The organism is Fulvivirga sp. AWR4_260, assembly GCF_056158185.1.
Genome location: NZ_JBSWSU010000015.1, coordinates 3,690,972 through 3,748,642 on the forward strand (window position 1 = coordinate 3,690,972; position 57,671 = coordinate 3,748,642).

The 57,671-nt window shown below is 38.8% G+C and carries 31 protein-coding genes and 1 other RNA gene (2 of these 32 cut by a window edge); 21 read left to right on the forward strand and 11 right to left on the reverse strand.

Features of this window, described 5'->3' with window-relative positions; translation table 11 throughout:
- The 3 genes from ACXACQ_RS21505 to ACXACQ_RS21515 form a co-directional block, all read left to right on the forward strand.
- Nucleotides 1-2,106, forward strand: the 3' portion of a protein-coding gene (locus tag ACXACQ_RS21505; RefSeq protein WP_474978064.1) for an expansin EXLX1 family cellulose-binding protein. The gene continues 675 nt to the left of window position 1, outside the view; only the last 2,106 of its 2,781 coding nucleotides appear in the window; the start codon falls outside the window, past its left edge; it ends in the stop codon at nt 2,104-2,106.
- A gap of 486 nt (nt 2,107-2,592) precedes the next feature.
- Nucleotides 2,593-5,448, forward strand: coding sequence for an expansin EXLX1 family cellulose-binding protein (locus tag ACXACQ_RS21510; protein WP_474978065.1), 2,856 nt, complete (start codon nt 2,593-2,595; stop codon nt 5,446-5,448).
- A gap of 185 nt (nt 5,449-5,633) precedes the next feature.
- A complete protein-coding gene (locus ACXACQ_RS21515; protein WP_474978066.1) occupies nt 5,634-7,157 on the forward strand; it encodes a glycosyltransferase family 39 protein in 1,524 nt (507 codons plus the stop codon).
- A gap of 106 nt (nt 7,158-7,263) precedes the next feature.
- Here the strand turns inward: ACXACQ_RS21515 and ACXACQ_RS21520 are convergent, their stop codons facing one another.
- A complete protein-coding gene (locus ACXACQ_RS21520) occupies nt 7,264-8,220 on the reverse strand; it encodes a cyclase family protein (RefSeq protein WP_474978067.1) in 957 nt (318 codons plus the stop codon).
- A 1-nt stretch (nt 8,221) separates the two neighbouring features.
- On the reverse strand, nt 8,222-9,208 hold the full coding sequence (locus tag ACXACQ_RS21525; protein WP_474978068.1) for an aldo/keto reductase: 987 nt from the start codon (nt 9,206-9,208) through the stop codon (nt 8,222-8,224).
- Between the two features lie 217 nt (nt 9,209-9,425).
- Here ACXACQ_RS21525 and ACXACQ_RS21530 point away from each other — a divergent pair, with 217 nt between their 5' ends.
- The 11 genes from ACXACQ_RS21530 to ACXACQ_RS21580 all read left to right on the forward strand — a co-directional run bounded on the left by ACXACQ_RS21530 (nt 9,426) and on the right by ACXACQ_RS21580 (nt 33,386).
- Nucleotides 9,426-10,337, forward strand: a complete 912-nt coding sequence (locus tag ACXACQ_RS21530; protein WP_474978069.1) for a LysR family transcriptional regulator — start codon at nt 9,426-9,428, stop codon at nt 10,335-10,337.
- Nucleotides 10,338-10,823: 486 nt separating this feature from the next.
- On the forward strand, nt 10,824-11,000 hold the full coding sequence (locus ACXACQ_RS21535) for a T9SS type A sorting domain-containing protein (protein ID WP_474978495.1): 177 nt from the start codon (nt 10,824-10,826) through the stop codon (nt 10,998-11,000).
- A 114-nt stretch (nt 11,001-11,114) separates the two neighbouring features.
- On the forward strand, nt 11,115-13,052 hold the full coding sequence (locus ACXACQ_RS21540) for a carbohydrate-binding protein (RefSeq protein ID WP_474978070.1): 1,938 nt from the start codon (nt 11,115-11,117) through the stop codon (nt 13,050-13,052).
- A 105-nt stretch (nt 13,053-13,157) separates the two neighbouring features.
- A complete protein-coding gene (locus tag ACXACQ_RS21545; protein ID WP_474978071.1) occupies nt 13,158-17,327 on the forward strand; it encodes a carbohydrate-binding protein in 4,170 nt (1,389 codons plus the stop codon).
- Between the two features lie 60 nt (nt 17,328-17,387).
- Nucleotides 17,388-19,184 (forward strand): carbohydrate-binding protein, encoded by a 1,797-nt coding sequence (locus ACXACQ_RS21550; protein WP_474978072.1) that lies wholly within the window; start codon nt 17,388-17,390, stop codon nt 19,182-19,184.
- Nucleotides 19,185-19,282: 98 nt separating this feature from the next.
- Nucleotides 19,283-22,132 carry a two-component regulator propeller domain-containing protein gene (locus ACXACQ_RS21555; protein WP_474978073.1) on the forward strand — a complete coding sequence of 950 codons (2,850 nt, stop codon included), beginning with the start codon at nt 19,283-19,285 and terminating at the stop codon, nt 22,130-22,132.
- Between the two features lie 118 nt (nt 22,133-22,250).
- Entirely contained in the window at nt 22,251-24,110 is a 1,860-nt protein-coding gene (locus ACXACQ_RS21560) for a carbohydrate-binding protein (protein ID WP_474978074.1), read from the forward strand.
- 357 nt (nt 24,111-24,467) lie between these two features.
- Nucleotides 24,468-25,880, forward strand: coding sequence for a carbohydrate-binding protein (locus ACXACQ_RS21565; protein WP_474978075.1), 1,413 nt, complete (start codon nt 24,468-24,470; stop codon nt 25,878-25,880).
- A gap of 142 nt (nt 25,881-26,022) precedes the next feature.
- Complete coding sequence (locus ACXACQ_RS21570; RefSeq protein WP_474978076.1) at nt 26,023-28,014, forward strand: carbohydrate-binding protein; 1,992 nt, start codon at nt 26,023-26,025, stop codon at nt 28,012-28,014.
- A 122-nt stretch (nt 28,015-28,136) separates the two neighbouring features.
- Nucleotides 28,137-30,557 carry a carbohydrate-binding protein gene (locus tag ACXACQ_RS21575; protein ID WP_474978077.1) on the forward strand — a complete coding sequence of 807 codons (2,421 nt, stop codon included), beginning with the start codon at nt 28,137-28,139 and terminating at the stop codon, nt 30,555-30,557.
- A gap of 255 nt (nt 30,558-30,812) precedes the next feature.
- The gene (locus tag ACXACQ_RS21580) at nt 30,813-33,386 is read left to right on the forward strand and encodes a carbohydrate-binding protein (protein WP_474978078.1); all 2,574 of its coding nucleotides are present in this window, start codon (nt 30,813-30,815) and stop codon (nt 33,384-33,386) included.
- Between the two features lie 63 nt (nt 33,387-33,449).
- Here the strand turns inward: ACXACQ_RS21580 and ACXACQ_RS21585 are convergent, their stop codons facing one another.
- From ACXACQ_RS21585 to tsaD, 4 genes are all read right to left on the reverse strand, one after another.
- Nucleotides 33,450-33,953, reverse strand: a complete 504-nt coding sequence (locus ACXACQ_RS21585) for an HNH endonuclease (RefSeq protein ID WP_474978079.1) — start codon at nt 33,951-33,953, stop codon at nt 33,450-33,452.
- A 54-nt stretch (nt 33,954-34,007) separates the two neighbouring features.
- A complete protein-coding gene (locus ACXACQ_RS21590) occupies nt 34,008-34,796 on the reverse strand; it encodes a C40 family peptidase (RefSeq protein ID WP_474978080.1) in 789 nt (262 codons plus the stop codon).
- A 7-nt stretch (nt 34,797-34,803) separates the two neighbouring features.
- Nucleotides 34,804-35,271 carry an SsrA-binding protein SmpB gene (smpB, locus tag ACXACQ_RS21595; RefSeq protein ID WP_474978081.1) on the reverse strand — a complete coding sequence of 156 codons (468 nt, stop codon included), beginning with the start codon at nt 35,269-35,271 and terminating at the stop codon, nt 34,804-34,806.
- Between the two features lie 124 nt (nt 35,272-35,395).
- Nucleotides 35,396-36,400, reverse strand: a complete 1,005-nt coding sequence (gene tsaD, locus ACXACQ_RS21600; protein ID WP_474978082.1) for a tRNA (adenosine(37)-N6)-threonylcarbamoyltransferase complex transferase subunit TsaD — start codon at nt 36,398-36,400, stop codon at nt 35,396-35,398.
- Between the two features lie 12 nt (nt 36,401-36,412).
- Between tsaD and ACXACQ_RS21605 the strand changes: the two genes are divergently transcribed.
- From ACXACQ_RS21605 to ACXACQ_RS21625, 5 genes are all read left to right on the forward strand, one after another.
- A complete protein-coding gene (locus ACXACQ_RS21605; RefSeq protein WP_474978083.1) occupies nt 36,413-41,014 on the forward strand; it encodes a translocation/assembly module TamB domain-containing protein in 4,602 nt (1,533 codons plus the stop codon).
- Nucleotides 41,001-41,879, forward strand: coding sequence for a DUF2279 domain-containing protein (locus ACXACQ_RS21610; RefSeq protein WP_474978084.1), 879 nt, complete (start codon nt 41,001-41,003; stop codon nt 41,877-41,879). Before ACXACQ_RS21605 ends, ACXACQ_RS21610 begins: the two co-directional genes overlap by 14 nt.
- A 47-nt stretch (nt 41,880-41,926) precedes the next feature.
- Entirely contained in the window at nt 41,927-42,325 is a 399-nt protein-coding gene (locus tag ACXACQ_RS21615) for a hypothetical protein (RefSeq protein ID WP_474978085.1), read from the forward strand.
- Nucleotides 42,326-42,387: 62 nt separating this feature from the next.
- An RNA gene (gene rnpB, locus ACXACQ_RS21620) (RNase P RNA component class A) lies at nt 42,388-42,778 on the forward strand.
- A 78-nt stretch (nt 42,779-42,856) separates the two neighbouring features.
- Nucleotides 42,857-44,017 (forward strand): sigma-54-dependent transcriptional regulator, encoded by a 1,161-nt coding sequence (locus tag ACXACQ_RS21625; RefSeq protein WP_474978087.1) that lies wholly within the window; start codon nt 42,857-42,859, stop codon nt 44,015-44,017.
- A 148-nt stretch (nt 44,018-44,165) separates the two neighbouring features.
- Here ACXACQ_RS21625 and ACXACQ_RS21630 read toward each other — a convergent pair whose 3' ends face one another.
- The gene (locus ACXACQ_RS21630) at nt 44,166-44,615 is read right to left on the reverse strand and encodes a response regulator (protein WP_474978088.1); all 450 of its coding nucleotides are present in this window, start codon (nt 44,613-44,615) and stop codon (nt 44,166-44,168) included.
- Between the two features lie 4 nt (nt 44,616-44,619).
- Nucleotides 44,620-46,587, reverse strand: a complete 1,968-nt coding sequence (locus ACXACQ_RS21635) for a sensor histidine kinase (protein WP_474978089.1) — start codon at nt 46,585-46,587, stop codon at nt 44,620-44,622.
- 414 nt (nt 46,588-47,001) lie between these two features.
- On the opposite strand from ACXACQ_RS21635, the gene ACXACQ_RS21640 reads away from it, so the two are divergent.
- Together ACXACQ_RS21640 and ACXACQ_RS21645 are read left to right on the forward strand one after the other, a co-directional pair.
- On the forward strand, nt 47,002-49,392 hold the full coding sequence (locus tag ACXACQ_RS21640; protein WP_474978090.1) for a cellulase family glycosylhydrolase: 2,391 nt from the start codon (nt 47,002-47,004) through the stop codon (nt 49,390-49,392).
- A 42-nt stretch (nt 49,393-49,434) separates the two neighbouring features.
- Complete coding sequence (locus ACXACQ_RS21645) at nt 49,435-51,492, forward strand: cellulase family glycosylhydrolase (protein WP_474978091.1); 2,058 nt, start codon at nt 49,435-49,437, stop codon at nt 51,490-51,492.
- 57 nt (nt 51,493-51,549) lie between these two features.
- On the opposite strand, the gene ACXACQ_RS21650 is transcribed toward ACXACQ_RS21645, so the two are convergent.
- The 3 genes from ACXACQ_RS21650 to ACXACQ_RS21660 form a co-directional block, all read right to left on the reverse strand.
- Nucleotides 51,550-53,877 carry a glycoside hydrolase family 3 N-terminal domain-containing protein gene (locus ACXACQ_RS21650; protein WP_474978092.1) on the reverse strand — a complete coding sequence of 776 codons (2,328 nt, stop codon included), beginning with the start codon at nt 53,875-53,877 and terminating at the stop codon, nt 51,550-51,552.
- 21 nt (nt 53,878-53,898) lie between these two features.
- Entirely contained in the window at nt 53,899-55,335 is a 1,437-nt protein-coding gene (locus tag ACXACQ_RS21655) for a glycoside hydrolase family 30 protein (protein ID WP_474978094.1), read from the reverse strand.
- Nucleotides 55,336-55,416: 81 nt separating this feature from the next.
- Nucleotides 55,417-57,671, reverse strand: partial view of a cellulase family glycosylhydrolase gene (locus tag ACXACQ_RS21660; RefSeq protein WP_474978095.1) — the 3' portion only. The gene runs 520 nt beyond the window's last position; the window shows 2,255 of its 2,775 coding nt (coding positions 521-2,775); its start codon lies beyond the right edge, outside the window; the stop codon is at nt 55,417-55,419.

Here is a 57,671-nt window from a genome sequence, read left to right on the forward strand (position 1 = left end):
ACAGGCTTACAAATTGGTGTAACTCCAATGATTGGTAAAAATGACACTGCTAACGAAACATTCACTTTTGGTAATGCTAATGAGTTATTATCTTTTGCTAATGGCACCAGTTGGGTAAACATGTTGGCCATGTGGTCTATCAACCGTGATAATGGTGGCTGCCCCGGTCAAACTGCCGCTTCAGCTACTTGTAGCGGACTATCTCAAGGAAACTTCGATTTCGTAAACGTATTTAAATCATACTCTGGAAATGACGGAGGTGGTGATGATGGTGGTGATAACGATGGTGGTGGTGACGACAATGGAGATTATATCTCTTGGGAAGCTCACAACCAAGGTGGTAAAGTTATACGTCACATGGATAGCAGAGGTAGAATTGATAGCAACGTAAGCCCTGCAGCTGACGGACGTTGGAAAATGGTAGCTGGTCTTGCTGGTACTGGCGTATCTTTCCAATCTGTAAATTTCCCTAACCGTTATTTACGCCATAGAAATGGTGAAGTATGGTTAGATACTAACGATGGTTCTAGTTTATTTAAAAACGATGCCACATTTATGCTAAGAAGTGGATTAGCCGATGGCAACAAGTATTCTTTTGAGTCTTACAACTTCCCTGGCAACTTCATCAGACACAGAGCTTCATTACTTTATTCGGAGTCTATATCTGATGATTTAGGCAGAAGCGATGCTACATTTGCCAAACTTGGCAATGGTTCTTTACCGGGTGTAATGTCAACGACTATCGAAGCAGAAAACTACAGTGACATGTCAGGTATTCAGGTAGAAGCCTGTTCTGAAGGCGGTAGCAATATTGCTTATGTAGATACTGGTGACTGGATTGCCTATGCAGGAGTTAACTTCCCTTCTACAGGTAGCTATACTATCGAATACAGAGTGGCTAGCGAAACTGGTGGTGGAGTAATCTCTGCCGACCTTAATGCAGGAACTACCGTACTAGGAACTGTAAATGTGCCAGCCACAGGAGGATGGCAAACATGGTCTACTGTGTCACAAACAGTGAATGTAACTGCAGGTACTTATCCATTGGGTATTTATGCTCAAAATGGAGGCTTTAACATCAACTGGATAAAAATCACATCAGGAGGAACAGTAAATAACGATAACCCTACTGATGACAACAACGATGGTGGTAATGATAATGACAACACAGGAGGACTTACCGGACCTACTGTAACAGGTGAAATGACTTATTATGGCCCTGAAGCCGGTTTCCCTACAGATGTTCCTTTAAATGCTGGTGGATACAGCGCGGCAGACCTAGCGAGCTATGGCATGAATTTCTGCGCTATGCAAACTACTAACCTTATGAACGATCAGTTAATGGGAGGATGCATTGAAGTAACAAGTCCATCTGGTAAAAAAGGTAAATTCTTAATAGTAGATAAATTACCTTCAGGAAGCCCTGGTAATGTTGACATTTATGGAAGAGATGTATTCGGCACGTTAGAAAACCCTGACTTAGGAAGAGTAAACATCAGCTGGAAAATAGTGGCATTGCCAACTAGCGGTGGTGTAAAATACAGATTCCAAGAAGGTAGCAACGAGTGGTGGGCTGCATTACAAATATTCAACCACAAGTACCCTATACAAAAAGTAGAGTACAAAAACGCAAGTGGTAACTTTGTAACTATGGCTCGTCAGTCTGATGGAGGTAACTTCTTTATTGCTTCAGGAATGGGCACAGGTCCTTACACCATAAGATTAACAGACTATTTTGGAAATGTATTAACTCATACTGGAGTACAAATGCAATCTAGCCAAATGCAAGAAATGGGTTCTAACTTCAGAACTGTTGAAGAGCCTTTAACAGAAAAAACATTAGCAACTACTTTTGAGGTAGAAGCATACCCTAACCCTGCTAGCACCACAGCTACTTTTAAATATAACGTAACATCTGAGTCTAATGTAGTTATAGATGTATACGCATTTAATGGTACTAAAGTATCTAGCATAGTTGAAACTGCTCAGTCAGTAGGAACTCACATTGCTACAATTGACGTAAACAGCCTTAAAAACGGTCTTTATATTGCTAAAATAACCGTTAATGGTGCTTCTAAAACTGTGAAATTGATAGTTAATAAGTAATCTTTTCTCAGTTTTTAAAATAAAAAAGCAGCCCTTGGGCTGCTTTTTTATTTTCCTCACTTTTCCATGTAAACATTACATAGATATTCATTATCTGTAATAATCATAACACCCTCCTCACACCACCTTTAATAATCAATTTAAGTTATTAATTAAATAAAAATTAATTATCTAAATACAGCCTTTCATTTTCTTCTATAAATTCATGTTATCGACAACACTGAGTTTTTCCTAAAAAAATTTAATTATAAAATCGAAAAATATCAAAGTACATTTTTCTAAATATTTTCGCTAAAGAAGTGTTGCACTTATTCTGATAAAATAAGTACTTAAAAATATCGGCTAGCCCAAAAACAGAGATTAAGCTACGAAATCGGGCTTTTCAACAAAATTTCAAAACATTAAAAAGTACATAAATCCCAATAATAATTACATGACAATACCCTTAATTGTCTAATTACATTTATCAACTTAAACCAACAACTTATGAAAAAAGTATTGACTTTTTTCTTACTGGTGATAGCATCAGTAAGTACAACATTTGGAGCCATGCCCAGCAAGGTATACGCTCCCTATGTAGACGTTATGCTCTGGCCTACTTTTGATTTAATGGCAGCATATAATGCCACAGGCCAAAAATACTTCACTCTTGCTTTTGTTATAGCAGGTACAGATGGTCAACCTGCATGGGGTGGCGCTTTAAATATGGCGAGTAACCACATGTTAGATCAGGTAAATAGCCTTAGAGCTGCTGGCGGAGATGTAATCATTTCTTTTGGAGGTGCCAACGGAACGCCCATTTCATCTACCATAACAGATGTAAATGCTTTAGCCAACGCTTATCAGCAGGTGATTGATAAATATGGTGTTACTTGGATAGACTTTGACGTAGAAGGCTGGTGGGTTCAAGATCAAGCTTCTATAGATAGAAGAAATCAGGCTGCAGCCATTTTACAATCCAACAACCCAAACTTGCGCATTACCTACTGTTTACCTGTAATGCCTACCGGTTTAACTGCCGATGGCATTAACGTGATTAATAAGGCAAAAGCTGCCGGTGTTAATATTTACAGTGTTAATGTAATGACTATGGACTATGGTCAATCTAACCAAGCCATGGGACAAGCAGCCATAAGCGCGGCTCAAAACACGCACAGCCAAACTAACCTGAATGTGGGTGTAACACCTATGATAGGTAAAAATGATACTGCCAACGAAATTTTTTCACTAGCCAATGGCCAAGAAGTATTATCATTTGTGACTAACACCTCATGGGTAAATATGCTTGCCATGTGGTCTGTTAACAGAGATAATGGCGGATGCCCTGGCCAAACAGCTGCATCAGCAACATGTAGTGGGCTTTCTCAAAGCACTTACGATTTTGTGAATTTATTTAAGCCATATTCGGGCACAGATGGAGGCGGAAATGACGGTGGAGGTAACGATGACGGTGGCGACAATGATGGAGGTGGTAACGATGGTGATGACAGCGGAGTAATTACCGTTGAAGCTGAAACTTACGGAGACATGTCAGGTGTAGAAATAGAAGCTTGCAACGAAGGAGGTCAAAACGTTGGCTATATAGATGATGGCGACTGGATGGCTTATTATGATATTAATTTCTCAAAAGCAGGTGACTATACCGTGCAATATAGAGTAGCAAGTGAAACCGGAGGAGGCACTCTGTCACTAGACCTTAATGCAGGAAGCATTACACTAGGTTCTGTAACCGTACCTGCCACGGGTGGATGGCAAACTTGGCAAACCATAACCAATACCATCCATATTGATGCTGCAGGCACATACAATTTAGGTGTGTTCGCTACAGTAGGCGGCTGGAATCTCAACTGGATAAAAATACAAAGCACTGATACACCAGATGATGGTGGTAACGATGATGATGGTGGTGGTAATGACGATGATGGCGGTAACGATGATAGCAACCATTTAGTAAAAAGCTTAGAAGCTGAGAATTTTGGCGACATGTCAGGCGTAGAGATAGAGGCTTGTACTGAAGGTGGACAAAACGTGAGTTATATAGATACTGGTGACTGGATGGCTTATTTTGACATCAATTTCCCTTCATCAGGAACCTACAAAATTGAATATAGAGTAGCCAGTGAAACTGGTGGTGGCACATTATCTCTTGACTTAAATGCGGGCAACATCACCCTAGGATCTATAAGCGTACCGGCTACTGGCGGGTGGCAAACATGGCAAACGATAAGCCAAACAGTAACCATTGATGCTGCAGGAACTTACAACTTGGGTATTTTCGCTACCGTTGGTGGCTGGAATCTTAACTGGGTAAAAATATATGGCAATGGCACCTCTGATGATGACGGAGGTAATGATGATGACAACGATGATGGCGACAATGACGATGGTGGCAATGACGGAAACACTGGCACTATCCGATCAGGTGAAATGACCTACTATGGCCCTGCTAGTGGCTACCCTACCGATTTGCCTGCTAACGCTGGTGGTTATACTGCAGATGATTTAACCAATGCAGCTGTAGATTACTTCTGTGCTATGCAAATATCTGTATTGTTAAATGAGCAACTCATGGGAGCCTGCATTGAAGTAACTTCTCCTAGTGGTAAAAAAGAAAAGTTTTTAGTTGCTGATATACTGCCTACAGGCCAACCTGGTGATGTTGACATTTATGGAAAAGATGTTTTTAGAAGGATAGAAAATCCTGATTTAGGAAGAGTTAATGCTACATGGCAGATAGTGCCGCTACCTACAACAGGAAACGTACAGTACAGATTCCAAGCAGGAAGTAATGAATGGTGGGCTGCTTTGCAGATTTTCAACCACAAATACCCAATTAAAAAAGTGGAGTATAAAAATGCAAGTGGCCAGTTTGTAACTATGACTAGGCAGTCTGATGGAGGCAACTTCTTCATTGCTTCTGGCATGGGTTCGGGACCATATACCATAAGGTTAACTGATTATTTTGACCATGTATTGGTGCACGAAGGCATTCAAATGCAGTCAAGTATAAGACAAGAGGCCTCTAGTAACTTCAGGGTTGCCAATACAGCTAAATCATTAGAAACTGATGAAACCAGTAAAGTATCTAGTGAATTATACAGTTTCCCTAACCCTACTAACAGCAGCACGCAGTTTAGATTTACCGTAAAAGAAGGGGCTCAGGCTAAGCTTACCATCTACAATGCGGCCGGCAAAGCTATTACCACCTTGGTAAATGATAACCTTAAAGCGGGTAATCATATTGCTGAATGGAATGTAGAGCAGGTAGAAAACGGAATTTACTATGCCCGATTATTAGTTAACGACCATTTTGAAACCTTCAAAGTGATTGTAAATAAATAACCATAATAGAGATTGCCTGATTTGTACAGGCAATCTCTACTTTTAATTGAAAGCTCGCTCTAAGTACACAGCCTCAATATTTATCATTCAACTGCTAACTAAACCTTCCAGCACAATAAGCAATAAAACAGCAATACTCTTTTAGTCAGTTGCTTAATTTTATAAGCGTGGTAACATCACCTTATATGAAGCAACGACACATTATACTGATAGGATTTATAATAATAAAATTCCTTTTGCAGTATATCCTTATTCACCCAGTATATGATCTACAAAGAGATGAATATCTTCACCTCGATTTAGGACAACATTTAACATGGGGATATATGTCAGTACCTCCAGTAACGGCATTGGTTTCAAAAATCATTTACCTCTTCGGAAATACAGTATTTTGGGTTAAATTCTTCCCCGCACTTTGCGGAGCACTTACCATCCTGTTTGTCTGGAAAGCTACAGAAGCACTGAAAGGAGATATTTTTGCACTAGTGCTTTCTGCTACATGCATTTTACTTTCTGCTTTATTAAGGCTAAATACACTGTATCAGCCCAATTCTTTTGATGTACTCAGTTGGACTGCTTTCTATTTTATAGTTATTAAGTACCTCACCTCCCATCATCCCAAATGGTTATATACAGGTGCTGTGGTATTGGCGTTCGGTTTTTTAAGCAAATACAACATTGTGTTTTTAGTTCTAGGCTTATCCACAGCGCTTATTTTAACTCCAGAAAGAAAAATATTTACACGAAAACACTTGTATGGAGCCGCCATACTAGGTTTAGTGCTTATTTCCCCTAACCTTATCTGGCAATATACTAATGGTTTTCCGGTGGTTCATCATATGAAACAACTGGCCGAAACTCAATTGGTAAACATTAATAGGCTGGATTTTCTGCAATCGCAAATTCACTTTTTCTTTGGAGGCATAGCAATATTAATAGCTGCTATGTATTCTTTATTGACTTATGCTCCATTTAGACCCTATAAAACTTTTTTCTGGGCATTACCATGTACCCTTCTCTTCTTCATTGTTTTTAAAGCTAAAGACTATTATGCCATAGGCCTTTACCCTATTTACATGTCATTTGGAGCTGTATATCTTTCTCAAACCTTAGATTTAGGCTGGAAACGGTATTTAAAACCTGTGCTTTTGATATTCCCTTTAACCATATTTTTGCTCTCTTACAATATTGCATATCCTAATAAAAGCCCTGAATATATTATAGCCCACAGCGCCAGTTATAAAGACCTCGGACTATTGCGTTGGGAAGATGGCAAGGATCATGTCCTTCCACAGGACTATGCCGACATGCTAGGCTGGAAAGAGCTGGCCGGTAAAATTGATGCCATCTACGATACTATACCCAATGCAAAGCAAACCTTAGTACTTTGTGACAACTACGGCCAGGCCGGTGCTATTAACTTTTACACTAAAACTGGAGTTAAAGCCGTATCTTTTAATGCTGATTATATCAATTGGTTTGATTTAGACATTAACTACACTAATCTAATTCGGGTTAAAAATGAATCAGATAATAACAAAGAATTTAGCGTAACCAGCCCATATTTCAAATCATCATTTATTGCAGACTCTATTACCAACCCATATGCCAGAGAGTACGGCACACACATCTATTTATTCGAAGGAGCTAAAATCAATGTTAACCAAAGAATAGAAGAAGAAATAGCCAAAGAGAAGAATTGGGATTAGCTTTTCAGATTAAAACACCCTGTTCTATTTAAAAAATTATACAAACATAATGCAAAAGACAGCCTTAAAGGCTGTCTTTTGCATTATTCACAACCGTCAACATCAGTTAATAAATAGCCACTGGGTTTACGTTTACCTGTGTAGAGCCAACATATAGAGGCTGGCCCAATACAAATAAAAATTCCCATACTTTTTCTTTTACTAGCGGCCTTGTGTCTATTAACTCCAAATTATAAATACCCTGCTTGGCTAACATAAATTGATTCACCGGAAACTCCATTTTATTATTAGGGTTGGGGTATACCTCTGAAGCCCAAGTGTCTCCTCCAAATGCCACAATACCTTTCTCCGCCAACCAAATGGCTGCTTCCATGCCTATTCCTGGCTCTACTTTTAGAAACTTATCGTTATTCTTACCTATCAATTCCAACCAGCCAGTATTAAACAGTACCACATCACCCTTTGCAATGGTCACCTGCTGCTTTTTCAATACCTGCTTGATATCCTTAACGGTAAACTCAGTACCTCCTGGCACTATGGTATTGTCATAAATAGAAGTCATATCTAGCACTACTGCTCGGGTAACTATTGGTGGCACCTTCTCAATCCCTAGCTTTTTCACCCCCTCTACTGTTACGAAATCAGAAGCTTTGTTGCCATTGTAATACACATTATCAATACCAATATGACCTATACCATTGAGCTGTGTCCCCACTCCTGTCCATGCGTTGACCAATTCATCATTAAAGGTAAACTTGTTGGGGCCTGTAGTATTTCCGGCCTGCTCACCGGGCTGCACATTATACAAATTAAAACTTCTATGACGAAAAGCTGGCAGGTGTTTGTCCACAGGCACCGCCAAAGGAAGCGTTTTACCCTGTTTCACCAACTTCATAGCCTTCAACACCACCTCAGGAGTAATAAGATTAACCGCTCCAATTTCATCATCAGGACCATAAGCAGATGGATACCAACTGCTATCTTGTGGGTCAATTTCTTGTGCAAAAACTGATGATACAAGCAAAAGCGATAAGACGAAAGTCAATATTTGACGTAATAACATATTACTTTAACCCCTCCATGGCATTTTCTATAAATTTCAATTCCTCTGCTGTAAGCTTTATATTTATGGCCTCTGCATTAGCTACTGCTTGCTTTTCGTTTCTGGCTCCAGCCAAAACTACCGTTATGCCGGGCTGTAAAGTAGTCCATCGCAATACCAACTGTGCTAACGATACGTTCTTACCTTCTGCCAACGGAGCTATTTCATTTAAAAAGCTCTTCACCCTCTCCAAATCAAACTGCTGAAAATAACCATTACGATGATCATCGCTTTTTAAAGCATTGTTTTCAAAATACTTGCCTGTTAAGAGTCCTCTTTCCATTGGGCTATAAGCAATTATGCCCAAATCATTTTCATTGGCATAAGGCACCAAATCATTTTCAATGCCTCTGTTCAACATAGAATATGTTACTTGATTACTAGCTATTTGCAGCGTTTCTTTAGCCTCTTTCACTTGCTCCAAACTATAGTTACTGACTCCTGCAGCTTTTATCTTTCCTTCCTGCATTAATACTTCCATCGCCTCCATGGTTTCTGAAATGGGCGTAGTAGCATCGGGCCAATGTATTTGTAATAGATCGATATAGTCAGTTTTTAGCCTGTGCAAACTTTCCTCTACCTCTTTTATAATATTGGCCTTAGAGGCATATTTATAAACAGGCAGTTTCTTGCCTCCGTCTTCGGCATCAAAGAAAAACTCTCCTTTGCCTTGATTACTGCCGTCCCATACTAAACCGAACTTTGTCAGCAATTGCAACTTACTTCTGTCATAACCTTTTATTGCCTCTCCAATCATTTCTTCGCTTAAACCAAACCCATAAAAAGGAGCGGTATCTATGGTAGTTACTCCATGTTCAATGGAGGCCTGAACAGAAGCAATAGAATCTTTCTTTTCATTGCCACCCCACATAGCACCGCCTATAGCAAATGCTCCGTATGTAATGGCCGACAAATTCAAATCGCTATCCCCTAATTTTCTATATTCCATTTTATTAATGTCTATCGTTTTTAAAATAATTTTACTGTTTTAGTTTATATCTATCTGGTTATTAGGCCTAATTTCAAATAGATAGTAAAACCTTAAGACACTAATCGCTCGAGCTGTCATGTCTATATTTCTCTGTATTACTGCTGCAAAACTTCATCAGATTTAACTATCACACAAATAATTTAAATTGTAGATTTGTATCATAATTATTATAGATATGAGATGGAACTTAGAATGGCTCAGAACGTTTAAGGCAATTTACGAAACCGGAACTCTTTCAGCCGCAGCGCAAGAATTATTCATTTCTCAACCTGGCGTAAGCCTGCACTTAAGTTCGCTAGAAGCGTATACCGGTTATAAATTATTTGATAGGTCTACCAGAAAAATGGTACCTACCGAAAGAGGTAAAATACTATACAATTTTGTACTAGCCCCTTTAAAAAAGATGGAAATAGCCGAAGAGTATTTCCATAAACGCTCACAGTCTGAAAGAGTAACCATAAGCGTAGGCATGTGCTTCGAAACTTTTCAGTACACGCTTGAAGAGCATGTTGCGGAACTCGATTTCAACCTAATAATCAAGTTCGGAGAATACCCTCAAATGCTTCAAGACTTAGATAACGGACTTCTAGATCTGATAGTGACACCACAAAAAGGCCAGCAAAAGAACCTAGAGTATCTTCCGTTTTCAAAAGAGCGGATTGTATTAATAGCTGGTAGCAACACTGACACTACTGGCCTGAAAGAGCTTTTGCATCACAATAATCTCCATGATGCTGCTGATCTGTTAAAACTTCAGCTTTGGTACAGTACTGCAGCAGATATGGAACATCACAAAAATTTCTGGATAAAGCACTTTGGCAACCATCCAGATTTTAGCCCCAATTACATTGTACCCAATATCAGTTCTATCATCAGGTGCCTTAGTGGAGGAAACGGCTATTCTGTAGTCCCAGATTTTCTATGCAGAGATGCTATAGCTAGTGGAGAAATAAAACTAGTTTTGGAAGGCAACAAACCCTTAGAAAATACACTCTATTTCGGAACACGAAAAAAAACCATGTACGAGAAACAAATAAAGCAAATTGAAAACATTTTTAAAGATAAATGGGAACTTCAAACCATTTAATCTCATAAGAATAAAATGACTTAAAGCTTCTTTTCTTTTAGCCATTCTGGGCAGAAGTCCGGAAGCTTCAAAATCAAAGTTTATACTCCCTCAGAAATCTCTTTATCAAGAATTAGATATTATACTATAAAAATTCTCAATAAATCAACATCAACAATTTCTAATACAGCCTTAATCTTATCGAATACGAGCCTCCTAGTTCAAAATTCATCAAGTAATAACACCACAGAATAAACTCACAGAACAGTACCCTTCTCTCTAATAGTTTATTATATTTATATGCTAAACCGATTTTTGGCATTATAAAATGACATTAATGAAACCTAAACCTAATTTAATTCGAGTGCTCAGCCATGTTAGGCATAAAAGGAAATCTCGACTGCCAAAGGCATCCTTAACTATGCTATGTCTACTATCCCAGTACATAGTGGCTACGTCATTACCTTAAGCAATTATCCTTTACCCTAAACCCGTAAAAAATATATAATTTATGGATTAGAACACACCACTCCTATCTGTATTTATGACCTGCCAGGTAATAGAATTTTAGAATTAAATAGTGAGAATGTCAATTCTAATTCATCTATAAATGTAGAAAATCTTCAACCAGGTATATATATGCTAAGAAGTAAGAATAAAGCAATCAAATTTCTTAAGAATTAAACCGTAGAGGACTAACACTCCCCTCATAACATTTAATGAACATATATAAACCTACCTAACCCATTTTATCAATCATAACTGCAGCGATAATAGCGCTGCCCTAAACCAAATTTTATGAACATACTTAAAAACAAATTCAAACTCTTCATTGGAGCTTTTCTGTGCACCTCGGGTGCCATGGCTCAAACAACGGTGCCCCCAACCACTTGGCAAGAACATTGGTTCGATCACAACCAGGTAGTAACCAGAATGTACTATGATGATGATGTGGCTGTATACTTCGATTCTGGAGTAAACACTTCAAACACATGGATGTATTCATACATGGGCGATTTATGGAGGTACGTAAAACAAACTTATGGCCCATACAGCGAAGAAGGCAGGTTATATGCCATTTTCCATACTGGCCGATATAGTGGAGGGCACCCATCTACTTACTTTGATGCTAGCCACGATTACAGAGATGTTATTGATGCTGGCGCAGGACCATGGCCTTGTGACTGCGGCACTAACCTAGATTTAGTAACCCATGAAGTAGGTCATATTGTAGAAGGTGCTACTATGGGCATAAAAGAATCTCCAGCCTTTGGCATATGGGGAGATAGCAAATGGGCTGAAATATTCATCTACGATGTTTACCTTGGGTTAGGCAGAACAGCAGACGCCAACCGTGTGTATAACGACTGGATGGACAATGTAGATAATTTCCCTGTTGAAGGTTCACATTGGTTCAGAGACTGGTTCTACCCTATTTATAACAACTATGGTAAAACTGATGTAATTGTAAGATACTTTGAGCTACAGTCTACCTTATTTCCTAAAAGCGGCAATAGCTATGCTAAAGCTATGAACTGGGGAGAGTTTGTACACTTCTGGAGTGGAGCTGCGCATACTAACTTAAAATCATTAGCTACCGCAGCTTTTGGATGGAGCGATGAATGGGAGCAGCAATTTGTGCAAGCTCAGGCTCAGTATCCTATGGACTACTCAGGTGGAGGCAACTCACTGATAGATATTACCGATCTTGGAGGCACTATTACATCTCAGCATTCAGATTCTCCTGCTGCCGAAGGTGTTACGAACTTAATAGACAATAACTTCGGGTCTAAATTCTTAACATTCAACCCTTCTACTTGGGTACAATTTGAAGCTGACCAAGCATACACTGTAGATAGCTATTCGCTAACATCTGCTAATGATGCAGCAGAAAGAGACCCTCTAAACTGGACTTTGCAAGGCTCTAACGATGGCAGCAGTTGGTCTACTATTGACAGCCGCTCAGGTGAAGACTTCCCTGATAGAATTAGCTTAAGAAAATATAACTTTAACAATTCTACAACCTACAAGTACTACCGTTTTAATTTCAATAATAATAGTGGTAGCATTTTTCAGTTAGCTGAAATAGAACTATACAAAAAAGAAGATGCGCCATCTGTTGACGATATCGTAATTCAGGCCGAAAGCTATAGCAACATGTCTGGCGTGCAAATAGAATCAGGTTCTGGCGTAGATGGACAAAGTGTTGGTTATATAGATACTGGTGACTGGATGGCTTATACCAGCATTAACATCCCTGTTTCTGGTAATTATCTGGTAACTTACAAAGCTGCCACACCTAATTCTGGCACCCAAATCTCTTTAGACCTAAATGCCGGTTCTATTGTATTAGGTTCAGCTACCTTGCCTAACACAGGCGACTGGTTCAACTGGAGTACCGCTACACATACTGTTTACATAGAAGCTGGTACTTACGATGTAGGCGTATTTGCGCAAGTAGGTGGTTTTAACCTAGACTGGATAAAACTCTCTTTACAATCAGCAGCTAACGCAAGAAAGATAATGACTGATAACACTCAACTGGAAGTGTATCCTAACCCTGTAAAAAGTCAGCTTAAGGTTAAAGGAGCTTCATCTGACGTAGCTATCTATGATTTATCAGGAAATCTATTGATTAAAGAATCAGCAACAAATTCTATCAATGTAGACGCTTTAAAACCTGGAGTATACTTCCTAAAGAGCAACAACAAGACGATCAAATTCATCAAACAATAATTTTTAGCCCCCTTTTCGCAAGGGGGCTAACCTACCTACCCTACTCTAAAAGAAACATTATAAACCTATAGCCAATAAACACAACATATAACCCTTATTAATCTCATGAGAAACCTTTTTAAAAAAATTGTGTACTCGGCCATAGCTGTAGCCTCAGTTACCAGCAGTTATGCGCAAAACACCAATTACTTATCTAACAGAGCCCCTTTAGCAAATACACCTTTTGTAACCTTGCCTTTGGGCACAGTAAAAGCTGACGGTTGGCTTCAAAAGCAACTAGAACTACAAGGGTCTGGACTAACCGGCCAAGCAGAGACTTTATACGCTGAAGACCTAGGGGCAAAAACAGCATGGCAAGGCGGCCCTAACTCCGACTGGGAAAAAGCGCCCTATTATGTAAAAGGCCTTATCCCTCTGGCTTATTTATTAGACGATGCCACCCTAAAAAACAAAGCTCAGAAATATGTAGAATGGACACTACAAAGTCAGCGTGCCGATGGTATGTTTGGCCCTGCCAGCAATGACGATTGGTGGCCTAGAATGGTAGTAATCTATTACATGAGAGATTACTATGAAGCAACAAATGACCAAAGGGTTATCAGCTTTTTAACAAATTATTTTCATTACCAGCAAAATAATCTGCCCACTACCACTATAGCCGAATGGGGTAAAGCACGAATGGGTGACAACATAGAAATAGTGCTTTGGCTTTATAATATTACAGGTGAAAATAGCTTACTAGACCTTGCTACTGCCTTACATGACAAGGCTTATGATTGGAGCAATATATTCAGCAACAACAGGTTCTACGATTTTGGCGAAGATTTTCACCCTCATCATGTAGTAAACGTAGCTCAAGCTTTAAAAATGCCAGCGGTTTATTATCAAAAATCAAACAACCCTGCTGATAGAGAAGCTATGCAAAATGCGCTCGATTATTTAATGAAAGAGCGTGGACGTATAGATGGTATGTTCTCAGGAGATGAAATGTTAGATCACTACCATTCTACCGCTGGTACTGAGCTATGTGCCACAGCAGAAAGAATGCTTTCTAATGAAGTAGCCATAAGAATTTTAGGCGATTCCGAATTAGCTGACCAGCTAGAGAGAGTAGCATTCAACGCTTTACCTGCTCACCTTAGCGATAATTACAAGCAACACTGCTATTATCAATATCCGAATCAGGTAGTGAGTAAAATCGGCTCTGGAAGACCTACCTTCCCACAAGATTATAACAATGGTAACGTGCCCGGTCCTTATAGCGGATTCCCCTGTTGTCGTTATAACTGGCACATGAGTTGGCCATTATTCGTAAAAAACATGTGGATGGGTACTGCTGACAATGGTATTGCTGCCATTACTTACGGGCCATCACACCTTACAGCTAAAGTAGCAAATGGCACTAGCGTAACTATCAATGAAGTTACAAACTATCCTTTTCAAGAAAACATTACTTTAAATGTTAACACTAATGGATCAGCTACCTACCCTATTAAACTAAGAATACCAAAATGGTGTACAAACCCATCTATTTTGGTCAATGGCACAGCACAAGGCGGTGTAGTAACAGGCGGTTTCTATACCATCAACAGAACATGGTCAGGCGCAGAAACTATTAGTATTAACTTCCCTGCAGAAGTAAAAACCTCTACATGGGGCAACAATGCTGTAGGTATAGAAAGAGGTCCTTTAGTTTATTCTTTACAAATACAGGAAAACTGGCAAACTGCCAACTACTACGATAATGGATTCAGTGAATTTGAAGTATTCCCTACTTCGGCATGGAACTACGGGCTGGTAATTGACAGAAATGCTCCTTCAGGCATTACCGTTAATCAGCAAGCCATGACAGATCAGCCCTTTGGGCAGTCACCAATATCACTAAAAGTAAAAGCTAAAAAAGTACCAGGATGGGGATTAGTTGATAATGGTCTGTATGCAAAAGAGCCTCCAGTAAGTCCTGTAGCTTCATCGGAGCCTGACGAAACCATTACTTTAATTCCTTACGGCAATAATCAGTTACGTTTATCATATTTCCCTGTAATATCTAACGGAAATAGCACCATACTTGAGGCTGAGAATGCAAATATTAACCATGCTAGCGCCAGAGATGGCTTTTTGGCTTCTAGTGGAAAATACGTGGGTGGCATAGATTACGATGATAGTTATGTTGAATTTCAGAACATCAACATCAACCAAACGGGCATGTACGAACTTACCATAGGCTATGCCAATGGATACGGACACGATGCCACCAACACATTAGTAATTAATGATGAAACTAATTTCATGGTGGCTTACCCAACTACCAGTGGCTGGGGCAGGTTCGCAACTACGTCACTTAATATACCTTTAACTCAAGGCCGAAACACCCTGAAACTGCAAAAAGGCAGCTCTTTTGCTGAAATTGACTACATCAGTTTAAAAAAATCTAACACGCAGATTTATGAAGCGGAAAACGCGACATTAAACCATGCAGATCCTAGAGGTGCAGGACATGCCAGCGGAGGTGCTTATGTAGGTGCTATTGATTATGACGATAGTTATGTTGAATTTACCAATGTAAACGTACCGCAATCAGGAATTTATGGATTAACTATAAGCTATGCCAATGGCATGGGTGCTATAGGAGAACATAAATTAAGCATCAACGGAGAGGCTCCCGCAAGCGTATCTTACCCTGAAACTAAAGGATGGGCAGTATTTAATGGCATTACAATCGATGTAGCCTTAAAAAAGGGGAATAACACTATCAGATTCAGCCATGCCAGTTCTCCTGCAGAAATAGACTATATCAGCATTGGTACAGCAAGTGGCTATAGCTACGAGGCAGAAAATGCTATTGTAAAACAAGCTCAGGTAAACGCTAACCAAGAAAGATCTGGCTATAAGTTTGTCAACTTTATTGACCAACCTGAAAGTGAATTAGAGTTTACACAGGTACTAGCTCCTGCAGCTGGCTCTTACAGACTGGCTGTAACTTATGCCAATGGAAGAGGCGTAATGGCCGATCAGAAAGTGACCGTTAATAACGGTGTACCAATGATCATCAAATACCCAGCTACAGCATCTTGGAGTGAGTTTTCTACGGCCTATATCAATGTTACACTACACGAAGGTATAAATAATATTAAGCTAACTAAAGGCACTGAGGTGGCTGACATTGATTATATCAGTATTCAGAAATTATTACAAAAGAAAGGACAAGGAGTAGGTCTGAAAGGAGAATACTTTAACGGTATGAACTTCGAAACCTCCATTTTTTCAAGAGTGGACGGAGCTATAGCTTTCGATTGGGGGAACAAATCTCCCAAAGAGAATGTGGATGAAGATCACTTTTCTGTAAGATGGACTGGTAAAATTGTAGCCAACCACTCTGAAAACTACACATTCTACATCAACAGCGATAATGGAAGAAGGTTATGGATAAACGGCCAACTGATAATCGATGCTTGGTTAGATGATTGGGGTAAAGAATATACTGGCAGCATTTTCTTAAATGCTGGCCAGGAATACAATATTAAAATGGAGTATTTTGAAAATGAAGGAGGTGCTAGCTGCCGCCTAGATTGGTCCAGTGCAAGTCAACCACGTGAAGTAGTACCACAAGAAAGCCTTTTTCCGGCTGATAATGTAAATGTTTGGAGCAAGGTTATTCAGGCCGAAGACTTCTCCTCCATGTATGGAGTGCAAGTAGAAAGTACCACAGATGAAGGAGGAGGCAACAATGTTGGGTATGTGGATACCGGAGACTGGATGTCATACGGAGGTATCAATATACCGACCAGCGGCACTTACACCATCAGCTACAGAGTAGCTACTCCGCAAAATGGAGCTCAGCTATCATTAGATATTAATGCTGGCGCTAGCATTTTAGGATATATCGATATCCCTAACACAGGTGGGTGGCAAAACTGGACTACAGTTTCGCATACCGTATACATAAATGCAGGAACTTACAACTTTGGCATGTATGCTCAAGTAGGTGGTGTCAACATTAATTGGTGGTCTATCACCGGTCCATCAGGCGCAACTTTAAACAGCAAAGTGTCCGCAAACATTAACCATATACAAACAAATATATTCCCCAATCCAGCCAAAGACTTACTGTATATTTCTGGTGATTTTTCAGAAAAAGCAACTATTTACGATCTGGCTGGGCACAAGTTAAAAGAAATCAATACAGCAAGTGGAACTATAGACCTGAAAGACTTAAAGCAAGGCACTTACATTTTAAAATCAGATAGCAAGTCATTTAAATTTATGAAAGACTAATGACCTATAGTTATTCAACCACCTCAACACCTAAAACTATTAACTTAAACCTAATATAATATGCAAATTCCTAAACCAACGTTTTCGAAAATAGCGATGGCGGCTATTGCGCTCCTTCTTGTGAGCTGCATAGAAACTTTTGCTCAATCGACTATTTATGTGGGAGGTCATTTCAGACGAGAAAGAGACCATACCATTAACGACCTTAAGGCTTCTGGCTTTTCATCAGTAATTCTTTTTAACATCAATGTAGATGTAAATGGCAACCTACAAATGGATGGAGACCCCATCTGCACCAATGGTGTTTACACTTTTAACTCAACCAACCCTAACTACATTAATGATGTAAGCGCACTAAAAAGTGGCAATACAAGTATCAACTGGATAGAAACTTGTGTTGGTGGCTGGGGCGCAGAGTCGTATATTCATATTAAAGACCTGATTAACTCACAAGGCACCGGTAGTAACACCAACTTGTACAGAAACTTTAAAGCCTTAAAAGAAGCTTTGCCGTGGATAGACGCTATTAACAACGATGATGAGCACGGTTATGATGTAAATACTGCTACTGCATTTCATACCATGTTAGCAGACATTGGCTTTAAAACTACATTGGCCCCTTACACCAACAAAAGCTACTGGGAGCAGCTTGCCAACAACCTTAACAGTCAGAGACCTGGCGCACTAAGCAGAGTGTATATTCAATGTTATGACGGTGGTGCAGGCAACAATCCCTGCGACTGGCACATTGGCGGAGTACCTTTGCATGCAGGCATGCTACACTTCAACTCAGCAGCTACTATCCGCAATCAAATGAACTCTTGGAAAAATGGATGCGGTGTTACAGGAGGATTTTTGTGGGTTTATAATGCTAATGATTTCAATCTGCAGGAGTATGCAGGTACTATAAACAGTGTATTTAACAGCAACCCTACTGATCAGCCCGTTTCAGTATATCAAGACTGCAATTTTGGAGGTTATGGTGTAGGCTTAGCAGAAGGTAGTTATAATATGGGTGATCTTCAGGCCAAGGGCATTATTAATGATGACATTAGCAGCATCAAAGTGAAAGCAGGATACAAAGTCACCCTTTACTGGGATGCTAACTTTACTGGAAACACATTGGTAAAAACCTCTGACGATGGTTGCTTGGTGGATGACGGGTGGAATGATGAAACCACTTCTTTAGTTATTACAAAAACCTCTAATAACTCAACGGTACAAATAGAGGCCGAGCACTATAGCTCTATGTCTGGAGTACAAATAGAAGCCTGCAATGAGGGTGGTGAAAATGTAGGTTATATTGAAAGTGGTGACTGGATGGCATACCCGGCAGTAAACTTCCCCGTATCTGGTACTTATTTGATTGAATACCGTATTGCCAGCGAAACAGGTGGCGGACAAATATCTGCAGATATTAATGCAGGAGCCACAGTACTAGGCACGGCCAATGTACCCAATACCGGAGGGTGGCAAAACTGGGCTACGGTTTCTCATACTGTAAATGTAAATGCTGGCACATATCCTTTTGGCATTTATGCAGTAGCTGGAGGATGGAATCTTAACTGGATCAAAATCACAGCTCAGGGCAGTGCAGCGAAAATTGCATTCGATAGCCATGAGATCAATCACTCAGCCATCGTTTACCCTAACCCATTCAACTCGGGCATTAGGCTTAACTTTGGAGCCGAAAAAGCCACCATTAAGGTATCTAATATGGCTGGGCAAGAGGTTTATAGCGCTTCATCAGTTAGACCAAATGACGAAATAAATCTTTCTGAACTGGATAAGGGAGTTTATATTTTACAAATAAAAGCTAACGGATACACTAAAACTGAAAGGCTGATTAAAAAATAATATAGCTTTAAATGTGCCGTTTACATTTCTTAAGAGGTAGCTTTGTGCTACCTCTTTAATTTTTACCTTTTCTCACTTTTTTGAACTTGTTACTTAAAATGTTAAGAAGATCATTACTGACCATTTTATGCATTTTACATTTCTCGGCCTTTACTTTTTCTCAAAACACACATGGCATACCCTATATCCAAAACTTCTCTCCGTCTGATTATAAGCTTCATCCTAATAACTTTGCCATAACTCAAAATGCTGATGGCATCATGTACTTTGGCAATGCATATGGCATTTTACAATATGATGGCATCTTTTGGAAACACATACGACTACCCCACGGAAAAAGTGGTATATCACTTTACACCTCCAATAAAAATGAAATAATTGTAGGCTCTGTAGGTGATGTAGGAAAATTAATCGTAGACAACACAAACACCTACTACCAATCTTTTAACCAATACATATCTCCTAATGATTCTGCCTACGAAGAAGTATGGCATACTTGGGTACGAAATGATTCTACCTATTTCATTTCTTTAAAAAACATCTTAATAAAAAATAAATCATCGTTTAGCCACCTGCCAGTATCTAACCCCGATGAGGTATTTGAGTTTGCTCAAAAAACATCGCATCACATTTATATCCGAGAGTCAGAAAAAGGGCTGATGACTATTGAAGGCAACCAATTAAAGCTCATCAAAGGAGCTGAGAAATTTAATGACGCACAAGTATATGCTGCCTTGGATTATAACGACACCTCTGACCTTATACTCTCTACCAAAGGGGCGTATTTATATAGTCCTGCAGGCTCAAAAGCACTAAACTGGAGCCTTAAGCCAGCATTTCTACAGTACCCACTTACCTGCAGCGTCAAACTCAACAAAAACACCTGGGCTTTAGGGAGTTACAAAGAAGGCATTATACTTTTTAACAAACAAGGTAACGTAACCCAGGTTCTTAATAAAGATAATGGTCTTCCTAGCAACTATATTACTAACCTCTATGTAGATAAAGAAGACAACCTATGGGTCACTACTGACCGCGGCATCAGCTACATCCACGTTAGTAGCCCCTATACCTTAATAGATGAAAATATGGGTATAGAAGGCATGGGCTATGCTGCAGTAGAAGATGACAGCATTATATACCTAGGAACTTCACAAGGTGTTTTCTATGCAGACCTTTCTTCAAAACAAAATGATGTAGCCACCCCGCAGTTCACTCCCCTTGCAGGCACAAACGAACAAGTATGGACTTTAAGAAAAATAGAAAATACGCTTTTTTGTGGCGACTCCAGAGGCCTGCATATAATCAAAGACAAAAAAGCCTACATCATATCGCCCAATGATTATTCTGGGGCGTGGACTATAAGAAGAACTCTTAAAGAAGGTCAGGTTTTGGTAGGCACCTATAATGGCCTTGAAATCTATGAAAGGGAAAACAGTGAATGGAAATTTGTAAAGAAAATAAAGGGCTTCAACGAATCGGCCCGAATAGTAGAATTAGACTCTAAAGGCAATATTTGGGTTTGCCATGGCAATAAAGGACTTTTTAAACTCCCTAGTGATTTTAATATCACAGCACATGCTGAAGCCACCAATTACTCCATAAAAACAGGGCTTCCACCTGCATTTTTTAAATACATCACCAAAATTGATAGCACTGTGCTTTTCATTGCTGACACCACCGTTTATCATTATAATGCTCAGCAAGATCAACTTATACGTTATGACAGCAATAGCACAAAAGGCTCTAAAGAGCTCGCAAAAAAAATATATGCCCTAAAGAACAACAACATTCACCTCTACAACCGCGAAGCCATAGAAATTATGACCAAGGCTAACGGCAGCGACTACCAAACCAATCGTATACTGTTTAGAAAAATAAGCGATCAGCTGATAGGCAGTTTCGAATTTTTATGGAAAATGAACGATTGCAATTATTTTATTGGTTCTATGAGTGGTTTTATTCATTTCAACCCTGATGTAGCTAAAAAAAACAATTCCTTCAAAACCAGTATTAGAAAGGTAAACATCACTGGTATAACAGACTCTACTATTTATAATGGAGGAGTAAAACCTGTAAAATATGAGATCCCATATTCGCTTAATTCTCTAAAATTCTTTTATGCAGCTCAGTTTTACGAAGATCAAACCAAAAACCTTTATCAATATTGGTTAGAAGATAACCACCACACCACGCCTCAGTGGAGCGATTGGAATACTGACCTCAACAAAGAATTCACTAACCTCAGAGAAAATAATTATACTCTACACGTAAGGTGTCAAAACCTATACGCTAAAGTAAGTGAAGAATCTACATTCAGTTTCACTATACTTCCCCCATGGTATAGAAGTAATCTCGCCTATGCCTTATATTTTGCCTTTGCTCTCATTTTCATTTGCCTAACGGTGCTATGGGTAAAAAGAAAAATAAAAACTGAAAAGGAGAAAATAAGGAATGAAAAAGAAAGAGAAATCATTGAAATAAAAAATAAGCAGCTCGAATCTGAACTGATTTATAAAAACAATGAAATAGCCAATATGGCCACCAACCTGACTCAAAAAAATGAGTTTTTATCGAAACTAAAAAAAGAACTCACTCAAATAAGTGATAATGGTAATAGTGATGACACCACTACTCAAATTCCCGAGCTAATAAAATCAATAGAAAAAGGGTTAAAGTTTGATGACAGCTGGGACCACTTCCAAACCAGCTTTGATGCCCTATATCATGACCTACTTTACAAGCTGCGTAAAGCATACCCATTTCTAAAACCTGCAGACTTACTTTTATGCGCCTACATAAGAATGAACAAATCCAATAAAGAAATAGCCGAGCTGCTCAATGTTAGCGAACATGCTATTAAAAAACGTAGGTTCAGGCTAAGAAAAAAATTAGAAATTCACGAAGACCTAAAACTTAGCGAATGGTTAATTGAGCAATCAAAATAAATTAATAACCTGAAAATCAAATCATTAAAAACATGTCTCACAAATGTCCACCCCAAAAATTGCAGACATTTTCTATAAGTATTATACCTTCGAGCCATTCAACCAAACCTATTAACCCATGTTTTACACACCCATAAAAAGGCTAATAAAATTAGCCAGTTTGTTACTCCCATTGGCCGCAAGTCATAGCCTGTGTCAGGCACAAGATTGGAACCTGATCTGGTCCGATGAATTTGACCAAGCTACTTTAGATTTGAATACTTGGAATATCGAAGTCAATAACCTGGGAGGTTATAACAATGAACTACAATATTACACTGACCGACCTCAAAACATATGGTTGGAAGATGGCAAGCTTATCATAGAAGGTAAGAAAGAAAATTACATAGATAGAGAATACACGTCAGCCAGAATTAACTCTAAAGGCAAAAAATTCTTTACCTATGGCAAAATGGAAGCTAGAATGAAATTGCCTTATGGCGATGGCATGTGGCCTGCCTTCTGGATGATGGGCGAGCAAGGTCAATGGCCCGCCTGTGGAGAAATTGACATTTTAGAAATGGTAGGAGGAGACGAATGTTATGATTGTGGAGATAATAAAATACATGGATACATGTGGTTTACTAACACTAACGGTCAAAACCAATCATACGGAACTGCAGCTCCGGCATTAGCATCAGGAAAATATGCTGACGCCTACCACAACTTTGCCGTAGTGTGGAATGAAACATCCATCACTTGGATGATTGATGACGTACCATTCTATAGTCACAACATTACCGCCAGCGAGTTCTCAGAATTTCATCAGCCATTTTATTTTCTGCTGAACCTTGCTATTGGCGGTGATTGGCCCAACTCTCCTACAGAAGATACTGTATGGCCACAACGTTTATATGTTGATTATGTAAGGGTTTATGAAGCCACTTCTAACCCCACTCCAGAAAACCCTGACACTAATCCACTATATACTCAAAATATTGAGGCTGAATCATTCAGTCAATCTAGTGGTGTGAGCGTAGAAAACACTTCTGATAACGACAACACACAGCAAGTAACAGGCTTAACCAGCAATAACTGGCTTGCTTACAGCAATATTTCCATCCCTGAAGCAGGAACATACAAAGTACAATACAGAGTAAGCGCTAACACTGAGGGTAGTCTTGTATTAGATCAAAATGCAGGTGCCACAGTTCTAGGCACAGTAGAAATCCCCAACACCAGCAATGGCTGGACTACCGTTTCGCATCTGGTAAACTTCCCTGATACTAACTTCGATCTTGGATTATATGTAGAGAGTGGTACGTTTAATCTAAATTGGATTAAAATCACTAGAGACAACATTTTACTAGAAGCCGAAAACTACAGCCAGATGTTAGGAGTACAAACCGAAAGCTGTAATGAAGGTGGCGAAAATGTAGGTTATATCGATAACCAAGACTGGATGAGTTATGAAAATATAACTGTACCAGAAAGCGGTAATTACAACATTGAATTTAGAGTAGCAAGCCCCCAAAGCGGAGGTAAATTATCGGCTGATTTAAATGCAGGAACTACATTTTTAGGTTCAGTAGATATTCCTAATACTGGTGGATGGCAAAACTGGACTACCGTTTCACTTCCGGTGTATATGACAGCTGGTACGCACAGTTTTGGTGTCTTTGCCGAGATTGGAGGTTGGAACATCAATTGGATAAAAATTTCTAAGGCAGAAGCTAATATAACTGCAAAAGAAAATGTAGTATTACAACTGAAAGATGAAGTAACACTTTACCCAAATCCAGCGAGTAACGTGCTACACATCAACAACAATACAGAACAAACTTTTTACTCCATCATTAATTTTGCCGGTAAGCAAATTATAAAAACCACCTTGGTAGATGGCAATGAAATTAATATATCTGGTTTAAAGCCGGGCATATACCTTATTCAAATCAGTAACGGAAATCACAATAGTGTACACCGAATAATCAAAAACTGATCAAGATTTAGGTTTCTACCATTGTGTTTCGCACATATGCACTTTGGTATTATAGGTTTATAATGTGTGCTTATAACGGCCCGCAATTGCTGATACGCGGGTCGTTTCTTTTTTGTAAAACATCTAGTTTCAGGCAATTGAATAACTAAATAAAGATAAATTAGAACTATTCAAAAGACCTCCTGTCGCAACTCAACCCCATAATAACGCAGTTCAACCCCACATTCAGCAACTCATCGACATAAAACCCGTTTAGCCGATGAATTCTGGAAATCGAATAGTTCTTATGGTACATTACTATTCAATAATTAAGTTCAACCCAACCCAAATTGTATGTTTTCATTAAAAAAAGCGGTCATGCTAACGGCATGCCTCGCTCTTAGCAAATTTGCGTGCGCGCAAACGTGGAATCTTGTCTGGCAAGATGAATTTACCAACGGAATTAGCCCTGACTGGGTATTCGAAACCGGCACCGGATCTGGTGGCTGGGGAAACAACGAATTACAGTATTACAGAACACAAAATGCCACTGTTGAAAATGGGCAACTTGTGATTACCGCCAAAAGGGAAAACTATGGCGGAATGCAATACACCTCTTCTAGGTTAAAAACTCAAGGTCGTAAAAGCTTTAAGTATGGCAAAATAGAAGCACGTATTGCCATGCCTTCTGCTATGGGACTTTGGCCTGCATTCTGGATGTTAGGTGATAATATTTCTTCTGTAGGCTGGCCTGCATGTGGTGAAATTGATATCATGGAGCATGTTAACAATTCCGCTGATGTTCACGGTACCATTCACTGGTCTGATAACAATGGTAACTATGCTTCTTATGGTGGTCACACCGGCACTAACGTAACAGGATACCACGTTTATTCTATCGAATGGAATGACCAAGGCATTACTTGGTATGTAGATGGTAACGCCTACCATCAAGTAAATACCGCCAATGGTATTAACGGTACTAGTGAATTCCATAATAACTTTTTCATTTTATTAAACATGGCAGTTGGTGGCAACTGGCCAGGCTTTAACATCGACAACAACGCCCTACCTGCTAAAATGTATGTGGACTATGTACGCGTGTACCAAGGTGGTGGTAACGATGGCGGAGGCGGAGGAGGCAACGGCTTCTCTAAGCACATAGAAGCGGAAAGCTACAGCTCAATGGCCGGAGTTCAAACAGAAGCATGTAATGAAGGAGGTCAAAATATAGGCTACATAGACAATGGCGACTGGATGGCATACACCAATGTTAACATCCCTACTAGCGGAAACTACTTAGTAGAATACAGAGTAGCTGGTAATGGAGGTCAATTGTCACTAGACCTTAATGGCGGCTCTACAGTACTTGGTAGCTTAGGCGTGCCTGCCACTGGCGGATGGCAAAACTGGACCACCGTATCTCACACTGTTTATATCAATGCAGGCAACTACAGCTTAGGCGTATATGCTCAAACAGGAGGATGGAACCTCAACTGGATAAAAATAACTTCTGTAAGCGGTGCTTTAGAGGCTAAAAAATCTATTGAAACTTCATTAACTGCGGGAGAAATAGACATTTACCCTAACCCTGCTACTGACAAATTAAATATCAATCTGCCGTCTGTTTCTACAGGTACGGTGAAAATTGTAAACACTGCAGGACAAACAGTTATTAACACAAAACTTAGCGAAAACGCTATTGATGTATCATCTCTAAAAACAGGTGTTTATACCATTCAGGTAGAAACTCAAAATACTGTTACTACTAAGAGATTCATCAAAAAATAATTCCAACTAATTAAAAATTAGTCAATTATCCCGGCAATTGAGTCATTTTTTTGAATCAGCTGCCGGGGTTACTTGTGTTAAGACTTTTCAGTTCTTCAGGTTTACCCAATATACCCAACCCTAAATCCTAATCATTTAAAAAATGAAAGAACAACCAATTCAAAAAAAACTTTTAAAGCAAATTTTCGCTGTAGTGCTTTTTTGCGCTATTGCACTTACTGGGTACGCCCAAAAAAGAGTTGTAGGCTATACGCAGTCTTGGGACTCTAAAACAGATTTTGACTATAATGTACTTACCCATATAAATTATTCTTTTGCCCTTCCTAACTGGAATGGCGGTTTAGAACCAATCGAAAATGATGCTAAGCTTAGAACCGTAATTAGCAAAGCACACAACAATGGTGTAAAAGTATTAATTGCCATCGGTGGATGGGACCTTGGCGATGGTGGAGGTGTGGATACACGCTTCGTTAACATGGCAGCTAACGCATCTACCAGAGCAAGCTTCGTAAACAGCGTAATCAGCTTTATCGATACTTATGGGTTAGATGGTGTTGATATTGACTGGGAGTATCCTGAACCTGTAAATGGAGCTCCTGATGGCAACTACACTGCTCTAATGAGAGAATTATCTAACGCCATGCATAGCCGCGGTAAATTATTAACAGCAGCAGTAGTGGCTTCTGGCTGGACTGGCGATGGCATCAGTGCTGAAGTATTCGATTATATCGACTGGCTAAACCTTATGGCTTATGATGGAGACAATGGTGCAGGCCACTCCCCTTATAGCTATGCTGTGAGCTCTTTAGACTACTGGTTAGGCAGAGGTTTACCAAAATCTAAAGCAGTATTAGGCTTACCTTTTTATGCAAGACCTAGTTGGAATGAGTATAGAACCCTACTTTCTATGGGAGCTGATCCTTACTCTGACACTTTCAATGGTGATTATTATAATGGCATCAACACTATAAAGTCTAAAACAGCCTTAGGTGTAGAACGTGGCGCTGGAGTAATGATCTGGTCAATAGATCATGACACTAACAACCAATACTCTTTACTAAAAGCTATTGGTGAAGAGATGGGAAATAATGATGGTGGCGATGATGGAGGTGATAATGGCGGAGGTGATGCTTCTTCATTAACAATAGAAGCAGAAAACTACAGCAATATGTCTGGCATAGAAAACGAATCATGTACTGAAGGCGGTCAAAATGTAGCTTATGTTGATTCAGGAGATTGGATGGCATATGCTAATATTACATTTCCTACCTCGGCCACCTACACTATACAATACAGAGTAGCTTCAGAAACAGGTGGAGGTGTAATATCTGCAGACCTAAACTCTGGGTCAACGGTATTAGGCACTGTAAATGTACCTGCTACTGGTGGATGGCAAACATGGACTACCGTTAGTCAAACGGTAAATGTAAATGCAGGCACTTATAGCTTTGGCGTTTTTGCCCAAACAGGAGGATGGAACCTCAACTGGATAAAAATATCTTCACCCAACATTTTTATCGAAGCAGAAAGTTTCTCCAGCATGTCAGGTATAGAAACAGAAGCGTGTTCTGAAGGAGGTCAAAATATAGGATATGTTGCTGATGGTGACTGGATGGCCTATTCTGGCATTAACTTCCCTACATCAGGCACATATAAAATTGAATATAGAGTAGCTACAGAAACTGGTGGTACCATTTCCGCAGATTTAAATTCAGGATCAACAGTACTAGGTACAGTAAACGTACCTGTAACAGGCGGATGGCAAACATGGGCTACTATTAGCCAAACAGTAAATATCACTGCAGGCACACATAGCTTTGGTCTATATGCACAAGTAGGAGGCTGGAATCTTAATTGGATTAGAATTACACCTGTATCTTCAGCAGCTAGAAGCATGAGTAATGCAAAAGAATCAACGATTGAGTTATTCCCTAACCCAGTGGTAGATGATCTTAAGTTTACTACTAATGGTAAAACTTATCATGTAAAAGTGATCGCTGTAAATGGACAAGTAGTGGTTAATCAAAAATTACACAACAACCAACTTAACGTTTCTAAGCTAAAGCCTGGTGTATATACCATACAGCTCGAATCAAACGAAGAAATCATTACAAAAAGATTTATAAAACAATAAAGTAGAAAAAGGCAGATTGATATACCCCTAGGAACCCGGCCCTCCGGGTTCCTTTCACCCAACTAACATCATCATGCATTTTACAATGAACAATTATAACATATAACTTAAACCCTAATTTTATGAAACATTTCAACCGATGGTCAGCATTCACGCTGTTAATGGTAGGGCTTACGAGCTTTTCCTTTGCACAGCAACAAAAGGATGCCCTGGGCTTAGGAAGCACCAGCGCCTTTAAGAATGCTTTAAAACAAAAATTAACTAATACCGGAGCAAGAACAAGCCAAAACGTTCTTACTATTGCTACTCCTGATAATAGCAACCTGGGCTTAAACGTAAAATATCAGGACCAAAAAAATGGCGGTCTTATGCTTGTTGGAGAAGTAAGCAACAGCGCCAACAGTAGCTTTTTTATTCAGTTTACAGAAAAAGGTCTGCATGGTAACATAGTATTGCAAGACCAGAAAAAAGCATATGAATACAAAGAAGAAAACGGAACTGCGTTTATCATAGAAAAAGACATCAATAAAGTGATGTGCGTAGAGTATGCTGGTATTACTCCATTAAAATCTACAGAAGCAGCTCGTACTTCAGATTTAGAAACAGCAGAAGGTGCTTATGACTTACAAAGTTTACCTGGAGCTGAAGCTGTTGTTCTTCTTGACTTTGACGGGTATCAATTGCCTGCAGGTACAGGATGGTTAAACGGTAACGCATGGTACGCTCCTGCATCAGGCATGTCTGATGCCAAAATTACTGAGGCATGGGAAGTAATCGCTGAAGATTACAGACCGTATGATGTAAACATCACTACTAGCCAAGCAGTATACAACTCTTATCCTGTAGGAAGAAGAGTGAGATGTGTATTTACACCATCTAACGACCCTGCTCCAGGAGCTGGTGGTGTTGCCTTTGTTGGAGGTTTCGGTTATAACGACTGGCCTTGTTGGGTATTCATCATGGATGGAAAAACTGGTGGTGAAGCCGCTTCTCACGAAATTGGTCACACGGTAGGTCTTGGTCATGACGGACGTACTAACCCTGACGAAGGTTACTTCTTAGGACATGGTGATTGGGCTCCTATCATGGGTGCTGGTTACTATAAGCCTATATCTCAATGGAGCCGTGGTGAGTATGCTTATGCTAACAATCAAGAAGATGATTTAAATGTAATGACTCAGCACATCAACAGAAGAGGAGATGACCATGGAAACAACTTTGGTTCTTCTACTTTTATCAATAAAGATGGAGCAGGAAATATCAGTTTACAATACGGTGTTATCTCTACTACTGGTGATGTAGATATGTTCCGTTTCACATGTGGTACAGGTAATGTTTCTCTTGACATCAACACTGTTGAGCGTCATGGAGACTTAGACATCTTAGTAAGACTATACGAAGGCGCTAGTGGCAATCAAATTGGTACATTTAACGGTAGTGGATTAAACACTCATCTAGATGCTTATTTAGACGCTGGCACTTATTATATCGGTGTTGATGGTACAGGTGCTGGAGACCCAGCTACTAACGGTTACTCTGACTACGCTTCATTAGGTAGCTTCTGGATATCAGGTGTAGTACCTGCCGGAGGTGGAGATGGTGGTGGTTCTGCTGCTGCTACTTTCTACCAAGACTGTAACTACGGTGGCTATGCTGTAGGTTTAGCAGAAGGAAGCTATAACCTTTCTGACCTTAACGCCAGAGGTATTGTTAACGATGACATTTCATCTTTAAAAGTTGCTGCAGGCTATAAAGTAACAATGTACTGGGATAGCAACTTCTCAGGCAACACACTTGTTAAAACTGGTGATGACAACTGTTTAGTTGACGATGGATGGAATGACCAAGCCACTAGTCTTGTAATTGCAAGAGATGGATCTAGCACAGTGATAGAAGCAGAAAACTTCACTTCTATGTCAGGTGTTGAGAACGAAAGCTGTACTGAAGGTGGTAGCAACGTAGCCTACATTGACACTGGTGACTGGATGGCATATGCTAACATCAACTTCCCTTCTTCTGGTTCTTACTTAATCGAATACAGAGTAGCTAGTGAAAGTGGTGGTGGTGTAATATCTACTGACCTTAATGCTGGTACTACTGTATTAGGTACTGTTAATGTTCCTTCTACTGGCGGATGGCAAAACTGGACTACAGTATCTCATACTGTAAATGTAAATGCAGGTACTTATCCATTAGGTATCTATGCTCAAACTGGTGGTTTTAACCTTAACTGGATTAAAATAACTAAAACTAGCGGAGCCGCTCCTGCTAACATCAATGCTGGTGCTCCTGTAGCTGCTGCAGCTTTAGAGGCTTCAGCTGTTGAAGTTTACCCTGTTCCTGCTGATGACGCAGTAAAAGTAAGCTTCGTAGGTGCTGCTGCAAAAGCAACAATCATTAACACTATGGGACAAAAGGTATTGACTATCGATGCTTTACAAAGCAACGAAGCTATCAATATCTCTAACCTTAAAAATGGAATCTACTTCATTACTATTGAAACTGAAAACGGCAAAGCTGTAAAAAGAATCATTAAGAAGTAATCATAATAAAAATCTGCCCCTGCAACACGGGGCAGATTTCTACCCATCCCATTCCCCCTCCTATCTGATAAAATTTACTACTACACAAAAATCTATTCTTTTAGTAAATTTCTAATATCTTAATTATCTTGCACCTTAGATAAATCGATTTATTAAATCTATTTAACCTAAATGCCCCAATCCCTATCCAATAGTATCTTCAGCAAAACATAATCCCTTATGTAAAGAATCTATTTTAAACTTAAACCTAATTTTATGAAACATTTTAATCGACTACCTTTTTTAACGTTGTTGATGATATGCTTTGTAAGCATTTCATTTGCACAAACAAAAAAGGGGGCCGTTAACCTAGGAACGGTGGATTCGTTCAAAAGCTCACTAGAGCACAAAATTGCCCCTAAAAACGGAAGAGTTTCAGCAACATCTCTTCAAATTACTACACCTGACAATGCCAATCTTGACCTAAAGGTTAAGTATCAGGATAATAAAGATGGCGGTTTAACATTAGTTGGTAATGTTAATGGAAAGGATAATAGCAGTTTCGTTATCTCATTTACTGAGAAGAATTTACACGGAAACATTATTCTTAAAGACCAAAAGAAAGCATACGAATATGTAGAAGAAAATGGAAGCGCATTCATTGTTGAAAAAGACATCAACAAAGTATTGTGTATAGAATACGATGGTATTACTCCATTAAAATCTACTGATAACACCGCTCGTACTGCTGAGTTTGAAACTGCACAAGGTGCTTATGACTTACAAAGTTTACCTGGCGCTGAGGCTGTAGTTTTACTAGACTTCGATGGTTATCAGCTACCTGCAGGTACAGGATGGTTAGATGGAAGAGCATGGTATGCCCCTGCTTCAGGAATGAGCGATGCTCAAATTCAAGAAGCGTGGGAAATCATAGCTGAAGACTACAGACCTTACAACATTAATATTACTACCAGCCAAGCAGTACATGACTCTTACCCAGTAAGCAGAAGAGTAAGATGTGTATTTACACCTGCTAACGACCCTGCTCCTGGTGCAGGAGGTGTTGCTTTTGTAGGTTGGTTTGGTCAAAGAGACTGGCCTTGCTGGGTTTTTATGATGGACGGCAAAGTGGGTGGCGAGGCTGCCTCTCACGAAATTGGACATACTGTAGGGCTTGGTCATGACGGACGTACTAACCCTGATGAAGGCTATTTCTTAGGGCATGGTGACTGGGCTCCTATTATGGGTGCTGGTTATTACAAACCTATATCTCAGTGGAGCCGTGGTGAGTATGCCTATGCTAATAACCAAGAAGATGACTTGGGCGTTATGGACAGGTACATTAGAAGAAGAGGTGACGATCATGGTAATGACTTCGGTTCATCTTCTTTCATGGATAAAGATGCCGCTGGTAATGTAGTAACTCAATATGGTGTTATAACTGGGCCTGGTGACATGGACATGTTCCGCTTCACTTGTGGTACAGGTAATGTTTCTTTGGATATCAACACAGTGGGGCGCCATGGTGACTTAGACGTTTTAGTTAACCTCTACGAAGGCTCTACTGGCAATTTAATTGGTGTATTCAATGGTGGCGGACTCAACACACACTTAGATGCCTATTTAGATGCAGGCACGTACTATTTAGGAGTAGACGGAACCGGTGCAGGCGACCCTGCCACTAACGGTTACACAGACTATGCTTCGTTAGGTAGCTTCTGGATCACTGGCGTAATACCTGCTGGTGGCGGTGGTGGTGGTGATTACCTTTCTTGGGAAGCCATCAACCAACCTGGTAAAATCATTCGTCATATGGACAGCAGAGGCAGAATCGATAGTGGAGTTAACCCTCCTGCCGATGGCAACTGGAAAATGGTTCCTGGTTTAGCTGGTACAGGTGTTTCTTTCCAGTCTATGAATTTTCCTGATCGTTATTTACGCCATAGAGGTGGCGAAGTATGGTTAGACACTTATGACGGTTCTGACTTATTTAAAAACGATGCTACTTTTATGGTAAGAAATGGACTTGCCGATGGGTCTAAGTACTCTTTTGAGTCTTACAACTTCCCTGGAAACTTCATCAGACACAGAGATTCAGAGTTATTCTCTGAGCCTGTAAATGATGCGCTAGGCAGAAGTGATGCTACATTCAACAAATTAGGAAACGGAAGCCTTCCTGGTGTATCGGGTACTAGCATAGTTATAGAAGCTGAAAACTTCACTTCCATGTCTGGTGTACAAACAGAAAGCTGCTCTGAAGGTGGAAGTAACGTAGGGTATATCGAAACTGGCGATTGGATGGCATACACAGGAATTAATTTCCCCAACTCTGGTAACTACAAAATAGAATACCGAGTGGCTAGCGAAACAGGTGGTGGAGTAATTTCTGCCGACCTTAATGCAGGCAGCATAGTATTAGGAACGGTTAATGTACCTGCTACTGGCGGATGGCAAACATGGAGTACTGTATCTCATACTGTAAGAGTAGATGCGGGTACTTATCCTTTAGGTATTTTTGCTCAAACTGGTGGTTTCAACATCAACTGGATTAAAATAACTGAAGTTGCTGGTGCTGCTCCTGCAGCAGGAGCTCCTGTAGCTGCTGCTATTGAGCTAAACAGTAATGATGTTGTTATTTATCCTAACCCTACTACTGGCAATGTAAAAGTTAACTTTGCGGGAAAATCGGCTAAAGCCACAGTGTTAAATTCAATGGGGCAAGAAGTATTGTCTGCTGTTAAATTGGAGAGTAACGAATCTATCGATCTTTCTAACCTAAAAGCTGGTATCTACTTCTTATCATTAGAGACTCAAACAGGCAAAACTGTTAAGAGAATAATCAAAAAATAAGACTAGAAATCTAATTACATAAGAAAAGGCCCGAAATCGGGCCTTTTTTATTACCATTCATTATTATTTCCTTTTTCTCAAAAAAGGCTCCCACTCCTCATTGGTATGCCCAGAGTACTCACGAAGAAAAAGCACATAATTAGGCCTTACTGGCTTGCTATGAAGCAAGATTCCTACTTCTTCTGGAGTATTATCTCCCTTCTGATTATTGCAGCGCTTACAGGCCGTAATAAGGTTATTCCACGAGGACTTCCCTCCTTTAGACCTTGGCAATACATGGTCCAGCGTCAAATCTTTTCGACTACCACAGTATTGACACTGATGACCATCTCTTTTAAAAATATTGTGTCTGGTGAGTGCCACTCCTTTGTATGGAACGTTTACATAGCTAATCAGCCTGATAACCGATGGCATAGGAAAACTTTTACTTACAGAGTTTAACGTATGCCCATTGGCCGAAGCTACTAATTCCGTTTTTTTAAGAAAAGTGAGCAGAAAAGCTCTCTGAACCGTGCAGACAGATATGGGGCTAAAATCCTGATTTAAAACAAGTACCTTCCGGTTCATACTATTAATATAATAGCATAAAACCATGAAAGCAAAGTGAATCGAAGGTATTTATTATTTAATTACCCTTCTTATAGCTGATAATTGATGGGTATATTTTTCTGTTTCTGCTATTTTTATTCCCTTTTCATCTATTTCATCAATACGCACTTTGCCAGATGCATGGATAATTTCATTATTCTCCATAATAATGCCCACGTGTACTACCCGCCCCTTATCATTGGTAAAAAATGCCAAATCACCAGGCTCAGCCTCATCTATACCCGTTACCTCTTGCCCTTTCAACACTTGCTGAGAAGAATCTCTAGGTAGTGCATAACCAGCAATACGATAAACTAGCTGAGTAAATCCAGAACAATCAATTCCAAAAGGAGACCTTCCACCCCATAAATAAGGAGCATTCAAATATTTGCAGGCTATCTGCTTCAGGAAGTCATATTCTCGTTTTTGACTCAAACTCTTGCTTTCGCCATTAAAAGCAAGCTGCTCTTCCATTTTAAATATCTCACTGGTGCCAATAGGCAAAACACTACCTATTACTATAGTGAGCTGGTTTCTGTTATAAAGTATGCCCGAAGTTAGGTCTGTACTTATTTTATAATCAGCATTGTTGATCTGATTAAAATAATCTTCAGAAATAAGCGTATGCTGCTTTGCATCTATCCAGCCTTGGTAACTATCAAAGTAAATCTCCACTTTTAGCCATTTACCGTCTTTAGAGATGTCTACAATAGTATAATGTTCACCAAATAGTAATTGGCTTACCATTTCACTTTTATCGCTACCCTCTCCTCTTACGGGCACCACGGTTAATCTGCAAATTCCCTTATCGCCTATTTCCATATGCTTTTTAAAACTTAACCTTATCTAATTCACGCTTAACATCTTTTTCCTTGATGCTGTTACGCTTATCATGAAGTTTTTTACCTCTGGCAACAGCTATTTCCAGCTTAGCCAAACCACGATCGTTAATAAACATTCTCGATGGAATAATGGTAAGTCCCTTTTCATTAATGGCTGTTTCTATTTTTTCCAGCTCTTTCTTTTTTAGTAAAAGTTTACGCTCACGGGTAATATCATGATTATAAAACGAACCTTGTGCATAAGGCGTAATATGAACTCCTTTCACAAATAATTCGCCCCTATTGAAGTAACAGTACCCCTCCATAAGGTTTACTTTTCCTTCTCTTATAGATTTTATTTCCGTCCCCTTCAGTGCCATGCCGGCCACATATGTATCTAAAAACTCGTATTCGTGTCTCGCCTTACGGTTTTTAATATTTATATTATTGCTAAATCTTGCCTTATCTTTCGCCATAATTATTCAAAAATAGAAAAATTATTTCCTATCCACTCTAATTTATTCTTCACGGAAATGATTACCATAAACTACTATTAATATAACTTAATGATAGCTTATTAGTTCACTTCCTATATTAAGTTTACATTTTCATTCTTGCCATTGGACTTATATCTAAAGAGGAAAACTCTCCTTTCAGAAATTTATAATGCCCAGCCATGGCTATCATTCCTGCATTATCAGTACAATACTGAAAATCAGGAACATACACATTCCACCTTTTTTCCTTGGCCAAACGTGTCAACTCTTGCCTTAGCCCTTTGTTGGCCGATACACCTCCTGCTATGGCTATTTCTTTTATGCCAGTTTCGTTACTTGCCCTTTTCAATTTTTGCATTAGCATTCTTATTAAAGTGGCTTGTAAGCTAGCGCAAATATCAGCCATATTATTCTGTACGAAATCAGGATCACTCTTTTTATTATCTCTTAAGAAATATAAAAATGCGGTTTTCACCCCACTAAAAGAAAAATTGAGCCCCGGCATTTCAGAATCAGGAAATTTATAAGCTTCCGGGTTTCCATCCTGTGCATATTTATCAATGATTGGTCCTCCCGGGTACGGCAACTCCATAAGTTTAGCCGATTTATCAAAGGCTTCCCCTACAGCATCATCCTGCGTTTCTCCTATCACCTCCATATCAAGATAATCACGTACTAACACTATTTGTGTATGCCCTCCGCTTACCGTTAAGCACAAAAATGGAAACTTAGGCTTAGGGTCATCAATAAAATGCGCTAAAATATGCGCCTGCATATGATTTACCTCTATCAGCGGTATACCCAAACTCATAGCCATAGACTTAGCAAAAGAAGTACCTACTAGCAGTGCTCCCAAAAGCCCAGGTCCACGAGTAAAAGCAATGGCATCTAACTCTGACTTGGCCACTCCGGCTCCTTTTAAGGTCTCCTCTACCACGGGCACAATATTCTGCTGGTGAGCTCTTGATGCTAATTCAGGAACCACTCCACCATATTTTTCGTGTACTGATTGTGTGGCAATGATATTATTAACTACTTTGCCTTGTTTAATAATTGCTGCGGATGTTTCATCACATGATGACTCTATGGCAAGTATAGTGGGCTTCATTTTATCTTTAATTTGACGCAATTTATTAAAATTCGTATTGTCAAAGCAATACTTTGGTTCATTCTCTCGCTTTTCCTTCTGTTGGTCATTCTTATTGGCACAATACAGCTCCCCTATATCCAAACCAAACTGGTCAGTTATATCTCTGAGCGTTATTCCAAATCAACAGGATATGACATTTCTATTCAGCATATAGATATTGACTGGTTTGACCAAATAGAAGTAAATAACCTCAAAGTTATTGATCCTGAAAGTAATGAACTAATCAATGCTTCAGAAGTTCATATTGATTTTTCAATAAGGTCGCTGCTTAATAAGGAAGACCATCACCTTGACGGCATTAATCTCAAAAACGCTCAAATACAGCTTACTAAAATAACTGTAAATGACACCGTAACTACATTAAATATTAATGAGCTCATCAGAAGAATAAAATCACAGATTAAAAAACAATCTTCTGGAGGCAAAAAACCTTTTATTTCTTCCGATGAACTAACATTGGAAAATGCCACTTTCTCTTACGTTGACCAAGAAAAAGATTCTATTAAAGATGGATTTGACTATTATCACTTCAAATTACAAGAAATAAATGGTGACTTCTCAGACCTATACACCGTAGCCGATACCCTTGGCCTGCAGGTAGACAACCTTACATTTAATGAAAGCACCTCACGCCTAAATGCTAAAAAGTTTAAAAGCTTTTTTAGGGTATCAGAAAGCGCCATGGAATTTTTGGGGCTAGATGCCACTATTGGAAGCAGCCAACTCAGAGACACCGTAATATTTCATTACAATGCTACTTTAGATATGAATGAATTCAATACTAAAGTAGATATAGAGGCCCACTTGGACAATACCGTACTTTACAGTAAAGACCTTGCTCAGTTTGCCCCTGCTTTAAAAAACATTAACGAATATTACCGTTTCAATGGGGACTTTGATGGCAAAGTAAATTCTTTCACTTTCAAAAACGCTTCTGTTAATTTTGGGCAAGGCACCACCCTTAGAGGTAAAGTCCGAATGAGCGGTTTACCCAATGTATCAGAAACCTTTATCAACTTTGACTTGTACAATTCTCATGTAAAGGTTACTGACCTGAAATATTACCTCAAAAACAAGACATATGCCCGCCTCAGTCCTTTTAAAACCATAAGCTTTAATGCGGAATTTCTAGGCTTCCCTAATGACTTTGTGGCTAACGGTGACTTTAACACTGATTACGGAAGCATAAGCTCAGATATCAACCTAAAGCTGGAAGAAGACATCAACAACTCATCTTACAGCGGTAAACTACTGATGGAAAATTTTGATATGGGTGGTTATAGCGGCAATAAAGAGCTACAAAAAGTAACCTTAAAAGGAGAAATAGATGGCCGTGGATTTACGCTAGAAGACGCTGATTTCGACTTAAAAGGTAGTATTAAGAAAATAGGGATCCATAAATACAACTATACCAATATAGAAACCGATGCCCATTTCGCTAAAGAGTTTTTTGAAGGGTACTTATCTGTTGATGACCCTAACCTCAAACTGAGCACTACGGGATCTATAGATTTAAGAGAAGGCATCAATATTTTTAATGTAGATGCTCAGCTCGACACACTATTTTTGCTGCCACTACACCTCTCTAATGAAGACATATTTATTAAGAGTGATATAGAAGTAAATGCTCGTGGTCTGAAGTTAGATAGCATTATTGGTATTGCCAACCTTAATAACTCCCTCTTAAAATATAAAGGAGACTCGCTACTCATAGACTCGCTAACCATTATTTCAGAAAAGAAAAATAATGTAAGACACCTGCGCTTAGCCACCAACCTCATCAATGCATTTGCTGAAGGTGAATTTGATTACTCAGTAGTATATAAAGACTTTAAAAGGCTTCTTCATGAGTACAAACTAAATTTAAAAAACAATACTGATGAAATAGAAAAATATTATAATGCCAAACAAGATATAGAGTATCAAAACTATACCTTGAATTACAAAATATTAATCAAGGATATCAATCCTTTGCTTAAGCTTTTCGCCACTGACCTCTACATTTCACCCGAAAGTTCTATCAGTGGTAATTTTACAGGAGGCTACACTTCCATTATTTCATTTAACACCCACCTAGATACCCTAAAGTATGGCTACGATAACTATATAAATAATGAGTTACAGCTCAATATTTCAAAAATAGCCGATAGCACCAATGTACTTGCCATGGTGTATGTCAACTCAGAAAAGCAGTTGATATCAAATATCGAAACCAAAGACCTCATTTTCGAAGGTATTTGGGATAAAAAACACATTGATTTTGAGTTTGATATTGATCAAACAAAATACGCTAATTATGCCAGACTTTTTGGTGCCATTGATTTCTTATCCAACAATACACTCATTCAATTTCAGTCATCTGACCTACAAATACTCGACAAAAAGTGGAAAATACAGCGAAACAACCTGATTTCAATTAACAACAATGAAGTAACGGTAGATAACCTCAGGATTTATAATGAAGGCCAAAGCATTTCTTTAAACGGACAAATTTCTGAAGATTCTAAAAAAGAACTTGTACTGAATATTGATAGTGTGGCCTTAGAAAACCTCAACTCTATACTATCTAAAAACCTATCAGGCACCGCGCATGGTTTTATGAACCTTAAAAATTACTATAAAAACATGCAAATAGAGAGCGACATGCTGGTTTCTCATTTTAAAATAGATAGTTTTTTAATTGGAGACATCAATGGATCAAATGCATGGAACAATGAGAGAAAACTTTTTGAAACCAACATTTCGATAAAAAGAAAAAAAGAGAAGATACTGAATATCACAGGCACATACTCTCCTGACTTAGAAGAAGACCCTTTAAATCTACAGACTGATCTCGCGAATACCGAACTTAGCATATTAGAGCCATTTATAGGTAGCTATTTCTCTGATATTAAAGGCACCGCCACAGGAACATTACATATTAAAGGTACTCCTATTTACCCCGAAGTCACGGGTGAAGGCGTGCTAGAGTACGTGCGCCTACACGTTAACTACCTCAACACCAACTATAAGCTTTCAGGGAAATTTTACTTTGAAAATAACACCATTGGCTTTAAAGACATTATCATCCAAGATAGCCGCAGCGAAAGTGGCAGCCTATATGGGGTTATCACTCACCATGCCTTTAAAGATTTCTATATTGACATACATGGTGATATTCAGAATTTTATGGTACTCAACACTAACATGTATGATAATGAGCTCTTCTACGGCACAGGTATAGCTACAGGTACTGTGGATTTTGTAGGTCCGGTAGATAATATGAACATTATTGCCAATGCCACCACAGAAAAAGACACTAAGATTTACATTCCTATCAATGATTCTGACAACATTGAAAAGGAAGAGTACATTAACTTTGTCAACTTTAAAGACACTACCCAAATAGAAGAAATAACAGATGTGGACAAGGTAGATCTTAAAGGCCTTAATTTAGACTTTGACCTGAACATAACCCCTGATGCCTACTGCGAAATAATATTTGACATCAAAGCTGGTGACATTATTAGAGGCCGCGGTAATGGAGATATAAAACTGCAAATAGACACTAAAGGAGACTTCAACATGTTTGGTGACTATAACATACAAGAAGGTGGCTATAATTTCACCCTTTATAGTATAATTAACAAAGAGTTTGAACTACTTCCTAACAGTAAAATCAGCTGGTATGGAGACCCTTACCAGGGAATACTGGACATCAAAGCTACTTATAACCAATTAGCATCTTTCTTGCCGCTTCTGGTACAGCAAGAAGCTGATCAAGTATATTCTGAAGTGGTAGAACTTAAAAGAAAATACCCTGTAAAGGTATATTTAGATATTGAAGGACCACTACTTACACCTGCGGTTAACTTTGACATTCTGGCTAGCAACCTACCCCGAAACATCAAAGTTGCAGAAAGACCTGACGTAGATCTGGATTTCGAATTCTTAAAGTTTAAGAATAGCATTGACGAGCAAGAACTAAAAAGACAAGTGTTTAGCCTTATTGTGCTTAGGCGCTTTAGCCCCTTGCAATCTTTTAACACGGGAGGTTCTATTACCCGAAGTGTTAGTGAGCTACTGTCTAACCAGCTGAGTTATTGGATAACACAAGTAGACGAAAATCTGGAAGTTGACTTTGATGTTGATTTCGATGAGATGGACCAAGAGGCTTACAACACCTTCCAGCTAAGGTTATCTTACACTTTTTTAGATGGCCGCTTAAGAATTACACGAGATGGAGCTTTTGTAAACCAAGACAACAGCGATGATATCAGTAGCGTAGTAGGTGACTGGACATTAGAGTACTATTTAACTCCTGATGGGAAGCTTAAAGCTAAAATGTATAATAGAACCAACTACAACCCCATCAACCCTACTGATGAAAATAGAAACACCATTACCACAGGGTTTAGCGTAATACACACCCAAAGCTTTGATGAAGTAAAAGATTTGTTTAAAAAGCGGGAAGATAAAAAGAAGAAGAAAAAGCAAAGCACTGAACCTAAAGAAGAACCAGAGCCATCAGGTGCCGAAAATACCAAAACTAACACTGATGCCATAAAAGAAGATGAAGATGAGGTGGAGTAAAAAGTTATTATCCCTTCTTTTATTTTGGTGTGTGGGCTATAGTAGCTACTCCCAAGAAGCCGATTCTTTAAAATCAAAAAGGCTCAAACCGTTAATTTATACAGCCGGTGGTTCTTATGCCCTAGCTTTGGTAGGCTTAAATCAATTATGGTATGCCGACTTTGAAAGAGAAGGTTTTCATTTTTTTAATGATAATAAAGAATGGCTTCAGGTCGACAAAGTGGGGCATTTCTATTCTGCTTTTCATATTTCTAATGCTAGCTACAAAGCCTTAAAATGGGCAGGATTAAAAGATCAGAAGGCCATAATTTGGGGCGCTGCTAGTAGCGCTATAGCCATGTCTACCATTGAAATATTCGATGGCTTCTCTGCCGAATACGGAGCATCTTATGGCGATGTTATAGCCAACACTTCGGGAGCGCTATTATTCGTAGGCCAGCAGGCCCTTTGGCACGAAATCAGAATTCACCCTAAATTTTCCTTTAAAAGAAGTAACTATCCTGCTTTGAGACCTAACGTATTAGGCAGCAACCTTGCTGAAGAACTGTTAAAAGATTACAATGCCCAAACGTATTGGTTATCAATAGATATTTCCAAATTCACTAAAAGTGAATCTTTTCCTAAATGGCTCAACCTAGCCGTAGGCTATGGTGCCGAGGGGATGATTTACTCGGGAAAAAGCGCAAATATAGAAGCTGGATTTGATCCACACAGACAGTTTTATCTGGCTCTAGACCTGGACTTTAACGAATACAAATCAAAATCCGCTGTTATCAACTCTCTGATTTACATCGTTAACATGATACACATCCCATTACCAGGCATAGAATTATCTGACGAATTAAAATTTGATTTTTTCTATTAAAAAGATAATTTTTTCATAAATTAAAAGTAGAACTAAACGGATGTGCCATGGACTTAAACGCTTTTATGCAGAATTATGCTGTATCAATTGGAGGGGAATACTCTGAGTATGACAGCAAAACATCTATTATTATAGTGCCACTTGAAGACGAAAGATTTCAAACTGTACTTGGTAGACTAAAATACAACCCTCGCTATGACAGGCTGGTTATAGAATTTATATCTAAGGTATGTCAATTTTCAGAAACCCTAAATCTAAAGCTACTTTTAGAAGAAAATAGCACCCTCAACCATGCCAAGTTTGTAATTTCAGAAGAGTATATCAATGTAGTAGCCTCTAGTTTTGTAGATAGTGCTACCGAAGAGATTTTAAAAGAAATAATACAAGAAGTAGCTACCGTGGCCGATGAGTACGAATTTAAGCTAACGGGAGAAGACGTTCATTAATAAATTAACAAACAAATTCTACTAATATTCTTTAAACAAAAGTTTTAAGTAGCTTTGCAACAAATACAAGCTACCTTATCGCTTCGTGCCGTAAAGGTGCAGAAGAGGAAAGTCCGGGCAACATAGAGCATCGTACTTCCTAACAGGAAGGGTTCGTGCATAACGAATACAGCCAGTGCCACAGAAAACAGACTACCAGCTTGCTGGAAAAGGTGAAAAGGCGAGGTAAGAGCTCACCGCCCCGAGGGTGACCAAGGGGGCATGGTAAACCTTACGAGTTGAAAGGTCAAATAAGTCACACTAGCCTTGTGCTGCCAGGCTGCTCGCTTGGCTATTTGTAAAAATTGGTGTGATGGGTAGATCGATGGACCCCTGCAGTAATGCTTGGGCTAGATAAATGATAAGGCTCACTTTACGTGATGACAGAACCCGGCTTATAGGCTTGTATTTTTTTACTATTTTAATGATGGCATTATTTATGTTTAGTTACATTACAAATCAATACCATCATTATTTTTTAACCACACGGATATGCCTAAAATATTGATCATCGATGATGAGCAAAGCATCAGGAATACACTAAAAGAAATTTTGGAGTATGAAAACTATGAAGTGGATGAGGCCAAGGATGGAGAAGACGGATTAAAGAAACTCACTAAAGATAAATACGATGCTGCGCTTTGTGATGTAAAAATGCCTAAAATGGATGGACTTGAAGTACTCGAAAGAGTTCAAGCATTGGGCATAGAGACTCAGTTTGTAATGATAAGTGCGCACGGCACTATAGAAACAGCCGTAGAAGCTACCAAAAAAGGTGCCTACGACTTTATACAAAAGCCGCCAGATTTGAATAGGCTGCTGGTTACATTAAGAAATGCTTTAGACAAATCAACTTTAGTGAAAGAGACTAAGGTATTAAAAAAACGCATTTCTAAAACCTTTGACATAGTGGGTGAATCAGAGCCTATTATGCAGGTAAAAGAAACCATAGAAAAGGTAGCTCCTACCGAAGCTCGCGTTTTAGTTACTGGTGAAAATGGTACGGGTAAAGAATTGGTAGCTAAGTGGCTGCACGAAAAAAGTGGACGATCTAAAGGGCCTTTAGTAGAAGTAAACTGTGCCGCCATTCCTAGTGAATTGATAGAAAGTGAATTATTTGGCCATGAAAAAGGGGCTTTTACTTCTGCTGTTAAGCAGCGCATAGGCAAATTTGAGCAGGCCAATGGAGGCACTTTATTTCTTGACGAAATTGGAGATATGAGTCTTTCTGCTCAGGCCAAAGTATTGCGTGCCCTACAGGAAAACAAAATCACAAGAGTAGGCGGTGATAAAGAAATTAAAGTTAACGTAAGGGTAGTAGCAGCCACCAACAAAGACCTTAAAGCCGCTATTGATAAAAATGAGTTTAGAGAAGATTTATATCACAGACTAAGCGTAATTTTAATTAAAGTTCCTGCTTTAAGAGATAGAGCTGACGATATTCCCCTACTTGTAGATAAGTTTTTAAGCGATATTGCCAAAGAGTATGGTTCTAAGGTGAAGGATATTAGCCCTAAAGCCATCAGCTTACTACAAACACACAGCTGGACCGGTAATATAAGAGAACTCCGCAACGTAGTAGAGCGTTTAGTGATCATGTCGGGAGACACCGTTACAGAAGAAGATGTAGCAAAATATGCAGATATAAAATAAAGAAGAGCAGGTCACCCCTGCTCTTCCTTTTTAATAGTACCTTAGTTAGTAGCACTATCCATTGAATGGTAAATTGTCGATACTTTGTATCGCCTGTTCTTATTGTTAAGGTAAGACATTCTTCAGGGATTACCGCCTACTTTTTTCGTTAATGTTTTATTGCTGGTTTGTTGAGTAGCATCCAATACATGCCCAAGTCAGCTATTACTTTTGAAAAATCCTGAAAATTAACAGGTTTCACAATGTAGCTATTAGCTCCTAACTCATAACACTCTTTAATGTCTGGCTCTTCATTAGATGATGTTAAAATTACCACAGGAATATTTTTAGTCTGGTTATGCTCTCTTATTTGTTTTAAAATATACTGACCATTCATTTTTGGCAATTTAAGGTCCAAAAGAATCACTTTTGGATTAAACACCTCATCTGTAGATCTTTCAAACTTACCTTTAGCAAAAATAAAATCGAGTGCATCTTCACCATCATCTAAGTGCACCAACTTATTAGCCAGTTTGTGCTTTTTCAAGTTTCTTATTGCCAATTCCGCCTCATAGGGGTTATCCTCAATAAGAAGTATTTCCACTTCTTGTGCCTTCATTGTGTTATATAAGTTTTTTTAAGTACGGTAATTTCATGTAAAATGTAGCTCCTTTACCAACCTCAGCCTCAGCCCAAACCTTGCCTCCATGCCTACTGACAACCCTACTAACTATGGCCAGCCCTACACCTGTACCTTCAAATTCAGTAGGTTTATGCAGCCTTTGAAATACACCAAACAACCTATCAGCATATCGCATATCAAAACCAGCACCATTATCTTTAATGTAGTAAATCACCTCATCTCTACTTTTTTCTGAGTTGATTTCTATAATACATTGCTCTTTATTTTCAGAATATTTTAATGCATTACTAATGAGATTATACCAAACTTGCCTCATCATTCTTCGATCACAATATAAGTCCTCTATATTTTTAAGGTTGAATGTTATGCGCTCCTTATTACTTACTAACTCCAATTGCTCTTTAATAATTTCATCTAATAAAGGATTCATGTTCACTGCACTCCTATTTAGTTCGGTACGCCCTAGTTTAGAGAAGTTGAGCAAATCATCAATAAGTTTTCCCATCTTCTGAGCATTATCAGCTATTACTTTGAAGTGATTACTACAATCATCAGCCAGCATCTCCTCACAATCTTCTTCTATAATAGAAATATAACCATTAATAATTCTTAATGGAGCACGCAGATCGTGTGCTACGGTGTAGGTAAAAGATTCTAATTCTTTATTTAAGGATTTTATCTGATCCTCTGCTTTCTTTCTTTCACTTATATTGGTGGATAATACCGTAATACCCAAAATACTATCATCCTTTACTATAGGCGTGTATCTGGCCTCAAACCAATCTCTCTGATTTTGCCCCAATATTTCTTCTATCCGGTGGTTATCTCCTAAAAATGCCCTTTCTATGCTCAACCGAACTATATTTCGGTTATCATCACCTTTTACAATATCCCATATACTCGCCCCCATTTTCACTTGTGTGCCATAGGCCAATTCCATACCTGCAACAAAAGCATCGTTGAAATTAATAAGCTTGTACGACCTATCTATCGAAAAAATCATTACATCATCATAGCTATTTATAGTAGAGGTTAGTAGTGTATAAGCTAAACCAATTTCTTTCTGCGCTTGGTGCCTATACATATCAATTTTATTTAGCTGAAAAACATTGTACCAAAGGATAAATATAAATACAATGATAAGCGTGGTACAAAGCAGAGCATAACCGAGCTCAACACTCCAATCTACCTTCCAATAAAACCAAACCACTATATACCCACAAAGCGTGGTAACAATGAGTATGGCAGGTATAAAATACCTACTGATATAACCGCCTGAATATGGACTGGTAATTTCCTTTACCCACCCCGAATCATTAGTATAAAAGAGAACAGACAGAGCAAATAAAAAGAAACCGAATGCAGTATGAATGGCCATGGGCAAATAATGAAGCAACCCATAAAACTCATGAACTCTAAAAGTATAGCCTAACAATGAGAAATAGGCAAGAAAAAAAATGACTAGTGCCATGATCTGCACTGCAATTATTGAATTTTGATTCTTATTTCCCAGAAGGGCAATAATTAAGCCTGATAAAATAAAGGAAAGAGAAGTATTTGGAGCCATATTGCTAGACAAACTAAATTGTTCATCTCTAGCGATGGCACTTTTGTACAAGATTAGATCTATACGCTGGGTATGTACACCGAAAGACATTAAGAAGTGAAACAGACATGCAGATAGTAATATGGCTACCAAAAAATAACTTACTCTCTGAATATTTTCACGTTTATTTATATGCGCAGTATATGCTAAGGCGGTAATAATGAAACATACTGCAGTTAAAGGGTTCATGGCAACCAGCCCTGAAATAGGCCGCTTAATACTTTCAATATCAAACTGCCATCCTGTTATTACAAGTAGACCTAAGATTAAAAGAAAAACGATTATGTAACAAGAGTATTTCTTTAATCCTTTGCGCAATTGTGTACCTTCCTGTAATATCATATATCTTAAGGGCTAAATAACCGGCTCTGATTTAAGGTCTTCACATCGTTTATAACTTATCCAACTCAGCTCATCGTGTATAACTAAATATAGTAATTTTATTAGTTATACAAGTTAACATAAATCTTATTATTTATTATAAGATGTAAGTATTTAAGCTAAATAGAGCCACACAAGAATTGGCTTAGCCTAGCATGAACTTACTTTATGCTTCTGATAATTTCCTTCAAAAAAACATGATACAGATCCATATTGGGATTATAACAAAGGTTTTTGGGACTTTATTCAAAGTCCATTTGATCTTTCATTTCTACCTTTACCATATAATAACAAGCGCTCTAAACCAGAATAAACCTAACCATTTTATTGCTCATAAATGAGTGAAAAACCAAAACCTATTAATCATAAATTTTCATGAAAAAAAACTACTGTAATTTAACATTAAGTAATAGTGCCCTGCTATCAGCAAAACACTTATCACTTGTATTGGCTCTCCTTTTTTCCTTTTGCACAAAAGGAATATCTCAAGGGTGCAATGGTAATTATCTACACGCCTCGGGCAGCAAATTATTAGATGCAAACAACAATGAAGTAAGACTAACTGGCGTAAACTGGTTTGGCTTCGAAACGGCTAACAAAGCACCTCATGGCCTCTGGAGTAGAGATTGTAAAAGCATGCTATTACAAATAAAAGACTTGGGCTTTAACTGTGTAAGAATACCTTGGAGCAATGCCATTTTACAACCTGACGCCACCATGAGTGGTATTAGTAATGCACCCGTGGCCGATCCATATACCGGAATAAGCCCTTTAAATGCTATAGAGGCAACTTATGTTTCTCCCATTGCATTGTTAGACAAAATAGTGGAGTATTGCCAAGAACTTAACCTTAAAATTATATTAGACAATCACTCCCGAAACCCTGACGGTTATATTAGTGAAGAGCTATGGTACACAGCTTCGGTCTCGCATGAAAAATGGGTGGCAGACTGGGTATTTATGGCCGAAAGGTATAAAGGTTTAGATGCTGTGGTAGCTATGGATATAAACAACGAACCTCATGGTGCATCTCGTTGGGGAACAGGAAACCCTGCTAACGATTGGAGATGGGCAGCTGAGCAATGTGGAAATGCGATTTTAGAGGTTAACCCTGATGTTTTAATTATGGTAGAAGGGGTCGAAAATTATGCAAACGACACTTACTGGTGGGGAGGCAATTTACAAGGTGTAGCCCAATATCCTGTTCAACTTACCAACCCTAGCAAATTAGTATATTCACCACACGAATATGGCCCTACTGTTTTTGCTCAACCTTGGTTCGAGGATTCTGCTTTCCCTACTAATATGCCAAACATATGGGAAAAACAGTTTAATTATATCATAACCAACAACATTGCACCTCTATTTGCTGGCGAATTTGGCATTAAGCAGCAGGGAGGTAAAGATGAGGTATGGTTTGATACCTACCTCCAGTTTATGGGAGAGAAAGGTTATTCATGGACCTTTTGGTGCTGGAACCCTAACTCTGGCGACACCGGAGGTATACTTCAAGATGATTGGACAAGCATCAACCAATGGAAAGTAAACAAATTAATGCCTTACCTAGCTAACGAAATTCCTAATGGGGATGTTTGTAATACTGAATATTATACTATCACTGCTACAGCTAACAGTGGAGGCTCAATAACCCCGAGCGGCACAGTGCCAGTAGAGGCCAATGGCAGTAAAACCTTCAACATCACCCCTGCACTCGGTTATGCAATAAATAACGTGGTAGTTAACGGTGTGCCTCAAGGCCCAATTTCTACTTACACGTTCACAAATATTAATGCCAATGCCACTATTGAAGCTAACTTCGCACCAAATGACAACAACAACCATGCTCCGGTAGCGCAAATTAGTACTGAAAAAACTAGTGGTACGGCACCGCTAACCGTTTACTTTGATGGTTCTATGTCTACTGACACTGATGGAGATGATCTTAATTACCTCTGGTTCATAAACCAAGAACCAGTTGCCACTGCTCCTTCTTTTGAGCATACTTTCAATAATACAGGTGCATTCGAAATTTCACTACAGGTATCTGACGACAATGAAAGTAGTACAGCAGCCATTGTAATAACCGTAACCAATGATGATGATGAATGTAATATCAACGTGCCACAAACCTCACCGTTAAACTCTATTCAGCACACTTATAATCACATCTTCACTTCAGGCACTGGAGCTCCGGATTTAAGCCATGTAACTGAGTTTATATTCAACTGGGATTTAGCCAACAATGGCCTGCACCAAATGTCTATTCAAACTAATAATGGCGCACCCAACTGGTGGCTAGATTTGAAAATACACAGCACATATAGTCTTAATCAAGGTTCTCCTAGCTTGGTAATCGATGGATCGGGCATTATAGATGGAGATTATTGGGTAACTACTGCTGACAATGACCTCATTTTTGTAAGGAAAGATAATAGCTACAGCCTATATTTTTCTATTAACAATGTCCCCCCAACTTGCTTCCAAACTTTAAGAAGAGGACATACTCCGCCAGATGGCAAAAGACCAACAGTAAATGTCTATCCAAACCCTTTTACTAATGGAATAACGTTAGACATCACTAACATGGAATGTATTGAAAAACTAGAATTAATTACACCATTCGATGAAGTACTTTATACAATAGAAGGAGAAGAAATAACATCCAAAATAGAGCTAGAAACCTCACAGTTAAGCCCTGGAATACTCTTTGTAAAAGTATATACTACCGAAAAAATTAAATATATAAAATTATTAAAAACCAATTAATAACCCGCATCTCCTAAAAGAGGTGCACAACCTAATTCAAATATGATTAACACATTACCCACTTTAAAAAAATGGCAAAAGAGGCTATCTCTCGCGGCCATTTGTATTCTTAACGTATGCTTGGCAAATTCTATATTTGCCCAATCGCCCCTATCAGTAAATGGCAACAGAATCGTAAGAAACGGTGAGCCGGTAAGTTTCGCTGGCAATAGCTTTTTCTGGAGCAACACAGGATGGGGAGCCGATGGTTTTTACAACGCACAATGCGTAGACTGGTTGAAAAGCGACTGGGAAAGTACTATTGTAAGAGCTGCAATGGGCGTAAATGACGATGGCGGTTATCTTTACGACCCTGAAGGCAACAAAGCTCGTGTATTCAACGTGGTAGATGCAGCTATTGACAAAGGTATGTATGTAATTATTGATTTTCATTCTCATCAAGCACAAGACTACCAGTCACAAGCTATTAGTTTCTTTCAAGAAATGGCTACCAAATATGGCAACACTCCTAACGTGATCTACGAGATTTACAATGAGCCTGTTAACATTTCATGGAGTGGTATAAAGCCTTACGCTGAGGCCGTGATAGGAGCTATCAGAGCCATTGACCCTGACAATCTTATTATTGTTGGTACTCCAAATTGGTCTCAAGATGTAGATATTGCTTCTCAAAACCCTATAACAGGTTATTCAAATATAGCGTACACCCTACACTTTTATGCGGGTACACACAAGCAATACCTAAGAGATAAAGCTCAAACGGCTTTAAATAATGGTATTGCTTTATTTGTAACCGAATGGGGAACTGTTGAGGCTAGTGGCGATGGTGCAGTTGATACTAACGAAACTAACCTATGGATGGATTTCTTAAGAAACAACCACATTAGCCATTTAAACTGGTCTGTAAATGATAAAGCAGAAGGCGCTTCTATCCTAAATCAGGGTGCAAGCAAGTATGGAAATTGGTCTGCTTCTGATTTAACTGCTTCCGGCTCTTTTGTAAAAGGCATAATTAAAGGTTGGCCTAAATATGACGATGATGATGATGGAGGTGGTGACGATGACGAAGTGCACGATGCTTCATCACTTCATATGGAGGCGGAAGATTACGATAATATGTCGGGTGTACAAATAGAGACATGCTCTGAAGGCGGGCAAGACGTAGGTTACATCGAAAATGGTGACTGGATGTCTTATAACAACATTAAATTCCCATATTCAGGTAGCTACACCATCCAATACAGAGTGGCTTCAGAAAATGCTGGTGGTGTTATTTCAGCAGAACTTAACTCAGGCAGTATCAGTTTAGGAACTATTGATGTTCCTGCTACAGGTGGTTGGCAAAACTGGACAACTATCACACAAACCGTAACCGTGAATGCTGGCACTTACAGCTTTGGTATTAATGCTATTTCGGGAGGATGGAACCTCAATTGGATAAAGTTTTCGGCCAATGAAGCTATATTCTTAGAGGCAGAAAATTATACATATATGGATGGAATTCAAACAGAAACATGTAGTGAAGGAGGACTTAATGTTGGATATACTGATGCTGGCGATTGGATGTCATACGAAAACCTAACTTTCCCTTCAAGTGGTAATTACATTATAGAATATAGGGTAGCAAGTGAAACAGGTGGCACTATAGCAGCTGATTTAAATGCAGGCACTACTCAGCTTGGTTCTGTAGAAGTTCCTAATACTGGTGGATGGCAAAATTGGGTTACTATTTCTCAACAAGTTTACATACCAGGTGGCCAACAAAACTTTGGTATTTCTACACCTAATGGAGGCTGGAATCTCAATTGGATCAAAATATCTCCGGTCAACCTAGTAAGTAGCACAAAAACAGGCATGCAACTCGAAGAAAGTAAAAAGGTTAAGTTTTTCCCTAACCCAGCATCAGACAAAGTTCATTTGCTAGGAAACATGGATGGAGCAACAGTTAAGATCATTGATACCACAGGACAATTAGTAACAGAAAAGGAAGTTACAGGTAATACTATAGATATAGAGTTTTTACCTTCTGGTGTTTATCTGCTACAGATACAACTCAATGCCAATGACGAAATTCAAACTCAAAGATTAATTAAGAAGTAACAAAAAAGCCGCTCCAAATGGAGCGGCTTTCTCACAATCAAGACAAATAATTAATTATCAATTATTTAACTCGAATTTAATTTTTTGATCGCCCACTGTTAATTCAAATTCTCCTGCTTCGGTAATTGTCTTACCATCACGACCTACATAAGCAAGATCATCTGCGGTAAGTGTGAATTGGATCGTTTGTGTTTCCCCTGGCTTTAGGTTGATTTTCTTAAATCTTCTCAACCTTTTCACATCTGGTGTAATACTGCTGGCATACAAATCACTGGTAAATAAATGAATTACCTCTTTTCCTTCTCTATCTCCAATGTTGGTTAATTCTATTGAAACCTTAATATCATCTGTAAGCGCATAAGATGATTTATCTAATTTCAAATTTTTATACTCAAAAGAGGTATAACTCAAACCAGCTCCAAATAAAAACTGAGGATTGTAATCTGCTTCATAATTATAAACTCCTTCTGCCTTTTTTTGCTCTTCAGAGGGCTTATGAATATAAGAAATAGTAGCGTTAGGATATCTTGGGTATGTATAAGGCAGCTTTCCTGAAGGGTTTACATCTCCAAAAAGGATATCAGCCAAAGCGTCACCTCCAAAGTTACCAGGTAGGTAAGCCTGAACAACAGCTTTTGTTCCTCTTTCAAACCTGCTTATAACTCTAGGACGGCCTTCATTAAGGACTAATACCACTGGCTTACCTGTAGCTATTAATTTTTTAGCTAACTCTGTTTGGAGCTCAGAAATGTAAAGATCATTTAAATCTCCCGGCTTTTCGGTATAGGTATTTTCACCAAGGCATAATAGAATAACATCTACATCCTTTGCTGCTGCAACTGCCTCCTCCATTTTATCTACTTTTTCATCATAATATTTACCCTTGAAATCGTAGCTTACTCCTGGCACATAGGCCACTCTTTTCTTCCCAATCTCATTCTGAACTGCCTCCAAAATGGTATTATAATCACCAGCAAAATCTTCTACTCTATCTCCTTGCCAAGAATAAGTCCATGCACCATTGAGTGTTCTCATAGAGTTAGCATTAGGTCCAGTTACTAATACCTTTGACTTTTTACTAAGTGGAAGAATATTATCCGTGTTCTTTAACAAAGTAATGGACTCGGCTGCCATATCGTATGATGCCTTTTCAAATTCTTTGCTTCCAAATTTAGGGTAATCTTTAATGTTGGTAGTTGGCACCTCAAAGAGGTTAAGTGCATATTTCACCTTAAGAATACGTGTAACAGCATCATCTATGCGTTCCATTTTCACTTCACCATCTTTCACCAATTCCACAAGACCTTCGCAGAAAACTTCATATTGGTACGGTATCATGGACATATCAATACCTGCGTTAATAGCAAGCTTAATTGCTTCTTTGTCTGTAGCTGCAATCCTATCTCTTCTATGCAAGTTTTCAATATCAGCCCAATCTGTTACTACTAATCCTTCAAAGCCAAGCTCTTCTTTCAACAACTTAGTTAGTATATCATAGTTAGAGTGCACAGGCACGCCATTAATAATACCCGAATTTATCATTACTGTATGAGCACCGGCATCAACAGCAGCCTTGAAAGCAGGCAGGTGATATTCTCTAAGTGCCTCTGGAGAGATGTAAGAAGGAGTACGATCTTTACCTGACACAGCAGCATGGTAGCCCAAGAAGTGCTTTAAACTCGCAGCCACGTGTGTAGGATTACCAACATCATTGTCTTCACCCTCATATCCGTTAATCACCTGTACGCCAAGCTGTGTACATAAGTAAGGGTCTTCACCAAAAGATTCCCACATTCTTGAAAATCTAGGATCGAGACCTAGGTCTAGCACTGGCGAAAAATTCCAAGGGATAGAACTTGCTCTTGTTTCATAGGCAGTAATTTCAGCACCTTTTCTTACCAATGCCCTATTTCTACTTGCTCCTTGTGCTATTTGCTGCGGAAGCATAGTAGCACCCACAGTATAGGTAGCTCCATGTATTTCATCCACCCCATAGATAACTGGTATTTTTAAGCGCGTATCCTTAATGGCTACATCCTGCACTCCTTTAATAATCTCATACCACTTTTCTGGAGTCAATGCTTTGTTACTAGCTGTATTCAAAACAGAACCTATATGATAATCTACTAATACCTTCTTTAAGGCTTCTGGATCTAGCTCAAATGGCTCATAGCTAGAATATCTGTTATCTCCTTTGGTTACTACATCCAAGGTAACTTGAGCCATCTGCCCTACTTTTTCCTCTAAAGTCATCTCTTTGACAAGAGCTTCTACTTTATCAGAAATTTCAGCATCTGAAAGAGCCGCCTTTTCCTTTGTTTGACTTTTTACAAAAGGCATACCTGCTATGCACAGGCATGCTGTTAAAATTCCTTTTTTCAGCATTTTAGATTATTATATTAAGTTTTATTGGTTGTAAACGTAAGTACCAACAGCTCCTGCTGTCAATTGGCCCTCAATAAAAGAATTATTAATATTTAATGCAAAAGACTGCTCTGTTGCTGAGTTATTTAATACAATAATTACAATTTTATTATCGGGTGTTTTAAAAGATACGTTGAGTAAATCATTAGAGTTACCCGATTGTATTCTTACCGCACCAGGCCTCACATATTTTGATGCATGAGCAATGATATAATATGCAGGGTTTAATGTCAAATCATCTCCATCTATAGTTAAAGCTCCTAAGCATTTATCACACCCACCTGCAGTATGCGGCTCATAATTGCTATCGGTAGCTAAGTTCCACTCCAATACTGTTTTACACCAATTTCTTGTGGCTCCAATTATCAGCTCTTTAGTATGCCATTTTATATCATTGCCAAAATCGCCAGGCGCTCCTATCCACTGCTCTGTAAAATATAGGTTTTTGTCTGGAAACTCCTCATGAACTTTACTTAACTCATCAATAGCGCCTCCATATAAATGAAAAGCTGAACCATCTACATATTGAGCTGCAGCAGAGTCTCTTAGTATAGTTAAAGGATAATCTATTCTATCGGCATTGTGATCATACACAATAATCTTGGTTTTGATACCTTCAGCTTTAAACAATGGACCTAGGTGGTTCTTCACAAACTCCGCTTGCTGCTCAGCTGGCATCAAAAGACTAGGATTATTTCCTGGGTGCAAAGGCTCATTCTGAATAGTGATAGCATCAAGAGCTATACCGTGGCTTTTCATAGCCTTTATGTATTTTACAAAATAATGAGCGTATGCATTATAGTACTTGGGGAGTAAACTTCCTCCTTTAGTATCATTATTATCTTTCATCCATGCTGGTGGAGACCAAGGGGAACCCAATATTTTTATATCAGGATTAACCGCCAATATCTCTTTTAACAAGGGCACTAAATGTAAAGTATCCTGAGCTAGACTAAAATTTGAAAGTTCTTCATCCACCTGTCCATCAGGCAAATCATTATAAGAAAAAGGCATGGCGTCCATATCAGAAGCTCCAATACTAATTCTTAAATAGCTAACGCCAATAGCACTACTATCTGTAGAAAATAGATTGGTCAACATTTGGTGTCGTGCCTTATCAGACATATTATGCATGTGCATAGCACTACCTCCGGTGAGTGAATATCCAAAACCATCTATCTTCTGATATTGAGTATCCGAGTTTACCTTTATCCACTTATCTTCACTGAGGGCAGTGGTATCTTCAACTTTTAGGTTTTGGTGTGCCAAAAGCATGCTCTTGTCAGCAGTAGTTACCATAGCAAATGCCTCTCCTAATCCACTATCGTTATTCGATTCAGCTTTATCAACTGCGCACGATACATTCATTAGCAACGCTACCGTTGCTCCTAACATTAATCTCGTTCCTCTTTTTTTCATCTCTTATTATTAAATAAAAAAGCGCTTTACTATGTGTAATACTACATCATGTAAAGCGCTGCAATCATCCTTAACTATTCACTACTTAATTAAGATTTTTTGTACTACAGATCCATTTCGAGCCTCTACATGAATAAAGTATAAACCAGGAGAAAGCTTTTCATTAATCTCAACACTTTTAGCATTCTTCTGCGGCTTCATTTTCACAAGCTTTTTACCAGCCGAATCAGTAATAGTTATTTTTTCAGGTGTTTCCACCTCAGGCCATTTTATTTCAAATGCTCCCGATGACGGGTTTGGATATGGTAAATATGCACTACTATCTAATGCATGTTTAATACCCACACCTGTAGGTTCATTTTCATACATAAAATTAAACTCTAGCCAATTGATGTTAAATTGAGATGCCGTAGCCTCCAATCTTATTTTATAAATCCCCTCTGGCAAGTAGGCTCTAGAGCCTGTTTTGGTCTCCCATTCCTGCCACCCTCCGGTCTTCTGAAAATAAACCTCACTTACCTTGGTCAGCTCGTCATCATTAGCAATGGTCTGCAGTTTCAATGAGCCTCCTGCACTTTCTGAAGCCACATTGTAATTAACTTCATAAAAACCTGCTTGAGTTACATATACCAAATAAACCAGATAATCACCAACATCGGTATGCCCCATATCACTGCTTCCATCACTTGCTCCCTCTATCTCAAAGCCATTATTTTCTATAAATGCTTCAGCTTCCATTTTACCAGGAATAGAATGCGGAACATATCCTCCTGCTACATTTACCACTACATTTTGATCTTTGAATTTGGCCAATTTCACAGCGTCAACAGTTTCTATACCTGTGCCTGTATAGCTTACCAAAACCTCATCTCCATAAAATATAGAATCAGCTAATGTAATGGCTATTTTATTTGCATTACTTTCAACCAAGGCTACATTAGAAATGGAGGTAATCTCTCCGTTAATAGTAACTGTGATATCCCCATTATTATCAACTACTTTAAAACCTTGATTGTAGGTTAAAGTAATAAGTTTACTACCATGAGTACTTGTGGCGGCATATAATTTAGGCTGCGCCTCAACCACTACCGGACCTGAGAATTTCAACGTACTTAAATTGAAGCCTCCCTGATCTATGTTTAACTTCACCTGATGCCGCCCTTTTGGCAAATAAATAGATTGATAAGTGGTATTTTCCCAGTTTTGATAACCTCCCGTTTCAGCCAGGCTAAAAATTTCTGTTGCTAAAGTTCTATCCACACTAAATGAGGCTTTTCCTCCGCCCTGACTAGCAGTTCTCACCTCTACATTATAGTTACCCGCATCTACAATATCTAAAGTATATATGAGCCATTCTCCATCGGCAGTCCAGCCTATGTTGTACCCATTAGACTCTTTATCTTGACTCCACTCAATATCAACGCCATCATTTCTATAGGCATACCCTGAATTCCAAGCACTGCCACCAGCATTACCTGAAGTATTAGAGGCCACTTCATCGAAATAAGCCACTCCATTTTGCCCAAGATCAAAATCTACAGCATATACAATATTGTCTCCGCCTTGAGTAATTTCATGTTTAACATAAGGTTTTGTTTCTGTAGTATATGGCTGTCTGGTAAGCGCATCTACCACATCAAGATGATATACGGCATTTTCTATTTTGGTATCTTCTGCCAATTGCATTAAACCTGCATAAGCAGTTTCTACACTAGGTTTCTGATTGTTAGTTTTATCTGCCCAATAATTTAATATTTCCTGATACTGATCATTACTATTTATTTGTAATGGATTGCTACTTCCCATTTTTTTCAATGGCCACCAAGACCAACCTACTCCGTTCTCTTCCACCAATTTAATAGCATTAGTAAACCAGTTATTAGAGTTTTCGCCCGTTTCTCCTAACCAGATGGGCACGTTTCTATTCTTGCCTAAATCCAGTACTCCTCTTATATCTCCTACATAGTTTCCATTCCAATATTTATGAAAGCTTAAAACCAGGTTATCATCCCACAAGGTGGGTAAACCATTATAATTATTACCCCAGCAATTGCCCTCAATAATGATGATATGGTTACTGTCTACCTCTCTAATGGCGGTAGTAATTCTTTTTTGCAAATCCCACAGTGGTTCATTTTTACCTTCGGCACATCCATTAGGATCAGCTTCGTGGTCAGTAAACCCCCAATTGGGTTCATTTATAATGTCATAGCCTGCTATCATAGGTTCATCCTTATAGCGTTCGGCAAGTTTTTTCCATAGCGCCACCATCTTATCCTGATTGGCCTCACTCTCCCATAAAGACGGTTTGCTAGGGTCATAATCGTTAATATCAG

Coding starts and splice junctions, on each gene's coding strand:
- ACXACQ_RS21645 (WP_474978091.1), top strand. CDS start 49,435: ATGATTAACACATTACCCACTTTAAAAAAATGGCAAAAGAGGCTATCT.
- ACXACQ_RS21625 (WP_474978087.1), top strand. CDS start 42,857: ATGCCTAAAATATTGATCATCGATGATGAGCAAAGCATCAGGAATACA.
- ACXACQ_RS21650 (WP_474978092.1), bottom strand. CDS start 53,877: ATGCTGAAAAAAGGAATTTTAACAGCATGCCTGTGCATAGCAGGTATG.
- ACXACQ_RS21655 (WP_474978094.1), bottom strand. CDS start 55,335: ATGAAAAAAAGAGGAACGAGATTAATGTTAGGAGCAACGGTAGCGTTG.
- ACXACQ_RS21630 (WP_474978088.1), bottom strand. CDS start 44,615: ATGAAGGCACAAGAAGTGGAAATACTTCTTATTGAGGATAACCCCTAT.
- ACXACQ_RS21575 (WP_474978077.1), top strand. CDS start 28,137: ATGAAACATTTCAACCGATGGTCAGCATTCACGCTGTTAATGGTAGGG.
- ACXACQ_RS21510 (WP_474978065.1), top strand. CDS start 2,593: ATGAAAAAAGTATTGACTTTTTTCTTACTGGTGATAGCATCAGTAAGT.
- tsaD (WP_474978082.1), bottom strand. CDS start 36,400: ATGAAGCCCACTATACTTGCCATAGAGTCATCATGTGATGAAACATCC.
- ACXACQ_RS21635 (WP_474978089.1), bottom strand. CDS start 46,587: ATGATATTACAGGAAGGTACACAATTGCGCAAAGGATTAAAGAAATAC.
- ACXACQ_RS21560 (WP_474978074.1), top strand. CDS start 22,251: ATGTTTTACACACCCATAAAAAGGCTAATAAAATTAGCCAGTTTGTTA.
- ACXACQ_RS21550 (WP_474978072.1), top strand. CDS start 17,388: ATGCAAATTCCTAAACCAACGTTTTCGAAAATAGCGATGGCGGCTATT.
- ACXACQ_RS21555 (WP_474978073.1), top strand. CDS start 19,283: ATGTTAAGAAGATCATTACTGACCATTTTATGCATTTTACATTTCTCG.
- ACXACQ_RS21525 (WP_474978068.1), bottom strand. CDS start 9,208: ATGGAATATAGAAAATTAGGGGATAGCGATTTGAATTTGTCGGCCATT.
- ACXACQ_RS21590 (WP_474978080.1), bottom strand. CDS start 34,796: ATGGAAATAGGCGATAAGGGAATTTGCAGATTAACCGTGGTGCCCGTA.
- ACXACQ_RS21570 (WP_474978076.1), top strand. CDS start 26,023: ATGAAAGAACAACCAATTCAAAAAAAACTTTTAAAGCAAATTTTCGCT.
- ACXACQ_RS21615 (WP_474978085.1), top strand. CDS start 41,927: ATGGACTTAAACGCTTTTATGCAGAATTATGCTGTATCAATTGGAGGG.
- smpB (WP_474978081.1), bottom strand. CDS start 35,271: ATGGCGAAAGATAAGGCAAGATTTAGCAATAATATAAATATTAAAAAC.
- ACXACQ_RS21580 (WP_474978078.1), top strand. CDS start 30,813: ATGAAACATTTTAATCGACTACCTTTTTTAACGTTGTTGATGATATGC.
- ACXACQ_RS21530 (WP_474978069.1), top strand. CDS start 9,426: ATGAGATGGAACTTAGAATGGCTCAGAACGTTTAAGGCAATTTACGAA.
- ACXACQ_RS21515 (WP_474978066.1), top strand. CDS start 5,634: ATGAAGCAACGACACATTATACTGATAGGATTTATAATAATAAAATTC.
- ACXACQ_RS21640 (WP_474978090.1), top strand. CDS start 47,002: ATGAAAAAAAACTACTGTAATTTAACATTAAGTAATAGTGCCCTGCTA.
- ACXACQ_RS21565 (WP_474978075.1), top strand. CDS start 24,468: ATGCTAACGGCATGCCTCGCTCTTAGCAAATTTGCGTGCGCGCAAACG.
- ACXACQ_RS21585 (WP_474978079.1), bottom strand. CDS start 33,953: ATGAACCGGAAGGTACTTGTTTTAAATCAGGATTTTAGCCCCATATCT.
- ACXACQ_RS21540 (WP_474978070.1), top strand. CDS start 11,115: ATGAACATACTTAAAAACAAATTCAAACTCTTCATTGGAGCTTTTCTG.
- ACXACQ_RS21520 (WP_474978067.1), bottom strand. CDS start 8,220: ATGTTATTACGTCAAATATTGACTTTCGTCTTATCGCTTTTGCTTGTA.
- ACXACQ_RS21545 (WP_474978071.1), top strand. CDS start 13,158: ATGAGAAACCTTTTTAAAAAAATTGTGTACTCGGCCATAGCTGTAGCC.
- ACXACQ_RS21610 (WP_474978084.1), top strand. CDS start 41,001: ATGAGGTGGAGTAAAAAGTTATTATCCCTTCTTTTATTTTGGTGTGTG.